This is a genomic window from Gilliamella apicola (assembly GCF_000599985.1).
Classification (GTDB): domain Bacteria; phylum Pseudomonadota; class Gammaproteobacteria; order Enterobacterales; family Orbaceae; genus Gilliamella; species Gilliamella apicola.
Genome location: NZ_CP007445.1, coordinates 2,478,636 through 2,536,306, shown reverse-complemented (window position 1 = coordinate 2,536,306; position 57,671 = coordinate 2,478,636). Strand labels below are relative to the sequence as shown.

At 33.2% G+C, this 57,671-nt stretch carries 48 protein-coding genes (1 of these 48 only partly in view); 18 read left to right on the top strand and 30 right to left on the bottom strand.

Annotation, left to right across the window (positions count from 1 at the left end; all coding sequences use genetic code 11):
• Window positions 1–696, top strand: partial view of a LacI family DNA-binding transcriptional regulator gene (locus GAPWK_RS11375; RefSeq protein ID WP_038517513.1) — the 3' portion only. Its footprint begins 294 nt before the window's first position; 696 of the gene's 990 nt are visible here — the last part of the coding sequence; its start codon lies beyond the left edge, outside the window; it ends in the stop codon at window positions 694–696.
• 614 nt (window positions 697–1,310) lie between these two features.
• Window positions 1,311–2,207: a DMT family transporter gene (locus GAPWK_RS11370; RefSeq protein WP_025316349.1), complete on the top strand. Its 897-nt coding sequence runs from the start codon at window positions 1,311–1,313 to the stop codon at window positions 2,205–2,207.
• A 59-nt stretch (window positions 2,208–2,266) separates the two neighbouring features.
• Here the strand turns inward: GAPWK_RS11370 and GAPWK_RS11365 are convergent, their stop codons facing one another.
• Window positions 2,267–3,547 (bottom strand): virulence factor family protein, encoded by a 1,281-nt coding sequence (locus GAPWK_RS11365; protein WP_038517510.1) that lies wholly within the window; start codon window positions 3,545–3,547, stop codon window positions 2,267–2,269.
• A gap of 4 nt (window positions 3,548–3,551) precedes the next feature.
• Window positions 3,552–6,200, bottom strand: coding sequence for a bifunctional lysylphosphatidylglycerol flippase/synthetase MprF (gene mprF, locus GAPWK_RS11360; protein WP_025316348.1), 2,649 nt, complete (start codon window positions 6,198–6,200; stop codon window positions 3,552–3,554).
• A gap of 326 nt (window positions 6,201–6,526) precedes the next feature.
• On the opposite strand from mprF, the gene GAPWK_RS11355 reads away from it, so the two are divergent.
• Window positions 6,527–7,207, top strand: a complete 681-nt coding sequence (locus GAPWK_RS11355; protein WP_025316347.1) for an HD domain-containing protein — start codon at window positions 6,527–6,529, stop codon at window positions 7,205–7,207.
• Window positions 7,208–7,371: 164 nt separating this feature from the next.
• On the opposite strand, the gene GAPWK_RS11350 is transcribed toward GAPWK_RS11355, so the two are convergent.
• From GAPWK_RS11350 to GAPWK_RS11320, 7 genes are all read right to left on the bottom strand, one after another.
• Window positions 7,372–8,295, bottom strand: a complete 924-nt coding sequence (locus GAPWK_RS11350; protein ID WP_025316346.1) for an AEC family transporter — start codon at window positions 8,293–8,295, stop codon at window positions 7,372–7,374.
• 23 nt (window positions 8,296–8,318) lie between these two features.
• On the bottom strand, window positions 8,319–10,973 hold the full coding sequence (gene glnD / locus GAPWK_RS11345; RefSeq protein WP_086301656.1) for a bifunctional uridylyltransferase/uridylyl-removing protein GlnD: 2,655 nt from the start codon (window positions 10,971–10,973) through the stop codon (window positions 8,319–8,321).
• Between the two features lie 336 nt (window positions 10,974–11,309).
• The gene (nrdB, locus tag GAPWK_RS11340) at window positions 11,310–12,440 is read right to left on the bottom strand and encodes a class Ia ribonucleoside-diphosphate reductase subunit beta (RefSeq protein WP_025316345.1); all 1,131 of its coding nucleotides are present in this window, start codon (window positions 12,438–12,440) and stop codon (window positions 11,310–11,312) included.
• A gap of 137 nt (window positions 12,441–12,577) precedes the next feature.
• Window positions 12,578–14,863, bottom strand: a complete 2,286-nt coding sequence (gene nrdA, locus GAPWK_RS11335) for a class 1a ribonucleoside-diphosphate reductase subunit alpha (RefSeq protein ID WP_025316344.1) — start codon at window positions 14,861–14,863, stop codon at window positions 12,578–12,580.
• Between the two features lie 338 nt (window positions 14,864–15,201).
• Window positions 15,202–16,593 (bottom strand): hypothetical protein, encoded by a 1,392-nt coding sequence (locus GAPWK_RS11330; protein ID WP_143422342.1) that lies wholly within the window; start codon window positions 16,591–16,593, stop codon window positions 15,202–15,204.
• A gap of 683 nt (window positions 16,594–17,276) precedes the next feature.
• Entirely contained in the window at window positions 17,277–18,677 is a 1,401-nt protein-coding gene (locus GAPWK_RS11325; protein ID WP_025316342.1) for a hypothetical protein, read from the bottom strand.
• A 727-nt stretch (window positions 18,678–19,404) separates the two neighbouring features.
• Window positions 19,405–20,745, bottom strand: coding sequence for a replication-associated recombination protein A (locus tag GAPWK_RS11320; RefSeq protein ID WP_025316341.1), 1,341 nt, complete (start codon window positions 20,743–20,745; stop codon window positions 19,405–19,407).
• Window positions 20,746–20,921: 176 nt separating this feature from the next.
• Between GAPWK_RS11320 and lolA the strand changes: the two genes are divergently transcribed.
• Window positions 20,922–21,515 (top strand): outer membrane lipoprotein chaperone LolA, encoded by a 594-nt coding sequence (gene lolA / locus GAPWK_RS11315; protein WP_025316340.1) that lies wholly within the window; start codon window positions 20,922–20,924, stop codon window positions 21,513–21,515.
• Between the two features lie 558 nt (window positions 21,516–22,073).
• Here lolA and exuR read toward each other — a convergent pair.
• Window positions 22,074–22,856, bottom strand: coding sequence for a transcriptional regulator ExuR (exuR, locus tag GAPWK_RS11310; protein WP_025316339.1), 783 nt, complete (start codon window positions 22,854–22,856; stop codon window positions 22,074–22,076).
• Between the two features lie 241 nt (window positions 22,857–23,097).
• Between exuR and GAPWK_RS11305 the strand changes: the two genes are divergently transcribed.
• From GAPWK_RS11305 to GAPWK_RS11285, 5 genes are all read left to right on the top strand, one after another.
• A complete protein-coding gene (locus GAPWK_RS11305) occupies window positions 23,098–24,366 on the top strand; it encodes an MFS transporter (RefSeq protein ID WP_025316338.1) in 1,269 nt (422 codons plus the stop codon).
• Window positions 24,367–24,434: 68 nt separating this feature from the next.
• A complete protein-coding gene (gene uxaC, locus GAPWK_RS11300) occupies window positions 24,435–25,847 on the top strand; it encodes a glucuronate isomerase (protein WP_025316337.1) in 1,413 nt (470 codons plus the stop codon).
• 18 nt (window positions 25,848–25,865) lie between these two features.
• Window positions 25,866–27,329 carry a tagaturonate reductase gene (locus GAPWK_RS11295; protein WP_025316336.1) on the top strand — a complete coding sequence of 488 codons (1,464 nt, stop codon included), beginning with the start codon at window positions 25,866–25,868 and terminating at the stop codon, window positions 27,327–27,329.
• Window positions 27,330–27,342: 13 nt separating this feature from the next.
• Window positions 27,343–28,842 carry a UxaA family hydrolase gene (locus GAPWK_RS11290; RefSeq protein ID WP_025316335.1) on the top strand — a complete coding sequence of 500 codons (1,500 nt, stop codon included), beginning with the start codon at window positions 27,343–27,345 and terminating at the stop codon, window positions 28,840–28,842.
• Window positions 28,843–28,956: 114 nt separating this feature from the next.
• Entirely contained in the window at window positions 28,957–30,273 is a 1,317-nt protein-coding gene (locus GAPWK_RS11285) for a glycoside hydrolase family 28 protein (RefSeq protein WP_086271795.1), read from the top strand.
• Window positions 30,274–30,369: 96 nt separating this feature from the next.
• Here the strand turns inward: GAPWK_RS11285 and GAPWK_RS11280 are convergent, their stop codons facing one another.
• The 5 genes from GAPWK_RS11280 to GAPWK_RS11260 form a co-directional block, all read right to left on the bottom strand.
• Window positions 30,370–31,887, bottom strand: a complete 1,518-nt coding sequence (locus tag GAPWK_RS11280) for a UxaA family hydrolase (protein ID WP_025316333.1) — start codon at window positions 31,885–31,887, stop codon at window positions 30,370–30,372.
• 70 nt (window positions 31,888–31,957) lie between these two features.
• Window positions 31,958–32,974 (bottom strand): zinc-binding alcohol dehydrogenase family protein, encoded by a 1,017-nt coding sequence (locus tag GAPWK_RS11275; protein WP_025316332.1) that lies wholly within the window; start codon window positions 32,972–32,974, stop codon window positions 31,958–31,960.
• Between the two features lie 27 nt (window positions 32,975–33,001).
• Entirely contained in the window at window positions 33,002–34,441 is a 1,440-nt protein-coding gene (locus tag GAPWK_RS11270) for a tagaturonate reductase (RefSeq protein WP_025316331.1), read from the bottom strand.
• A gap of 113 nt (window positions 34,442–34,554) precedes the next feature.
• Window positions 34,555–35,472, bottom strand: a complete 918-nt coding sequence (locus GAPWK_RS11265) for a GntR family transcriptional regulator (protein WP_025316330.1) — start codon at window positions 35,470–35,472, stop codon at window positions 34,555–34,557.
• A gap of 104 nt (window positions 35,473–35,576) precedes the next feature.
• Complete coding sequence (locus GAPWK_RS11260; RefSeq protein ID WP_025316329.1) at window positions 35,577–36,854, bottom strand: MFS transporter; 1,278 nt, start codon at window positions 36,852–36,854, stop codon at window positions 35,577–35,579.
• 349 nt (window positions 36,855–37,203) lie between these two features.
• Between GAPWK_RS11260 and GAPWK_RS11255 the strand changes: the two genes are divergently transcribed.
• The 3 genes from GAPWK_RS11255 to GAPWK_RS11245 are packed head-to-tail and all read left to right on the top strand — an operon-like array spanning window position 37,204 to window position 40,645.
• Window positions 37,204–38,454 carry an oligosaccharide MFS transporter gene (locus GAPWK_RS11255; protein WP_025316328.1) on the top strand — a complete coding sequence of 417 codons (1,251 nt, stop codon included), beginning with the start codon at window positions 37,204–37,206 and terminating at the stop codon, window positions 38,452–38,454.
• A gap of 58 nt (window positions 38,455–38,512) precedes the next feature.
• Complete coding sequence (locus GAPWK_RS11250; RefSeq protein ID WP_025316327.1) at window positions 38,513–39,631, top strand: glycoside hydrolase family 172 protein; 1,119 nt, start codon at window positions 38,513–38,515, stop codon at window positions 39,629–39,631.
• Between the two features lie 15 nt (window positions 39,632–39,646).
• Window positions 39,647–40,645, top strand: coding sequence for a substrate-binding domain-containing protein (locus tag GAPWK_RS11245; RefSeq protein ID WP_025316326.1), 999 nt, complete (start codon window positions 39,647–39,649; stop codon window positions 40,643–40,645).
• A gap of 35 nt (window positions 40,646–40,680) precedes the next feature.
• On the opposite strand, the gene smpB is transcribed toward GAPWK_RS11245, so the two are convergent.
• The gene (gene smpB, locus GAPWK_RS11240) at window positions 40,681–41,163 is read right to left on the bottom strand and encodes an SsrA-binding protein SmpB (RefSeq protein WP_025316325.1); all 483 of its coding nucleotides are present in this window, start codon (window positions 41,161–41,163) and stop codon (window positions 40,681–40,683) included.
• A gap of 68 nt (window positions 41,164–41,231) precedes the next feature.
• On the opposite strand from smpB, the gene GAPWK_RS11235 reads away from it, so the two are divergent.
• From GAPWK_RS11235 to GAPWK_RS11215, 5 genes are read left to right on the top strand one after another with little or no spacing between them, the layout of a single operon-like run.
• Window positions 41,232–41,660, top strand: coding sequence for a type II toxin-antitoxin system RatA family toxin (locus GAPWK_RS11235; protein WP_025316324.1), 429 nt, complete (start codon window positions 41,232–41,234; stop codon window positions 41,658–41,660).
• A gap of 1 nt (window position 41,661) precedes the next feature.
• Window positions 41,662–41,931: an RnfH family protein gene (locus GAPWK_RS11230; RefSeq protein ID WP_038517504.1), complete on the top strand. Its 270-nt coding sequence runs from the start codon at window positions 41,662–41,664 to the stop codon at window positions 41,929–41,931.
• Window positions 41,932–41,954: 23 nt separating this feature from the next.
• Window positions 41,955–42,389, top strand: coding sequence for a zinc uptake transcriptional repressor Zur (gene zur, locus GAPWK_RS11225; RefSeq protein WP_025316323.1), 435 nt, complete (start codon window positions 41,955–41,957; stop codon window positions 42,387–42,389).
• Window positions 42,377–42,733 (top strand): EamA family transporter, encoded by a 357-nt coding sequence (locus GAPWK_RS11220; protein ID WP_025316322.1) that lies wholly within the window; start codon window positions 42,377–42,379, stop codon window positions 42,731–42,733. The genes zur and GAPWK_RS11220 overlap by 13 nt, the downstream gene beginning before the upstream one ends.
• Window positions 42,733–43,116: a DMT family transporter gene (locus GAPWK_RS11215; protein ID WP_025316321.1), complete on the top strand. Its 384-nt coding sequence runs from the start codon at window positions 42,733–42,735 to the stop codon at window positions 43,114–43,116. The genes GAPWK_RS11220 and GAPWK_RS11215 overlap by 1 nt, the downstream gene beginning before the upstream one ends.
• 148 nt (window positions 43,117–43,264) lie before the next feature.
• Here the strand turns inward: GAPWK_RS11215 and GAPWK_RS11210 are convergent, their stop codons facing one another.
• The 13 genes from GAPWK_RS11210 to GAPWK_RS11150 form a co-directional block, all read right to left on the bottom strand.
• Window positions 43,265–43,501 (bottom strand): DUF4177 domain-containing protein, encoded by a 237-nt coding sequence (locus tag GAPWK_RS11210; protein WP_025316320.1) that lies wholly within the window; start codon window positions 43,499–43,501, stop codon window positions 43,265–43,267.
• A 357-nt stretch (window positions 43,502–43,858) separates the two neighbouring features.
• Window positions 43,859–44,263 (bottom strand): 8-oxo-dGTP diphosphatase MutT, encoded by a 405-nt coding sequence (gene mutT, locus GAPWK_RS11205; RefSeq protein WP_025316319.1) that lies wholly within the window; start codon window positions 44,261–44,263, stop codon window positions 43,859–43,861.
• Window positions 44,264–44,380: 117 nt separating this feature from the next.
• Window positions 44,381–47,113: a preprotein translocase subunit SecA gene (gene secA, locus GAPWK_RS11200; protein ID WP_025316318.1), complete on the bottom strand. Its 2,733-nt coding sequence runs from the start codon at window positions 47,111–47,113 to the stop codon at window positions 44,381–44,383.
• Window positions 47,114–47,194: 81 nt separating this feature from the next.
• Window positions 47,195–47,539, bottom strand: a complete 345-nt coding sequence (locus GAPWK_RS11195; RefSeq protein ID WP_025316317.1) for a hypothetical protein — start codon at window positions 47,537–47,539, stop codon at window positions 47,195–47,197.
• Between the two features lie 221 nt (window positions 47,540–47,760).
• On the bottom strand, window positions 47,761–48,300 hold the full coding sequence (hxlB, locus tag GAPWK_RS11190; protein WP_025316316.1) for a 6-phospho-3-hexuloisomerase: 540 nt from the start codon (window positions 48,298–48,300) through the stop codon (window positions 47,761–47,763).
• Window positions 48,301–48,314: 14 nt separating this feature from the next.
• On the bottom strand, window positions 48,315–49,070 hold the full coding sequence (locus GAPWK_RS11185) for an SDR family NAD(P)-dependent oxidoreductase (RefSeq protein WP_025316315.1): 756 nt from the start codon (window positions 49,068–49,070) through the stop codon (window positions 48,315–48,317).
• A gap of 27 nt (window positions 49,071–49,097) precedes the next feature.
• The gene (rpe, locus tag GAPWK_RS11180) at window positions 49,098–49,754 is read right to left on the bottom strand and encodes a ribulose-phosphate 3-epimerase (protein WP_025316314.1); all 657 of its coding nucleotides are present in this window, start codon (window positions 49,752–49,754) and stop codon (window positions 49,098–49,100) included.
• A 29-nt stretch (window positions 49,755–49,783) separates the two neighbouring features.
• Window positions 49,784–51,073 (bottom strand): PTS transporter subunit IIC, encoded by a 1,290-nt coding sequence (locus GAPWK_RS11175; RefSeq protein WP_202961652.1) that lies wholly within the window; start codon window positions 51,071–51,073, stop codon window positions 49,784–49,786.
• Window positions 51,074–51,084: 11 nt separating this feature from the next.
• Window positions 51,085–51,387 (bottom strand): PTS sugar transporter subunit IIB, encoded by a 303-nt coding sequence (locus GAPWK_RS11170; protein ID WP_025316312.1) that lies wholly within the window; start codon window positions 51,385–51,387, stop codon window positions 51,085–51,087.
• 73 nt (window positions 51,388–51,460) lie between these two features.
• Window positions 51,461–51,910, bottom strand: coding sequence for a PTS sugar transporter subunit IIA (locus GAPWK_RS11165; protein WP_025316311.1), 450 nt, complete (start codon window positions 51,908–51,910; stop codon window positions 51,461–51,463).
• A gap of 10 nt (window positions 51,911–51,920) precedes the next feature.
• Entirely contained in the window at window positions 51,921–52,205 is a 285-nt protein-coding gene (locus GAPWK_RS11160; RefSeq protein ID WP_025316310.1) for a PTS sugar transporter subunit IIB, read from the bottom strand.
• A complete protein-coding gene (locus GAPWK_RS11155) occupies window positions 52,202–53,569 on the bottom strand; it encodes a PTS galactitol transporter subunit IIC (protein WP_025316309.1) in 1,368 nt (455 codons plus the stop codon). Before GAPWK_RS11155 ends, GAPWK_RS11160 begins: the two co-directional genes overlap by 4 nt.
• Before the next feature lie 18 nt (window positions 53,570–53,587).
• Window positions 53,588–54,109: an RpiB/LacA/LacB family sugar-phosphate isomerase gene (locus tag GAPWK_RS11150; protein ID WP_025316308.1), complete on the bottom strand. Its 522-nt coding sequence runs from the start codon at window positions 54,107–54,109 to the stop codon at window positions 53,588–53,590.
• A 291-nt stretch (window positions 54,110–54,400) separates the two neighbouring features.
• On the opposite strand from GAPWK_RS11150, the gene GAPWK_RS11145 reads away from it, so the two are divergent.
• A complete protein-coding gene (locus GAPWK_RS11145; RefSeq protein WP_025316307.1) occupies window positions 54,401–55,156 on the top strand; it encodes a DeoR/GlpR family DNA-binding transcription regulator in 756 nt (251 codons plus the stop codon).
• 175 nt (window positions 55,157–55,331) lie between these two features.
• Here the strand turns inward: GAPWK_RS11145 and GAPWK_RS11140 are convergent, their stop codons facing one another.
• Window positions 55,332–56,885: a multicopper oxidase family protein gene (locus GAPWK_RS11140; protein WP_025316306.1), complete on the bottom strand. Its 1,554-nt coding sequence runs from the start codon at window positions 56,883–56,885 to the stop codon at window positions 55,332–55,334.
• Between the last annotated feature and the right edge of the window lie 786 nt (window positions 56,886–57,671).

The window sequence follows — 57,671 nt, the reverse complement described above, 5'->3', positions numbered from 1 at the left end:
CATCATAACCAAGAAGAGGAAAAGAATTTTTTAACCATGTTAAGACGCCATCAGGTTGAAGGGGTAATTGTAAATTCTATGAATGAAAATTTAGCTGATTACTTAATACCTGATCTGAATATCGTTTCCATTGATCGTAAAATTAATGAAACAATACCGGTTATTTCATGTGATAACTATGCTGGTGGCTATCTGGCCAGTCAACATCTAATTAATCAAGGTTGTAAAAATATTCTTTATATTGGTTCTATTACAAATGACAAACATGTCGATATGGATGCCAATAAACGTTATCAAGCTTATAAAGATAGTATTAAACTTGCAGGAATTAAACCAATTACTCTTGATATGGATTTTTCAATTAGTTATCAGGAAAAGTATCAATTGATAAAAGATCGTTTACAGTCCCAACTTATTGATGGAGTTTTAGCCGACGATTCATCAGCAATTGCCGCTATTAATGCTGCCAGAGACTGTAAATTATCATTATCTAAAGAATTAAAAGTTGTTGGATTTGATGGTGCCGAATTAACTTTGCAACATATGCCATTTTTGACGACGATTCGTCAACCGATTGCGCAAATTGCACAAAATGCGGTTTCTGTCCTGCTCGCTATGATTAACGGGGAACCATTTCATAGCATCACTAATTTACCGATTACTTTATATCAAGGTCAGAATGGAAATAACCTGTAATAGAAAGTTATATTAAAAGAAGCATATTATTTTGTCATTATAGAACCAACGGTAAATTAGTAAGAATCAAACCTAGAAAAATAATTTTAAGGGTACAGTGTAATGGTATGAGTATTTCAGTATTGGGTAATAAGTTAAAAATAACTTAAAAATGGCATATAGAATAATAAAGGCTTAAATTTTATAAAAAAATTAAATTTTTAAATTAATATTAATCAATATGTTATATGTTTTTTTATAAAGATACGAAAAATATTTCAATTTAAATTGAACTTTTTATTATTTAGCTTGTCTATATTAGCAGATTACGTTTTTTCATTTTTTGCCCTCCACTCGAATATTCGAGTGGATTTTTTTTGTCTACGACGCTAATTAGTTCTGATGTATCCTTATATCCTCATCGTTTTATATCCTTATATCACTCATGAAAATAATTGATATATCAAACTTATTGAACAATGATCAGCACTAAGTTATTATCTAGCGATTTTTAACATTCTAATAAATAGCGTCATTTTTATTATTATCAAGGTTTTCATCTTTTTTATTTTGTATAACTAATTAGACAAATAAAGAGCAGAGTAATGAATAATAAGTGAATAAAGGGATTTTTCATGTTATTGTCATCAAGGACAAAAGGGCACCTGATAGCACTAATGACAGTGTTTATTTGGGGAATAACTTATATTGCAACCAAAGTTTTACTAACAGAATTTAAACCCATTGAAATTCTCTTTTTTCGATTTACCTTAGGTTATGCCACACTTTGGTTATTAGCTCCTCGTTTTTTTGCTTGGCAGGGGATTAAACAAGAGTTAATGTTCCTTGGTGCTGGATTTTGTGGAGTAACATGTTATTTTCTCTGTGAAAATATTGCCCTAACGTATACCACTGCTTCAAATGTTGGGGTGATTACCACATTAGCACCTGTGTTTACTGCGATATTGGCGATATTTTTCCTTAAAACTGAAAAACCAGCTAAAAGCTTTTATATCGGTTGTCTATTTTCGATGATTGGTATTGTGTTAATTACCTTAAATGGAAAATTTGTATTGTCGGTAAATCCACTTGGTGATTTATTGGCAGTGTTTGCTTGTCTATTTTGGGCATGTTATTCAATTTTAACGAAAAGAAGTAGTAATTATGGTTACAATATTATTTTATTAACGCGAAGATTCTTTTTTTACGGTCTAATGTTTATGTTACCAGCGCTTTATTTATTTGATTTTGAATGGAACTTGTCAAGGTTTAATCAACCGGTCAACCTATTAAATATCTTATTTTTAGGTGTCGGAGCATCAGCAATCTGTTTTGCCTCTTGGAATTATGCGGTGAAATTAGTCGGTGCGGTAAAAATTAGCATTTATATTTATTTGGTACCGATTTTGACAATCATTAATGCGGTTTTAATCTTAGATGAACCTTTTACTTGGATTGCCGCAATCGGCACACTCTTTACTCTTAGCGGTGTGTTATTGTCTGAAGGTAAAATCAAACTTAAAAAAGATTAACATGTTATAATTTATTATTAATTGATTGAGATTGAATAATCTTACTTCACATTACTGGTTTATTGCATTCGTTTGTCAATTGCTTGCATAATAATTTGCCCTAAGTGCTCATAATTTTTATCAAAATGATGCCCACCAGGTAATTTAAAAGCCTCACCTTTCATCTCAGGTTGTAGGCAGCCAGTATCCTCTTTTTCTTCTTCTCCATAGATACAAAATAATTTATTTGCTGGAATCTTATTAACTTCAGGAGCGGTTTTCATTTCATCGCCAGATTGACCAAGCCAACCACTTACTTCTATTTCAAAATTAGCGTCTTTTGAAAAAGCTATCATGATTAATCCTTGAATACTATGTTGATCTTCTTTAGATAAATGATTATATAGTGCAGGTAAAATGTCACCACCGAACGAATAGCCAGCTAGTATAAATTTAGTTGTTCCCCATTTTTCTCGATATTGTTGCATTAGATAAGTTAAATCTTTAGCGCTACGTTCAACTGAACGATGCTGCCAAAACAGTTTTAGCGCATCGACTCCCACAACTGAATAACCATGTAAAGCCATATATTCTGCTGAAACTTTATCTAAATCTCGCCATCCGCCATCACCCGAATAATAAAAAGTTACGCTATTAGGATGTTGTTGTTTGTTTTTCGCGGGTAACTCAATAACAGGTAATCGTTCATGCCCATCAAATAAAATGGATGATAAATGTGAACTTAAAAGCTCTGTTGGTGATGCTTGATATTCGCCAATTTCAGTTGTTACTTTAATTTGTTTTTGTTGTCGAGGAAAAATTGCAACTTGTTCATCAGGTGGATTATTCCAAATAACTCGCCATGTTCCATGTGTTGCTTGATTTGGTAAAGGTGCCTCACAATCTTTATCAGCCAAAGTGAATTCTATTGATAATGCTTTAGCGTTGTCATCTTGTTGTTTTGAGAGCCAGCGGTAAGCAAACGCAGCGCCTTCTTCCATACCTGCAACTACAAATTTATGCTCATTTAATATTTTGGATGCTTGATTAAAACGATTTTGTTGTTCGGCGCAACTTGCCTGAGGTTTCAATTTAAATTGAACCAACTTAGCACCCATATTTTTGGATAAATCCAGTAATTGTTTTTCAGTAAAATAATCTTTTTGTGTAGCAACAATAATTGCAGCTGCTTCTGCTGAATTTTTGGGGTTTGCTAATATTACTGAAAAATCATTATTTATAGTGATAGTTTTTACAGTTGCACTGCCACTATTTTTTATATAATACCCGCCAATAAACACAAGCAAAATTATCAATAATATGACAATTAATAACAAAAAATAGCGTATGAAATTTTTCATAAAATCAGCTCTTTTTCTTTTTTAAGCCAGTTAATCCACCTGAAATCAGTATAGTGGTATCAATTAAGGCAACAAATGGATCTAGTCCCGCAGGAACAGCCATATAACGTGGTTCCCAATGAGTTGCAAATTTGTCTTTAAAACGACGTAATCCTTGAAAATTATAAAACCGACCACCACGCCTAAATACTAACGCACCTAGCCTTTGAATTAATGGGGCTCCACGTCTTCTTTGCATGCCTGATAGAGGTACCATACCTAAACTAAAGTATTTAAATCCTTTTTCTTTGTAGTGTAGTATTAAACCAATCATTAAAAATTCCATGGTTAGTTTAGGAATATTTTGAGCAAACCGCATTAGATCGATGCTAGCAGAGTAATGTTGATTCGTTTCAAGTAAATTGACAAAAGCAATAATGTGACCTTCAAATTTGATTGCAGCAATAGTGAAATTATCCAAATATGGCTTTGAAAAAGATCCCAATGAAAATTGTTTTTCTTTGGAGCGTTTGTTTTTTAACCAGGTATCTGATATGACTTTTAACTCATCTAGTGGTGCAGTACCTGGCGCATAAAATTCAAGACTAAGCCCATCGCGTTGGCATCTATTCCAGGTATAACGAAGATCTTTATACCCTTTAGATGAAAGATTAAACTTTTCTAAATCAACTAAAGCTTCTTCGCCTAATTTTATGGTTCGCAAACCAATATCCATATAAAAAGGTAAATTATCAGCTTTAACTTGATAAAAAACTGGGCGAAGATGATGGGCATCACATAAATCTCGAAAAGCCCAAATTAAATCAGCACGTTTAGTATTATCGCCAATCGGATCATACAGTGCTACCATGCTTCTGCCTCGTTTGGCATACATAATAAAAGCAGTGTGAGATTCATTGAATAACAGTGATTTGTCGCCAGTCATGGCAAGTCCACCTTCTGGCTGCTCTGAATCTAAAATAATTTGATGAGCTTTGATGAACTCTTCACGTTTTGGACTATTTAAAATTGGCAAAGCAGGATGAAATAGCCAATAGAGCATAATACAAATTAATAAAATAAAACTACCCAAAGTTGCTCTTAATGCACGTGGCACTCGCGTATCTAGCTCAAATTGCCACCATAATGAGTGGCTATAAGGTACATCTTGATAAATAAATAATATTAACCATACAAGAACAGCAATTAAGCAAAAACAGACAGCAAATGATTTAAGAGGAAAAGGTAATACATTTAATCGACTTTTGCGATAAAAAGCGTGTCTAAAATGGATTAATAACACCGCAATAGCTAATAAAGTCCCAGCTTCTATCCAGTGTAAACCACGTAAAAGTGAGCAGATGCTACCTAAAAACAATAAAATTATCGAAGCACCCCAAGCCGAATAAAGTCTTCGGCGTATACCCACTGCCAATAGTAAACATAAAACACCGATTAAACTCGCGACTAGATGAGCAATATTAATTATTTTATTGGGAATAAATGTATTGACTAAGTAGTGATTAAATCCAGGAAGAACACTTGAAAACATCATCACTACACCAGCAAAAAACACAGCCGCAGCCATAATAATTGCAGCAATACCGGTTTCTGTTTCTTTAACTTCAGGCATAGTAAAAAGGTGCTTGCTTTCATTTATTAAAAGTAAAAAACTCGCTATAACAAGTGGTATTAAAATATAAATAATACGATAAATAATTAACGCAACGGTTAATGACGCAGCCCCAATTTCAGATGAAAATGCAGCCAAAATTACTGCTTCAAATACCCCTACACCACCAGGAATATGGCTTAATACTCCAGCAACTAAAGCCAAAATATAAATCATAATAAAAGTAGTAAAATGTGGTTGTATTGGTAATAAAAAGTAAAGAATTGCCCCAGCTAAAACAGTATCGATTAAAGAAATTACAAATTGGTAAGATGCAAGGTGTAAATTAGGTAAACGTATCGACCAGTGAAATAGTTGGAATAATTGAGTATTTTTATTCGGTTTTGTTTCTAATCGATTGCAATATAAAAAGATTAGTATACCTGCATAAAAACAAATTATGCCACTCGAAATTAACCTCACACTATTTTGTGATAAATGCAATGCCAGACTGGTATTTTTAGTATTCATTAAGGCGGCTAGTGTGGCCAGTAGGGGTAGGGTAAATCCTAATGATAACGTAACAAATATTGACATTCTAGCTACGTCGATAGTTGTTAATCCTTGTTTGAAATATAATCGGCATCGAATCGCACCTCCAGATAGCGCAGATAAACCGATCGCATTACCAATGGCTGAAGCACAAATACCACCAAGCGTTATAACTGATGGCTTTAATTTTACACCTGCATATCGTGCTGCAGACCATTCGCAGCCAATAAGTATCAAATAACTACCTATAGCGGATAAGCAAGCAAATAAAATAGATTTAAATGAAAGTTTGTCAACCGCATTTTTTAAATCACATAGATTAATATCTTTAAGTAGATGCCAGCATAAAATAAGTGCAACAAAGAAGATGGATAATCCAAACAATAACGTTATAAATTGACGATAGCGAGTGAAGTATTCTATTAATTGCCAAGGTAGAACTTTACGCGCTAATATTTTCACGAGAACAACTCCGATACTTGCTTTAATAGGATTTCTAGATTGGCGCATTCTACCGTTGCAAACTAATGAAAACAATCGAGAGAAACTAAAGGAAATTTAAAAAAAACATTAATTATTAGCCTTTTTTTACAATAATTGACTATTTATTGAATATTTAATAGGCATAAAACTTCAACTAATGGAATTGGATTCATGTATATTGTTAAAAACAAATCAGAGAATAATGAATTATCTAATAAGTTAATATTCTCAATTTTAATTAAATTAATAACAATCTAATTGTGGTAACCTATTTAAGTTATGATTAGCATAATCTTTACTAAAATTTTTAAATTACTATTTTCATATCAATTAAATGGATAATTATAAATTAAATGAACGCAAACCAACCAATTGAATTAACACAAGAACAACATCAGATTATTGAAAAAATAAAAGCTTATGTTAAGCAAAAACTTGCAAACGATTTCTCAGGTCATGACATGGCACATATTGAGCGCGTAGTTGGATTAGCAAAAAAAATCTTACCTTATGAACCAAAAGCTAATGCTTTTATCGTAATTTTAAGTGCCTATTTACATGATGTCATTGATGAAAAAGTTGTTAATGACGTCAATCAAGCGACAGATGAATTATATAGCTATCTAAATTCACTTAATATTTTAAGTGATGATATAAAAATGGTATTTGATATCATTGAAAATATGTCTTACCGAAAAAATCTAACTGGCAAAAAAACATTATCATTAGAAGGGCAAATTGTACAAGATGCTGATCGCTTAGATGCTATTGGCGCAATAGGCATAGGACGAACATTTTATTATGGAGGTAATAAACATAATATTATGTACGATCCGTCTATTTTACCAAGAACGGTTATCAGTGAAGAAAATTATAAATTACCCAATACTGTGATAAATCATTTTTATGAAAAATTGTTTCTACTTAAAGATATGATGAACACAGAAAAGGCCAAAAAACTGGCTATACCAAGACATAGTTTGTTAGTTGAGTTTGTTAAACAATTTGAAAAAGAGTGGCAGGGTAAAGATTAATGTTACAGTGATCTATTTATTGATGACCATGATCTTAACGTTATAAATTAACTAATATATTTTAAATACTATGTCTGTAACTAATAAAAACCTTATTTATCAATAAAAATAAGATTTTTATTGTTTGATTTAGCGGTTTTCGATAAGAAGATCTCTACCTCGTATCAAAAAGGAACAGGTGCGTCAATTAACCATAGTAAAGTTGGTAATGTTATCAAACTTAACAATGTACTCATTAATGTTGCACTTGAAACCAGTTCTGGATTGGTATCAAATTGTACTGACATTAGAGTGGTATTAGCAGCGCTTGGCATTGCTGCTAATACAATTAATACTTGCTTATAAATAGGTAAAATTGGCATAAAGTAAACCATACAAGTGGCGACCAATGGTGAAATTATCATGCGGGTTAATAATGAAAATGAAAGTTTAGGGTAATCAAGCTGTGTGATCTTTATTTTAGCCAATTGCATTCCTAAAATAATCATAATAACTACAATAGATGAATCCCCAATCATGCCAATAGAGGTCATAATTGATTTAGATAACGGTATATGGCATAACTGGAAAATGATACCTAAAAACGCACCGTAAGCAACAGGCATACGAATTACTTTATTAATGACATCTTTTTGGTTAACAATATCACTATGAGAACTCCCTTTCACTGCATAATAAATACCAACCGTACTCATTACAAATTGTTGTAACACCATCATAATTACACCAAGATCAAACCCAGTACTGCCAAAGAAAACTAATAGTACAGGTGTACCGTAATTACCGTTATTCATAAAACAAGAGCTTAAAATCATGGCACAACGTTCTTTAGTCGAATATTTCATGATTATTGACCAAATTGAGATGATGCATACTAATGATAAGCAAAGTCCTAAAATATAAAAAATGTAATATAAATAATCAATGGTCAGAGTATGGGTATAAAAGGTTTTAAATGCTAAAAAAGGGGAAAGCACATACAATGACATTTTTGAAAGATTAGCAACGTCAAATTTTAATATTTTTTGGGAAATAAAACCGACAATAAAAATACAAAAAATGGGAAACAAAATAATAAAAAATTTCATAAATCATATCCAAGATTTACTAATTAATTTAGTAATTCAATAGCGTTAACAATTGATTCTCGTAATTGATAACAGGTACTATCATCAAGTGCGTTATTATTTTTATCGGTTAAGATAAATAAATCCTCAACATGTTCGCCGATAGTTGCAATTTTAGCACTACTTAATGATAAATCTAAATTGGCAAATACTTCACCGACACATGCAAGTAATCCAGGTCTATCTAACGCAATGAGTTCCATGTATGTTTGCCTTTCATTGAAAGCAGATAAAAAATTAACTTGTGTTGGTACCGAAAACGATCGTAATCTTTGTTTGGGTGGTTTGACTGTCACACCTTTGTAAACCGGTTGTTTAAGTGCTTTAGTGAGCGCTTGTATAATGCTTAGATGCCTATCCTTTTGTAATGTTTGTCCATTTGGCTCTAGTACAATAAATGTATCAAGTGCAAATCCTTTTTTATTTGTAATAATTAGGGCATCATGGATGCTTAAGTTATGATTGTTAAGAGTATTACATACTGTAGCAAACAGATAAGGTCTATCAGGCGAATAAATAATTATTTCAGTACCACCATGGTAAGGATTTGGATTAATCGATACTAGTATTTGGTTTAAATCATGCGGTAATAAATTTTGTACATGCCAGACAATTTGTTCTGTGGTATACCTTAGAAAATAGTCAATGCGATAATCTAACCAAAGATTTTTTATTTGCTGTTCATCATAATTTTGTTTAAGTAAGATGGCTAATGCTTCTTGCTTATGTTGACGAGCAATACTTCGTTGCTCTGGTATTTGATGAATACCAGAATCAAACGACCGTTTTGCTGTTTCATACAGTTGGCGCATTAAGCTCTGTTTCCAACTATTCCAAAGGGTTTCATTTGTTGCGCAGACATCAGCAACAGTCAAGCACAGTAAATATTGTAACCGTCGCTCACTTTTCACAATTTGAATAAATTCGCTGATAACTGCTGGATCTTGCAAATCACGGTTTTGAGCCGTTACTGACATAAGTAGGTGATAACGTACTAACCAAATGATTAAATCTGTATCTCTAGGCTCTAATTCATGTAATTGGCAAAATTTTTCTACTAATTTGGCACCAATTTCGGAGTGGTCACCATGACGGCCTTTACCGATATCATGGAATAAACCAGTAATAACCAGTAGCTCCGGTTTAGATAATTTAGCAAAAACTTTAGAACTATTAGGGTGTCTTTTTTTGCCTGATTCTGTTTTAAAACTGTCAAGTTCAAGCAATAAGCGAATGGTATGTTCATCAACAGTGTAAGCATGGAACAGATCAAACTGCATCATTCCCGCAATATGTTTCCAACCTGGTATATAGGCAGTAAGGATACCATATTGATGCATTGGTAAGATTGCTTTTTTTATTGCATCTGGGTGTTTAATAATTTTCATAAACAGTGATCTTGCTTTGGCATCTTCACTGAGCAGTGTGGTTAACTTTCTTCGCGCTGAACGTAATTGTCTAATCGTATTTGAATAAAGTCCAATAATTTGTGGATTAAGCAATATAGTATAAAAAAGTTGCAGAATCATAACTGGATCTTTTTTAAATAAATTATCATCTTTTACATCAATGAGTTTCTCCCTAATTTGGAAATATTGATCAATATCATATATTTTATTTTGTGGATTAAGTTCCAGTATAGATTCATCAAACAGTTGTAATAACATCTGATTGAGTTCAGTAATATTGTGGGCAACACGATAATAATCATGCATCATTTTTTCGACTGGAGTATTACCTTGACCTTGGTAACCAAGCATATTAGCAATGCTTAACTGACGATCAAACAGTAAGCGGTTATCATAACGCGTTATGACACTATGTAGCGCAAAGCGGATACGCCATAAAAATTTTCGACATGTCTTAAAGTCTTCAATATCTTCGGGAGTCAAATAATCAAAGTGAGCTATTTTTTGTAAGAATTCTTCACCATAATGGCGAATTGCAATCCACTGTATGGTTTGCATATCACGAAGTCCACCAGGGCTATTTTTTAAATCAGGTTCGAGATTATAACTGGTACTATGATATTGCTTATGACGATCTTGTTGTTCTTTAACTTTAGCTCGGAAAAAAGTAGCTGAAGGCCAGATCTTATCACTAAAGATTTGTTTACGAAGTTCATCTAATAATGATTGACTACCAGCTATTATTCTTGATTCAAGCAAGTTCGTCATGGTGGTAATATCATTTTTTGCTTCTTGTATACAAGTCTTTAACGTTCTAACACTATGACCTATATCTAAATGAAGATCCCAAAGTAAACGAACTAAATCACTTATTCTTTGTTCGATATCTTTAGCACATGGATAATCACTTAATATTAATATATCGATATCCGATAATGGATGAAGTTCAGTTCGCCCATATCCACCAACGGCAATTAAAGCTATGCGATTTTGTTTGAAAAGAGAAGAGACTTGTTCAGGAATTTGAAAATAACGCCATAAACGTTGTAATAACTCATCAATAAAATGACTGCGTAAATGTACTAAAATATCAATATCGACATTTTGTTTAAATTGTGTGATAGACCATTGTTGAAAGTCATTAAGCTGCTGTTTTAGGTAGTTAATATTTATCTGTTCATCGCTAAAATTAAGCGGAGAATTCGAGTAAAGCGCATGCATTTGAGTCATAGTCATCAGATCAAATTAAGATGATTCATTCGCCATATCGTTACCTGATTTTAAAGTGCTGTCAAGTTACAATTATTTGAATTGTTTATAAGTTTTAAATAGCAATTCTTACTATTTAATTAATAAACAATGTTAAGCAAATTGGTCAATTAATGGATGTTAGATTACTATTTTATGTGATAACCAATTAATTATTAAATAATAAATATTAATAATCATTTTATAAATTACAAAAACGATTATTAGTATTTTTATACAAATTTTATAAATAAAAAGGAACTTTAAAGGTTCCTTTTGTAAAAAAGTTTGAGGTTAACTATACGTTTAAGTAAAAAACTATAATTTAAAATCACTCAAATCGTCTTCATTAATTTCAGAGTCAATTTGTCCAACTAAATAAGAACTCATTTCAGCTTCTTGAGGAGCAACTTGAACATTGTCTGAAACAAGCCAGTTGTTAATCCATGGGATTGGATTGGACTTGACTTGGAAGGGTAATTTTAGTCCAACTGCTTGCATACGGATATTTGTGATATATTCTACATATTGGCATAAAATATCTTTGTTTAGACCAATCATTGAACCACTTTCAAATAAGTATCCAGCCCACTCTTTTTCTTGATTTGCCGCTTGCAAAAATAGATCGTAGCAATCTTGTTCACATTCCTTGGCAATTTCAGCCATTTCAGGATCATCTTCACCACTGCGTAGAGTGTTGATCATAAATTGAGTACCAGTTAAATGCAGAGCTTCGTCACGAGCAATAAGTTTGATAATTTTAGCATTACCTTCCATTAATTCACGTTCCGCAAAGGCAAAAGAACAAGCAAAACTGACATAAAAACGAATGGCTTCAAGTGCATTAACACTCATTAAGCAAAGATAAAGCTTTCTTTTAAGTTCACGCAGATCAATGGTTATGGTGCGGTTGTTAACGGTGTGTTTACCTTCACCTAATAAATTGTAGTAACTTGCATAACTGATAAGATCATCATAATAGCCAGCAATATCGCCTGCACGTTTTTGAATCTCTTTATTTGTGACAATATCATCAAAAACAACCGAAGGATCATTAACAATGTTACGAATGATATGTGTATATGAACGAGAGTGAATGGTTTCTGAAAATGACCAAGTTTCAACCCACGTTTCTAGTTCAGGAATAGAAATGAGCGGAAGTAGAGCTACGTTTGGGCTACGGCCTTGAATTGAATCGAGTAAGGTTTGATATTTTAAATTACTAATAAATATATGTTTTTCATGTTCTGGCAAAGCGGCATAATCAATACGGTCTTGTGAGATATCCACTTCTTCAGGTCGCCAGAAGAAAGAAAGTTGTTTTTCGATTAATTTTTCGAACATTTCATATTTTTGTTGATCATAACGTGCAACATTTACAGGTTGACCAAGAAACATTGGCTCCTTAAGTTGATCATTATGTACATGCGAAAAGGTACTGTAATTCATACTCATAAAATAACTCCTAATTGAGTTTGGTTGCTTTTACCGCCACCTTTCGTCATTAGAAAAGAGGTGGATTATTAGAGGATTATTAACCCTCTAAATACGATACTATGTATCAATGTTTCTATAATAAAAGTTAATTAAATTTTACAAGCTCCACCTTCACAGCCATCATCACTTCCAGTTAATGCGATATCACCCTGAATATCTTCAGCACCATCACGGGTATTATGATAATAGAGTGTTTTTACACCAAATTTATAAGCAGTGAGTAAATCGGCTAATAGTTGTTTCATTGGTACTTTATCGTTTGGAAATTTAGTTGGATCATAATTAGTATTGGCAGAAATAGATTGATCTATAAATTTCTGCATAATTCCAACTAAATGCAAATAACCTGTATTATTTGGAATTTGCCATAGCAATTCATAAGCATTTTTTAGATTTTCTAAATCGGGTACGACTTGTCTTAAAATACCATCTTTTGATGCTTTAACACTGATATAACCGCGAGGAGGTTCAATACCATTAGTTGCATTTGAAATTTGTGATGAAGTTTCTGACGGCATTAATGCTGATAAAGTCGAGTTACGTAAACCATAAGTTTTTATTGATTTACGTAATGATTCCCAATCATAATGTAGCGGTTCGTTGCTAATGGTGTCTAAATCTTTTTTATAAGTATCAATCGGTAAAATACCTTGTGAGTAGGTTGTTTCATTAAATAATGAGCAAGCACCTTTTTCTTTTGCTAAATTGTTAGAAGCTTTTAGTAAATAATATTGCATAGCTTCAAAAGTGCGGTGGGTTAAATTATTGGCACTGCCGTCCGAATATTTAACGCCATGTTTAGCTAAATAGTAGGCATAGTTGATCACGCCAACACCTAATGTTCGACGATTGATCGATGAGTTACGGGCAGCGGGTACGGGGTAATCTTGATAGTCAAGTAATGAGTCAAGGGCTCTTACGGTTAGATCTGCTAATTCTTCAAAATCATCAAGAGAGTCAATTTTGCCTAAGTTGAAAGCTGACAGAGTGCAAAGTGCGATTTCCCCTTTTTCATCATCAACATTATTAAGTGGTTTAGTTGGTAATGCAATTTCCATACATAAATTGGATTGATGAACGGGTGCTAATTGTGCATTGAATGGACTATGCGTATTACAATGATCAACATTTTGTATATAAATTCGACCAGTTGATGCACGTTCTTGCATTAACAATGAAAATAGTTCAATAGCTTTTACCACACGTTTACGGATAGTTACATCTTGTTCATATTGATGATAGAGTGTTTCGAATTTATCTTGATCTGCAAAAAATGCATCATAAAGTCCAGGTACATCTGATGGACTAAATAGTGTTATATTTTCGTTTTTAATCAGCCGTTGATACATTAACTTATTAATTTGAACACCATAATCCAAATGACGAACTCGGTTTTCTTCAACACCACGGTTATTTCGTAAAACAAGTAAACTTTCAACTTCTAAATGCCATATTGGATAAAATACGGTAGCTGCACCACCACGCACACCACCTTGTGAACATGATTTAACAGCAGTTTGAAAATATTTATAAAATGGAATACATCCGGTATGAAAAGCTTCACCCCCACGAATTGAGCTTCCTAAGGCGCGAATACGCCCCGCATTGACGCCAATTCCTGCGCGTTGTGATACATATTTGACAATTGCACTCGCCGTTGCATTGATTGAATCTAAACTATCATCGCATTCAATAAGGACACATGAACTAAATTGACGCGTAGGGGTCCTAACGCCTGCCATAATGGGTGTTGGCAATGAAATTTTAAATGTTGATACTGCATCATAAAAGCGTTTGATATAATCAAGTCGAGTCTCTTTTGGGTAATTAGCAAACAGGCAAGCTGCAACTAAAATATACAAAAACTGTGCACTTTCATAAATTTCACCTGATACGCGATTTTGTACCAAATATTTACCTTCCAGCTGCTTAACTGCTGCGTAGGAAAAAGACATATCTCGCCAGTGATCAATCATCTTATCCATTTGTGCAAACTCTTCTTGAGTATAATCTTCAAGTAAATGTTTGTCATAGCGTTTACTATCAACTAATTTTTTTACGTGTTCAAAAAGAGGCGGTGGTGTAAATTGATTGTAAGCTTTTTTTCGTAAATGAAAAATTGCTAAACGAGCTGCTAAATATTGATAATCTGGTGTTTCTTGTGAAATTAGATCGGCTGCGGCTCGAATAATTGTTTCATGAATATCAGATGTACGAATACCATCATAAAATTGGATATGTGAGCGCAATTCAACTTGTGAAACTGAAACATTCTCTAATCCTTCGGCAGCCCAAGTAATTACTTTATGTATTTTATCAAGATTAATAGGTTCTTTTTTGCCATCTCGTTTAGTGACGAGTATTGATTTATTCATTTTTCATCCAATATTTTGTGTGTTTTGTGGAGGCTATAATAATTGATATTTGTCAAAATATACAATATATAGTGCCTATTAATTAATTAATTACTATATATGGTATATTTATTAAATTGTATTGGTTATTTTACAAACTAAAAATAGCTAGCGAATTTTTAAATAATTGATAATTATATAATATATAATGATGATAAAGTGAGATGACTGCTAAAATGAACAAAAAAATTATTATAGAAGAATTACCTATCAATATTTTTTTGAAGTTATTATTTAAGGGTTAACATTCAAAAAAATAAGCTCTATTTATAAATAGAGCTTAAAAAGTTACTAATGCTTTATTTAGGTATTGAGGCGCATACACCATTTTTATTTTCTTTTTCGTTCGGACGACAGTGATATATACCTGAATCAATATGTAAGTCACAAACTTGCCCTTCACCGTCATCTCCTGCGGTTGGTTCCCATACATAAAAGCGTTTGTAACTGCCATTTTTATGAGGTGCAAAAGAGCCTGGATAAGATTGTTGATTTGCATCACCCCATTCACTGAATAATGTTCCGATTTCACGTGAAAGTTGTGCTTCACCTTTTGATCCTAAAACAGCATTACTTATTTCCTCAGCATTACTCAATTCATAATGACCTTTTTTAGTTGCACATTCAGCAACAACCTCTGCGACTTCACCTGTTAATGCTTTATATACGTCTCCATCAATTCTTTGTTTCCAAGCATCGAACCACTTAGTTAAAGTGAATGTATATTGAATTGTTTTATTGTTTGTTTTATTTACTCCTTCAATAATAACTTTATACCCTTTGCCTGAACCGATAACATACTCCCAAGCTTTTTCTGTATCTTGAGCATCTGGTCCGTTAAACAATACTGTAACTACATTCGCATCACTGTCATCAATATTAACAAGTTCGCTACCTTGCTTTACATGCCAATTATAATTATTGACGATGCCATTTCTAGATAAAAGTAGATCAAATTTAGCACCATAAAAACCAGTAGTTGGAAAGTTTTTAGTTGGATCTATATTGGATTGAGTTAAAAAACCATATTTTGGATCCCACTGATTTTTGTCACTACCAGTGACAGCATTAGGATTTAATTCAGGTCTGGCAGAGCATACGCCAACATCTTCAACAACTGTATATGTTACCGATGGCTGAATATTGATAATGCTATTAGGATAGGTATTATTATTTGGGTCACCGTATTTAGAAAATAAAACTAAATTAGCAGATAATTTGACTTTAAATGGTGCATACTTATTTTGAGTAGATAGTGAACAAAACGAATCAGTGTCTTTTGGGATAAATTCAATATCATTATTGTTAGCATCTGTATAGTACCATACCATACTAATATCGCCGTCAACACCTAGATAATCTAATTCATCCCCATCTCTATCAAAAAATTGGTTTTCATTAGGTTGTTTAATCCATGCAGGTGCGAATCGATTAATAAATGGATAGGCAATTGGAATCGATATTTCAGCAATTTCTTTATGACCATAATAAATGTTATCATCAATAACTAAACCAAATAACTCCAAATTATCAATATTCATCTCCATTTCTTGCGATAAAGATGGACGCATCCCTTGGATTGTTTGTGCTGTTTGTGCTGTAAAATATCCATAACTGCTGGTAGAAAATTGCATCAAAAAAAATGTATAAGTAATTCTTTTTATATGACGAGTAACTGTTATTAATTTCACTATTTTATATCTTTCATTCAATATTTACTGGATAAAATAAAGTTTATTTACATATCTTTATTTATATTTACAAAGAATTATAAATTAATTATTAAGTTTAATTGGAAAGAAAAAACACTTAAATAATAGTTTATTCATGTGATTAATTGATGCAGGGTATTATCAATAGGATTAAAATCTTTTTAAAACTCATAATGAAGTTAACCATTACTAATTGTTGTGTTGATAATTTTTAGTTATGAATGTGTAAGTGAAAGATATAAAGAAAAGAACTACGATTTAAATGATAATGACCATCTAAGAATTAATAGTCATCGTTATTCACAAAAGCATTACTAATTTTTATGTTTATATATCGATTTACAAGCACCATTTTTATATTCTTATCCTCATATCGGCAACGATATTTAACATATGATAAAAGTATGTCACTAGGTATATTGTTCAGTTTATTTGAAAAAAAAGTATTAAAATAAAAAATAGATTATTAAAGGGATGAAATTTTTCTATATTCAATTGAGTTAAAAAATTTTTTTGTAATTATATGTAACCAACTATTATTGAAGTTATTTCAATGAAATAAAGAATATAAAACTTATTGAGAAAAGAAAGATCATTCAAACGACAATGACCATCTGTTTATAGATGGTCATTATTATTTAAATGAAAGTTGCGATATTTAGTTATTTAGGTATTGAAATACAAACACCATTCTTATCTTCATCTAAATTTTTACGACAATGATATACACCATCATCAAGGTGTATGTCACAATACGCACCCGTATGATCTTTTCCTCCTGTTGGTTCCCATACATAAAAGCGTTTGAATCTGTCTTTGCTTCTTTTATAAGGACCAAAAGAGCCAGGATAAGATTCTTGAGTTGCGTCACCCCATTCACTAAGCAGTCTACCTATTTCACGTGTAAATTGAACATCACCTTTTTTTCCTACAAGTGCATTACTTATTTCATCCGAATGAGTTAAACGATAATTCCCCGGTTTAGCTCGACATGCGTCTACTACATTTGTGACTTTATCTCTCAATGGGGCGTATATATCTTTATCATTGCCTTGTTTCCAAACATCAAACCACTTGTTGATGGTAAATGCATATTGAATTATTTTATCATTTTTTAAATTTTTTCCCTCAATGATAACTGTGTAACCTTTGCCCGAACCCATAACGAGTGTCCAAGCTTTTCCTGGGTCCTTTGCTGCACTAGTATTAAATCTTACCGTTACTACATCAGCATCATGGGTAATCGAGACAAGCTCGCTACCTTGTTTTATACGCCATGAGTAGTCTGAAGCAACTCCCTTTTTGGATAAAAGTAGATCAAATTTAGCGCCATAAAAACCTGTATTTGGAAAGTTTTGTGAAGGATCGGTATTAGACTGAATTAAAAAACCAACTGTCGGTTTCCATTGATCTTTAGCACTAGCACCAACTTTACTAGGATTTAATTCTGGCTGCGCGTAGCAGAAACCAACATCCTCTAAAATAGTAAATGTTGCCGATGGTTTTTTTTGAATTTCTTTATTAGGATAAGTATTATAACTAGGATCGCCGTGTTCGGAAAATAAGACTAAATCAGTAGATAATTTAACTGTAATAGGAGCATAATGTCCAAGAGCAGCCATTGAACAAAACGTTTCATCATCTTGGGGTGTAAAAGGTACTGGTTTCCCTGATGCATCAGTATAGTACCATTGCATTTCTATATCTTTTATAGGATCAATTGGTGTTATATAAGATAACTTATCACCATCCCTATCAAAATATTCATGTTCAGCGGGTTGTTTTATCTTTGCTGGTACAATTTTGTTTTTAAACGGATAACTAACTGAAATAGGTAATTCATCTATTTCTTTCTGACCATAATAACTTTTATTACCAACACGCAAACCAAATAACGGTTTTAATTCACCAGTATTTTTTAAATCATTTTCTAATTCTTCTGATAGTCTTGGTACGGTTCCTTGAATTGTTTTAGCAGTTTCGACAGTTAAGTTAGCATAACTTAACTGAAAAAAAGGTAATAGCAACAGCGCATACCTAGTTGTTTTTAAGGATCTGATCATTGTATTCACTTTCATGTTTAAAATTGTTAATTGTTACTTTTATTATTTAAATATTTGTTTTATATATATTATGTATTGTTTTTTAAATTAATCATTCAAAATACAGAATAATTAGTAAGCTGATTATAATAAAAATAATATAGCTAGTCGATCAATTATGTTTAAAAATCATCTTTTTTTTTAATTTTTATCAATTATTTTTTATTTAAAGTATAAAAATTAGTTATATAGCCAATACTAGCATGTAGAAATAAGTTACATATATGCAGTTAATTCCATCGTAACTCATAAGAATTTTCGAATAAATAATATTTTTGTCAATTTTTGTTTATGTAAAATATTAGAATTTATTTTATATACAGTGGTAATCTGTCTTAATGTAAATGATTCAGATTATTAACCGTGTTGAATCATAATGAAATTTAGAATATTAACCAGAAAAGTTAAAATACTTTAGGTAATAAATTAAATATCTTTGGAAGCTTTTTCATGAATTGATTGTGATAATATAAAAACACAACAATAGTTTATGATGATTGATCTTTATGAATAGATTGTGAGTACATTAAGTTTAGAATTTATATCAGTAAACAATCATTAAATTGAAAGTATCACTAGGTTTAGCATACTATTTAGAATCACCTATACGCTAATAGAGATTCATTCTATAATTTCATCAGATAGAAAGTAATCATTTCGCCATGAGATGACCGCTTTTTAGGCTATTTTAATCTTTTGGGGATTTATAACGTTGAATCGGGCTTGCCTGATTTTGCGATTCTAACCAAGCAAGTTTGTCACTATAATTTTTTTCGGCTCCCCGCGTGCTTGGATAATAATATTTGCTTTCGGCTAATTCAGGTGGAAAGTAATTTTCTCCGGCTGCAAACGCATTAGGTTCATCATGAGCATAACGATACTGAGCACCGTAACCTAACTTTTTCATTAAATTTGTTGGTGCATTACGTAAATGTTCTGGAACATCATAATCAGGCTTTGATTGTGCATCAAGCATAGCTTGCTTAAATGCTAAATACACGGCATTACTTTTAGGTGCACAAGCAAGATAGACAATTGCTTGGGCGATAGCTCGTTCACCTTCAGCTGGGCCAACTCGTGTAAAGCAATCCCATGCAGCGAGCGCAACTTGCATTGCTCTTGGATCGGCATTACCTACATCTTCTGACGCTATGGCTAATAATCGACGGGCAACATAAAGTGGATCACCACCTGCAGAAATGATTCTAGCATACCAATAGAGCGCAGCGTCAGGCGCAGAACCCCGGATAGATTTGTGAACGGCAGAAATTAAATCATAATAACGATCACCTTGATTATCAAATCGAGCACTACGCTCACCTATCACTTCTTTGAGTAATGCAGGTGTAAGCGGTTGTCCGTCGGACATATCTACTAAAAGTTCAAGAGTATTTAGGGCGCGTCGAGCATCTCCACCCACAAATTCAGCGATCTGTTTTTTGGTTTCATCGGGTAGCTCAATGTTATACTTACCATATCCGCGCTGTGGATCATCCATTGCTTGTTGTAAAATTAACTCAATGTCATTTGTGGTTAATGATTTAAGCAGATACACACGAGCGCGAGATAATAATGCAGAATTTAATTCAAATGAAGGGTTTTCAGTGGTAGCTCCTATAAATGTTACAGTACCATTTTCAACATAGGGTAAAAATGCATCTTGCTGGCTTTTATTAAATCGGTGTACTTCATCAACAAATAAAATAGTACGAATACCTGCTTGTTGATTGATTTTTGCTCTTTCAATGGCCTCACGAATATCTTTGATTCCTGACGTTACTGCTGAAATTCTTTCGACTTTAGCGTTAGCATGATGGGCAATGATCTCAGCAAGAGTTGTTTTACCTGTACCTGGCGGTCCCCATAAAATCATTGAATGTAAATTACCAGCTACAATTGCTTTGGGTAGTGGTTTGTTTGCCCCTAAAAGTTGTGTTTGACCAATATATTCTGATAACGTACGAGGACGCATTCTTGCCGCTAAGGGCTTAAATTCTTCTGTCGTAAATTCAAAAGACATACTAGGCATAACACATTGAATCCGGTTTTAGAAAGATATAGGTATTATATACTTGTTATATGAAATTAGTGAAAAAGAAAAGAAAATATCTTTTCCCGCTAACTAAAAAACAGTAATATTTTAAGCAAATTCAATTATCGAAGTTGATTTGAATATTGCCGAATAAAAGTACATAAGGATGAGTTATGAAAAAGTTTTTATTGTTAATGGGATTATTGACTAGCATATCAGTATGGGCTGGTGATAAAGAGCTGTTACAACAGCGTCTTGATAAAATTGATGGGTTTTATGCACATTTTTCTCAAGAAGTGAAAACAGCTGATAACCAATTAGTACAAGAGGGAAAAGGAGAGCTTTGGGTTACCAGACCTTATTATTTTAATTGGACAATGAACGAACCAGATGAAACTTCAATAATTTCTGATGGAACAAATATGTGGGTATATACGCCAGCGGTTGAGCAAGTAAGTGTCATGGATTTAAAAAAAGCAGTGGATAATCGATTGATGCTATTGATTACTGATAGTCGCAATGCCATTTGGAATGTTTATACTGTGACTCGTAAACAAGATTCATTTACATTAAAACCAACAGATGGATCCAATCAGGATTTTGTTATTTCGGTATTACCGACCGGTATGATTTCTAACTTTTCTATTATTGAAGAAGATGGGCAACGTAGCTACTATGAATTATCTAGCCAAAAACTTGGCAAAGTTGACTTAAGCAAATTTAAATTTACGCCACCAGCAGGTATAGCGATTGATGATCAGCGTTAGTTATATATAGAAATAATTATAGTGTGTAAATATTTATCTATATTTCTATTTAATTTTATTATGTTTAACCATTATCAATAAAGTTAGTGGTGAATATCAGAAATTTTATAGATCTTTAATAATCAAATCAGATAAAAGATTATTACTAAGTAAAATGTTAGTAAATATCTTTTATCTGAACTTAAATATCTCCATTCAACTTATCAATATAATCATTATGTGTCCTTGGGAAAAAATATGATGAGTTCTCTTTAAAACTATCAGTTTATTCAATATCTATATTGAATAATTTAGATTTAAAAAAATAGCTTTGATTTTTAATTCCCTAAATGACCAATAAAATAGTTTGCTATGTTACTTTATAGGAACATTTTTAAAGTATGCTAATGCTATATTGATTTAACTAATTTGTATTATCTAATATAAAAGAAACGTTTTTAGTATTTCCTCATAATGTTCAAAATAAGATTAAATGCCCTATTATTCGCTTGTTCTATATACAATATGAGCTCAGTTGATAAGGCCTATTAGTTAATAAGGCATAAAGAAGTAGAATAGTTATTCAAATTCATTTTCATTAATACTGACAACAGGGTTATCTGAAAACAGATAGTGATCGCGTTTAGTTTCAAAATCTTCACTCGCTGCATCAAATAACATTTTTTTTGTGTTTTCTAAATGTTGCCACATAGCTAGTTTAGCAGCTTTAGGATCGCGATTGATTAATGCCTCAAGAATTTTATCATGTTCTTCCCACCAGCTTTCAATATCTTGTTGCTGGACATGTTCATGGAGTTTTTTCCATAAAGGGTTTAATGTTCGCTGTCGCCATGTTTCTTCAACAATAGTTATTAAGGCCGTATTACGCGTAATCATGGCAATTTGTGTATGGAATTTAAGATCCCAATTAGAGTCACGATAATGATCTTCTTTTTTTGCATTGTGTTGAATTTCTAATAGATTAACAATATCATCTTTTGTGATCTGAGTTGCAGCAAACTCTGCAATATTACTTTCAATTAATTGACGAGCTTGTAACAATTCAAAAGGCCCTGTTGTAGCAAAATTCAGTCCATGTGAGTCAGCAATTATATTTATGGTTTGCTGTTTATTGGCAATAACATGTATACCAGAGCCTTTTCTAGCATCAACAAAACCTTCAACTTCTAACATTATAATCGCTTCTCTTACTACCGAACGACTGACTTTTAATTCTTCACAAATGAGTCTTTCCGACGGTAATTTACTGCCTACAAGATAAATGCCATTAATAATCCGGTTTTTTAATTCGGTAGCGATAACTTGATAAAGACGCTGATGTTCATTTTGTTCTTGGATCATAATAATTTTTGAGTAATTCCATAATTCGAGTTTGGTTCTTAAAATAACATCTAATTGCTTAGAGTTAAACAAGCTTGAATTAAAATTTTGTACCTTGTCAGATATTTCTTCAATAAGACGGACAAATTAGCAACCGCATTTTTATTGTGGTTATATGTTATGTTCTGTGATGTATGTCAACTTTTTAAGTTGACTGACATGTTAATATGCGCCAAAATTCATAATGTTTATGGAGCATAAAATGTACAAAACAATAAAAAATCTTCGCTGGTATATGATAGCGTTAGTGACTATTGGCACAATTCTTGGTTATTTAACTCGAAATTCAATTGCAGTTGCTGCCCCTGTGCTTAATGAAGTTATGGGTATGACAACTCAACAATATTCATATGTTGTTGCTGCTTATTCAGCTTGTTATACCGTAATGCAACCTGTAGCGGGGTATGTTCTTGACTTACTAGGCACACGCGTAGGTTATGCGGTATTTGCGTTATTATGGTCAATCTTCTGTATTAGTACTGCATTTTCTGGCAGTTGGGTGGGTCTTGCGTTTACTCGTGGAGCGGTTGGAGCTGCCGAAGCGGCTATGATCCCTGCTGGTTTAAAAGCAACAAGTGAATGGTTTCCAGCAAAAGAAAGGTCAATCGCTGTTGGTTGGTTTAATCTAGGATCATCCGTTGGAGCAATGATCGCACCGCCATTAGTTGCCGGAGCAATATGGTTACACAGTTGGCAATTAGCGTTTGTTATTTGTGGTTTACTTAGCTTTATTTGGGGGTTATTTTGGTTCGCTCTTTATCGTCATCCAACTAACCAAAAACGATTGTCAGAAGAAGAAAGAAAATACATTCTATCTGGGCAAGAAGTTAGTCACCAAACATCAAACACTACAAAATTACCTGCTTATAAAATCATAAGTACTCGTCGCTTTTGGGGCATTGCCATTCCAAGGTTTTTAGCTGAACCTGCATGGGGAACTTTTAACGCATGGATCCCATTATTTATGTCTACGGCTTATGGTTTTGACTTAAAACAGATTGCGATTTTTGCTTGGATGCCAATGTTGTTTGCTGATTTTGGTTGTATACTCGGTGGCTATATGGCGCCATTTTTCCAAAAATATTTTAACGTCAGTTTGATTAACTCGCGCAAATTAGTTGTTACTGTTGGTGGTGTATTAATGATTGCACCTGGGTTAATTGGGCTGTTTGCAAATCCTTATGTTGCTATCTTCTTATTTTGTATTGGTGGATTCGCTCACCAAGCATTATCGGGTGCATTGATTACATTATCATCCGATGTATTTGGTCGCAATGAAGTTGCAACTGCTAATGGTTTTACAGGTATGGCAGCATGGCTTGCTAGTACTATCTTTGCTTTAATTGTGGGAGCACTTGCGGAATCTGTTGGTTTTAGCCCATTATTTGTAATTTTAAGTTGCCTTGACCTTTTAGCTGCGTTAGCGGTATGGACAATTTTAAAAGCACCATCAACAACTGAGCAACAATAAATTAATCGAGTTGCGCATGTTATTGGCATGTGCAATTCAATATATTAAAACGGTTTATGGAGAATAATATGCGTTTTTTAACTGAAGACTTTTTACTTGATACTGAATTTTCTCGTCAACTTTATCACAATTATGCGGCACAACAGCCGATTTTTGATTATCACTGCCACTTACCACCAGAACAAATTGCACAAGATTATCAATTTAAAAATTTGTACGACATCTGGTTAAAAGGCGATCACTACAAATGGCGTGCCATGCGTACTAATGGTGTGCCGGAGAAATTTTGTACTGGCACCGAGGTAAATGATTTTGAAAAATTCAAAGCTTGGGCCGAAACTGTGCCTCATACAATCGGTAATCCACTTTATCATTGGACTCACTTAGAGTTACGTAGACCATTTGGCATCGATGATATTTTGTTGTCACCAACCACCGCTGAAACCATTTGGAACAAATGTAATGCAATGCTTGAAACTAAAGAATTTACTGCACGTAGCATTATGAAAAAAATGAACGTAAAAATGGTCGGCACAACTGATGATCCAATTGATGATTTGGTTCACCATAAAACCATTGCTCAAGATAGTTCATTTGATATTAAAGTTTTACCAAGTTGGCGACCAGATAAAGCGTTTAATATAGATTCTGAATTTTTTGTATCCTATATCGAAAAATTATCAGCTGTTTCGGATATTAATATCTTAAGTTTCCACCAACTTTGTCAGGCGTTAGCAAAACGTATGGATCATTTTGCTGCACATGGCTGTAAAGTTTCTGATCACGCCTTAGATACGGTGGTTTATGAAGAAGCGACAGAAAAAGAATTAGATGCAATTTTAACTAAACGACTAACTGGAGCAAATCTAACTTCGAAAGAAGTCGCTCAATTCAAGACTGCGGTTATCATTTATTTAGGCAGCGAATACAACAAACGTGGATGGGTTCAGCAATATCATATTGGCGCTTTACGTAATAACAATTCAAGAATGTTTAATCTAATGGGACCTGATGTTGGTTTTGATTCTATTAATGACTCACCTATTGCTCAACCATTATCCCGACTATTAGATGCACAAGCTAAACAAAATGCTCTACCTAAAACAATTCTCTATTGCTTAAATCCATCTGATAATGAGATTTTGGGTACGATGATAGGTAATTTCCAAGGAGAAGGAATACAAGGCAAAATGCAATTTGGTTCAGGCTGGTGGTTTAACGATCAAAAAGACGGCATGATTCGCCAAATGACTCAACTGGCTCAACTTGGTTTATTAAGTCGTTTTGTTGGAATGTTAACCGATAGCCGCAGTTTCCTTTCTTATACTCGTCATGAATATTTTAGACGCATTTTATGTCGTATGATTGGTCGTTGGGTAGAAGATGGTGAAGCACCTCGTGATATCGAGTTATTAGGTCAAATGGTCAAAAATATTAGTTTTGATAATGCGAAAAACTATTTTGGTATCGAATTAAATTAATATATTAGAGTAATAGTAATGAAAACATTGAACAGAATTGATTTCCCAGGCGCTAAATACACCACGCGTGTTGTACAATTTGGCGAAGGTAATTTTTTACGTGCATTTTTAGATTGGCAATTGGATATCTTAAATGAAAAAACCGATCTTGATGCGGGTGTAGCAATTATTCGCCCACTAAATACAGACTTTCCACCATCATTAAATACTCAAGATGGTTTATATACCACATTAATTCGTGGATTAAATGAACGCAATGAAACAGTAAAAGAATTTAGGATGATTCGTTCCGTTAATAGTGAGATAAATGTCTATACACAGTATGACCAGTATCTTGCATTAGCCAAAGATCCTAATATTCAATTTATTTTTTCTAACACCACTGAAGCTGGTATCAGCTATGTTGAAAGCGATAAACTTACAGACCAACCTGCTACAAGCTATCCAGCTAAATTAACGGCTTTCTTATATGAAAGATTTAACCATTTTTCTGGTAGCAAAGAGAGTGGTTTAATCATTATTCCATGTGAGTTAATTGATTATAATGGCGATGCTCTAAAAAAATTGGTCTTAAAATATGCTAACCAGTGGAATTTGTCAGACAAATTTATCAGTTGGTTAGAAAACGATAATGTATTTTGCTCAACATTGGTTGATAGAATTGTCCCTGGTTATCCTAAAGCTCAAATTTCTGAATTAGAATCGGAATTAGGTTATAAAGATAACTTTATTGATTCAGCAGAATATTTCTATCTTTTTGTTATCCAAGGTCCACAATGGCTAGCGCAAAAATTGAATTTGGATAAGTGCAACATTAATATCAAAATTGTCGATGATATTAAACCTTATAAAGAGCGTAAAGTTGCAATTTTAAATGGTGCGCATACAGCATTGGTTCCAGTCGCTTATCTAGCTGGAATTGATACGGTAGGCGAATCAATGAATGATTCGCAAATTTTAGAATATATTAAAGAGACAATTTTTGATGAAATTATTCCAGTTTTAGATTTGCCACATCAAGAATTAGTTGATTTTGCGCAGTCAGTTATCAATCGTTTTAAAAATCCATTTATTGAGCACCAACTAATGTCAATTGCTCTAAATAGTATGACCAAATTTAAAACACGTATACTTCCGCAATTGCTTGCTTACCAAAAAGCAAAAAGTGCATTACCTAAGCATTTAGTTTTTTCTTTTGCTGCTTTAATTGCTTTTTACCGAGGTGTAAGAAATAACCAAAATTATCCATTACAAGACGATGCAATTTGGTTAGAACGCTTTAGTACTGGCTGGACCAATGTCAGTAATGGTAATGAAACACTCGCACAATTAGTGGAAACAGTACTTAGTGATAGTGCTCATTGGGATTGCGATTTGCTAAATATTCCGCAATTAGCACAAACATTAACACAATATTTAACTGTCATTACTCAAGAAGGTATGCGCAGTGCAATTGAAAAATGTGTTACTGGTAGCAAATAAAATGAGTGGAGCAATGGTAAAATTTATAAAAATTAACAATGAAGATAATGTCGCTGTGGCATTATCTGATATAGAAGCACATGAAGATAATATTATAATCGATGGAAACGCCATCGATTTACCACAAGCGATCAAACAAGGGCATAAATTTGCCCTTAAAGATATTGAGGCTAATGAAAATATTATTAAATATGGTTTACCAATAGGGCATGCCACTTGTTTAATTAAAACAGGTGAGCATATTCATTCACACAATTTAAAAACCAATCTAAATGATATTAATAATTATAAGTATCAATCTAATTTATCCAAAAATCAGTCGCTGCATGAAATAGCTGATAAACCAGTCAACATTTATCGCCGAAAAAACGGTGAAGTTGGTATCCGTAATGAACTTTGGATTATACCAACGGTAACGTGTATTAATGGTATTGCGCAGCAAATTGTTAAACAGTTTTGTGATGAACTCAATAATCAATTAGAAATTGATGGCATTACCGTACTTGAACATCCTTATGGTTGTTCACAACTTGGACAAGATCATAAAAACACCAAAATAATATTACAAGATCTTGTTAAACACCCTAATGCGGGGGCTGTATTAGTTATTGGACTTGGATGTGAAAATAATCAAATCTCAGAATTTAAAGCCGATCTTGGTGATTATGATGAGTCGCGTGTTAGATTCCTTATTGCTCAACAAGAAGCCGATGAAGTTGCTTGTGCATTGACGCTGCTAAGAGAACTTTATGCCATTATGAAGCAAGACAAACGCGAAGTAGGGCGGTTAAGCGAATTAAAATTTGGTTTAGAGTGTGGCGGATCAGATGGTTTTTCAGGGATAACCGCCAATCCGATGCTAGGGCTGTTTTCAGATTATGTCATTGCCCATGGAGGAACCAGTGTTCTTACTGAAGTACCTGAAATGTTCGGTGCAGAAAATATTTTGATGTCTCACTGCGTTGATGAGCCTACTTTCGATAAAACCGTGCTTATGATCAACGATTTTAAACAGTATTTCATCTCAAACAATCAGCCTATTTATGAAAATCCGTCTCCAGGTAACAAAGCAGGTGGAATCACAACTTTAGAAGAAAAATCCCTCGGTTGTACGCAAAAAGCTGGCGGAAGTGAAGTGGTTGATGTCTTAAAATATGGTGAAAGGCTAACAAAGCATGGACTCAATTTACTCAGTGCGCCTGGTAATGATGCCGTGGCTACAGGGGCTTTATCAGCAGCAGGATGTCATATGGTGTTATTTACTACAGGTCGCGGAACTCCTTATGGTGGAATCGTACCAACGGTGAAAATTGCGACTAATACACAATTAGCAGACAAAAAAGTAAATTGGATTGACTTTAATGCTGGCAAACTCATTGAGGGTACTTCTATGCAACAGTTATTAATTGAATTTATTGACTATATCGTACTGGTTGCTAATGGTCAGCAAACACGCAATGAGATAAATAATTTCAGAAATCTAGCGATATTAAAAAGTGGTGTAACTCTTTAAAACTATCCATTCAAGGCTAAAATTAACCAGCCTACTTATCCAAATAACAATGCGAACGGTAATCTATAATGGGCAACGGTTCGCACTAAAATGCAAAAGGAAGCAACAATGACAATGGTATCTGTTAAAGATTTTGGTGCAATAGGTAATGGTAAAACACTTAATACAGTTGCTTTTGCCAATGCAATACAACATATAGAACAACAAGGTGGTGGAACGCTTATCGTTCCGGTTGGAACTTATCTAACAGGCGCAATCAAGCTTTGCAGTAATTTAACTTTAGTTATTGAACAGAATGCGACTTTATTATTTTCAGATAATGAACAAGATTACCCAATCGTGCATTCACGTTGGGAGGGGGTAAAACAAGATGTCTATATGCCTTGTATTTACGGTCAACATCTTGAAAATGTCATTATCACCGGTGGCGGTAAAATTGATGGCAATGGTGCTAAATGGTGGCATACTTTCCGTCATAATCGTGATGCCCTAAAGTATCCAAGACCTTACTTAATCGGTTTTGATTTTTGCCAACGTATAACTATTGAAAAAGTCTTTTTAACCCAGTCTCCAAGTTGGACAGTCCACCCAATGGAGTCAAATAATGTAGTGATTGATAATATATCGATTTTAAATCCAGCAGATTCACCTAATACCGATGGTATTAATCCTGAATCTTGCCGTAATGTCAGAATTTCAAATTGCTATATTGATGTGGGTGATGATTGCATCGCAATTAAAGCGGGTACTGAGGAAACAGCAGATAAAAGCCCTTGCGAAAATATTTTAATTACTAACTGTAACATGATTCATGGTCATGGCGCGGTAGTATTGGGTAGTGAAATGAGTGGTAGTATTCGTAATGTCACTATTACTAACTGTGTATTTCAAAAAACAGATCGAGGTGTGAGATTCAAAACACGTCGAGGTCGCGGTGGTACCATTTCAGATATTACTTTTAGTAATATTGTTATGGATGAAGTACTATCAGCCTTTGTAATGAACTATTACTATTACTGCGGACCAAAAGGTAACGATCCAATTGTTTGGAATAAAGATCTGATGCCAATAAATGAAGCAACGCCAGCCTGCCATAATATTAGTTTTTCAAACATTATCGCCAAAAATGTACGAGCCTATGCTGGTTTTTTATATGGTATTCCTGAATCGCCAATTGCCAATATTTCGTTTGATAATATTCGAATATCAATGCAAATTAATGCCAAGGCAGGTGAAGTTGATATGTTCAAAGGTGTTAAACCAGAGGTTGGTAAAGGATTTTTTATCGAAAATACCCAAAGTGTTTTGTTTAATAACGTTATTGTTGATAACGTTGTAAGTGAACCGCTTTGTGTTAAAAATAGTATTGACGTTTATGTTAATCAGTCATTTGTGAAGCAGGATGGCAAATTAATTAAATTGAAAGTTTGAGCACATTATAGATGATCTTCTAAATTCTATTTGAAAGAAGGTTGATTTTTGGTAAATAACCGCTACAAAAGCGGTTATTTTTTCTATTGATTAGATCTATTCAGTAACGCCATTTTTGAAAATTGTTAAATCACGAAATTCATTAATTTCGTTACATGTTTGTTTTCCATTCGTTATATCAACAATTAAATTAATGAATTGTTCAAGTAATTGATCCATTTTTATTTCATTGACTAATTGACCTGCATCAAAGTCTATCCAATGTTTTTTTCTTTGTGCAAGTGCTGAATTTGTCGATATTTTAACTGTAGGAACTATTCCTCCATAAGGTGTACCTCTACCTGTAGAAAATAACACCATATGACAACCTGAAGCTGCTAAAGCACCTGTCGCAACAGCATCATTGCCCGGAGCAGATAACAAATTAAGTCCTGATTTTTCAAGCATGTCACCATATTCTAAAACGTCTATAACTTTACTCATTCCAGCTTTTTGTGTGCAACCTAAAGATTTATCTTCAAGTGTTGTTATTCCACCAACTTTATTCCCTGGAGAAGGATTTTCATAAATTGGTTGGTTATATGACATGAAATATCGTTTGAAATTATTAATCATGCTCACTGTTTTTTCAAAAACTGATGAGTCAACACAATGAGACATTAATATCGTTTCTGCACCAAACATTTCAGGTACTTCTGTGAGTACGCTGGTACCTCCATGAGAAATAACATAATCTGAAAATTTTCCTAATAAAGGATTAGCTGTGATACCAGATAAACCATCTGAACCACCGCATTCAAGTCCAAATTTGAGTTCACTTAACTTACCTATTTCGCGTTTATCTGATTTCATTGTTTGGTATAGTTCATGCAAGTAACTTACACCTTGTTGAATTTCATCTTCAACTTCTTGAGCAATCATGAATTTTACTCGGCTATTATTATATTCACCAAGACTCTCTTTGAAAGCATTTAGTTGGTTATTTTCACAACCTAAACCGATCACCAAAATACCGCCGGCATTTGGATGTTTAACCATGTTTTGTAATATTTTTTTAGTTGCTTGATGGTCGGGACCTAACTGAGAACAGCCATAAGGATGAGAAAGTAAATGAATACCATCAAAAAATGATGGGTTTTGTAAAATATCTTGTTCAATTTCGGACAAAAATTGTTTTCGTATCTGATTGGCAATACCATTTACGCAACCTACAGTTGGAATAATCCATAATTCGTTCCTAATTCCGACATCATGGTTTTCTCTCCGATATATTTTAACTTCTCTGTCAGGTAATGAAGTTGTAATTATTTCATCAACTGGTTGATATTGATATTGATTAAGTTCGGCAAGATTTGTTTTTATATTAAATGTGTGAACATGTTCTCCTGCTTGAATGATTTGTGTTGCATGCCCTATTGGAAAACCATATTTAATAATGTTTTCACCTATTTTTATTGGTTTAATAGCTACTTTATGTCCAAAAGGTATATTTTGTAATATTGTAATTTCGTTATGATTCTTTGAGTCTTGGTAGATTACTTTATCGCCCGGATACAATTCTTCTAATGCAATAATAACATTATCATTATTATTAATTTTAATTGTTTTTTTCATTATTTCTTCCTTTAAATATTCATTTCCATTACTGTTTATTATTAAGTAACGGAAATGATTAAAAGAGTATTTAATTTATTTTTATTACAGATTTTAATCGGTTACTTGGATCATCTCTCATTTCTTTGAAAGCATTTTCAGAATTATCTAACTCATAAATATCAGTAATGATTTTTTTGACATCACATTTTCCTGAACTGACTAAATCTATTAATTCCACGAAATCTTTTTTCAATGCGTTACGAGAGCCAAAAATATCTAATTCTTTTGTCTGAATTTGAGTAAAGGCAAAGTCTAATTTTTGTTTGCTTACTCCAACTAAGCCGACTCTACCTCGATATGCGGCAGCATCAATACAATTTTGGAATGTTTGAGGTAATCCTACACATTCAATGCAAACATCAAACCCGTCTCCATTAGTGATTGATTTAACACGTTCTTCAAAATTTTCCTTATCTGTTCTGATAATTCCTTTTGCGCCAAGCGATAACGCTTTATCTAATCTTGATTGCATTACATCACTAACATATACATCAGCCCCTTTTAATACTGCTGCCATTACTGCAAATAATCCAATAGGCCCAGCACCAACAACTAATACTCTATCACCTTGTTTAACCGATGTTCTTTGAATTGAGTGATAACTAATACAGAATGGTTCAATCATTGATAATGTTAGTGCATCTAAGCCTTTACCATCATAAATACGTTCAATTGGCATGCTATAATATTGTCGAAAAATACCATCACGTTGTGCTCCAAGTGTCTGATTGTTAGTACAACAGTTAACAAATCCTCTTCGACATGAATAACATTTTCCACAATTAAAATAAGGGTTTGCTGTAACAATCATACCTGGTTTTATACCATAATCATTTTCTTCAACTTCAACTACTTCCGCTGAAAATTCATGTCCAGGAATTCTAGGGTAGCTAGCATAAAGGAATGTTCCTTTATAAGTTCCCATATCAGAACCGCAAATTCCACCATATAGTACTTTTAGAATGGCTTCTCCTTTTTGTAATACAGGTTTATCCATTTCCTTTACTTCAACCTTACCTGGTTCAGGAATTTCAATATATTTCATTTTAGTCATTTTTTTTGTTCCTATAATTTAATTTTGTGGGATAAAATTTTTGATATCGCTTGATAGAATCTTTTCAAGATATTCAGTTACTAAGTCTGTTAACCCATCAATTTCATTTAGATTGTGATCCCAATGTTCACTTAGTCCTAAAATATTAGTAACAAGTGTTTTTATGTCATTTTTATAGAGAGGTTGCCATTGTTTAAATTTATCTAGTAAATGAGCATCATCAGTTAATTCAATAGGTTGACCTTGATATTCCCCTTGATAAAAGGCAATAAGCGCAGCTAATGAAAATGAGATATAAGTTGGTGGTTTTTTGAATTTTTGACTATATGTCAATAATTGTGGTAATAAACGAGTTTTAAATTTTGTTAATGAATTTAATGAAATGGACATTAATTCATGTTTTATGAATGGATTTTTAAATCTTTTTAAGACTTCGTCAGCAAATTTTTCTAACTCTTCTTTATTTAATGATAGTGTAGGTATGACTTCTTTGTTAAGTAAATTTTTAATGAACGTTTCAATTTGAGGATCGTTCATACTTTCACCTACAGATCTAAAACCAGAAAGATAGGCAACAGGTACCATGGCTGTATGAGCACCATTTAAAATTCCAACTTTTCTGTCTTTATATGGTTTTATATCTTCAACAACTATTATATTGAGATCTACTTGATCTAACTTTAATTTTTGTTTTAACCAATTTGGACCTTGAATCACAAACAAGTGAAAATATTCACCTGTATCTAAAAAACGATCCTGATAGCCGAGGTTATTTTCAATTTGAAGCGCTTCGTCTTTTGGATAACCGGTTACTATACGATCGACCAATGTTGAACAAAAAGTATTATGTTCATTTATCCATGTGACAAAATCATCATTTAGTTTCCATAATTGTGCATACTTAAGAACTAATTCTTTTAACTTATCTCCATTATAATCAATAAGTTCACATGGAATTATAATTAACCCTTTGCTTTCCTCACCTTTAAAAAATTGGAAACGGTGATATAAAAAAGAAGTTAATTTAGCTGGAAATGAAGATGGCGGTGTGTCACTTATTTTATCGTTACTATTAAACGATATACCCGCTTCAGTAGTGTTTGAAAATATAAATTCTAATTCAGGATTTTCAGCAGATTTTAAAAATTGTTGGTATTCTTTATAAATTAATATTTCTTTGTTAATACTATAAATGATTCTTGGGGTGGCTATTGTTTCACCTTGCTCGTTAATACCTCGGATAATTGTGGTATAAAGACCGTCTTGTTCATTGATAGATGGTTGATGTGTGTCTATTGGTCTTATAATCGTAACACCACTATTAAAATCAGTTTTCTCGTTAAGAATATCTATAATCCAATCAACAAAAGCTCTTAAAAAATTACCTTCGCCAAATTGAATGATTTTTTCGGGATAAACAGGTCCAGGGAAATTAGTTCGATTTAATTGTTTATTCATATAATGTTCTCTTTATCTAGTTTGTTGGTAGATAAAGAGAACTATAAAAGATGATAAATAATGCGATGTTTTTTTTTAATGGTTTCGTGTTGAAGATATAATTTTTTTGTTTTTTATCTGTTTTTTATTGATGATGTTCTTCCAATTGATTCCTGCATTGATTTTTTTGCTGTGTTTAAATGTCGACATAATGCTGTTGTAGCAGCCTGCTCATTTTTTTGTAGAATTGCCGTTAATACCGCAATATGTTCAGATACAGCGATACTATTTCGTTGCTTTAAATCACTACTATCCCATTGATAATGAAAATGAAATATGACGGATATTAAATCAAAAAATTGCATAAAAAAAGGGTTGTTATTACAAGATAAAATTAGTTCATGAAAATCTCGATCAAGATTTGAGAATAGCGTATATTCATGTTGTATATTTGTTTGGAGTTTTTTATGCCGTTCTAATAACTCTTTAGCTTTAATCCAATTGATATGATCATCCGGTTGAGCCATAAATGTTTTAAGGGCAAATACTTCTAATATACAACGAAATTCATATAGTTTTTCAGCATAGTCATTAGCGAATGTTTCTAATTTCCATTCGCCTTTCTTTACATTATTAATTAGTCCATAATGTAGAAATCGTAATAGAAATTCACGAACCACAAATGGGCTAACATTTGTATCTTTAGCTAATTGAATTTCATTAAAATAATCTCCAGGGAGTATTTTTTTACTATTGATTAAATGGTAAAAATAGCTCTCAAATTTTTTATCTTGAATATCCCTTTTTTCAAATACACAAGCAATTTTATCATCTGAAGTTGGTTGTCTTAGTTGACGATATTCTCCTTCCTCAAATACTAAAATTCCGACTTGACATAAATAATCTAATACAGCTCTAATTGTCGTGCGACTTACATTGAAGGCATCGGCAAGAATTGATATAGAAGGAAGTGGAAAAGATAATATTTTATTATTAATGCAATCAATAAATTGATTAATTGTATTTTGTCTTAACGTTTGACTTCTGCCCATATTACGTTTCTCAATAATTTTATTATAAAAAGTTGAGTTTATGAAAATTCTACCAAATATTTTTGGTAGAAATTTCAAACATAATGGTTGATTTTTATATGTTATTACATAGATTGATTGGCTGTTATTGGCTTAATATCTTTTAATAATAATAAATATACAAGTGCTCCTATTGCACAAGCACATCCAGAAACAACTAAAGCGTACATAAATGAACCTGTTGCCCCAATAATGTAACCTGTTACAATCGGCCCTAAAATACCACCGCAATTTGATACTGTATTTTGAATTCCACCTAAAACTGATGTCATGTTTCTTGGCGCAATATCTCCAGGTAAACACCAGATTGCTGAACCAGCAAAGGCTAATCCAACATAAGATATACAAAGTAATGCCATCATAATTGTTATAGAATCTACTAATCCAGCAAGCGAAATTGAAGTCGCAATTAGCATACCACAAACTAAATTTACTTTTCTGGCAACATTAATATTGTTTGTTTTTATATAAATAAAATCAGTTAACCATCCGCCAACCCATTGTCCAATTATTCCGCATAGAGGAGGTAACATAGCTAGAAAGCCCATTTCTGTAAGACTTAAACCTCTTTCTTTCATTAAATAAGTAGGAAACCAAGTAATGAAAAAATATACAGCATAATTAAGCATGAAGAATCCAATACACATAGCAACTACATTACGGTATTTTAATAACTGATACCATTTCATTGGTTGTATTTTGTCTATTCCTTCTTTTTTTACTTGTCCATCTCGAATATATTTAAGTTCAGCTGCACTTATATGTGGGTGTTGTTCAGGATCTTGATAGACACATAACCACCAAACAACCCAAATTAGCCCTAATCCTCCGCAAATAAAAAATGCAGCATGCCATCCCCAAGACGCAATGATCCAAACAACAAGTGGCATTGCAAAGGCGGTTCCAAATCTTGAACCACTATCAAATAATGAAGTTACACGTCCTCTTTCTCTATCAGGAAACCATTTTGCAGTAATACCACCATTACAAGGGTATGCTGCGGCTTCACCAACGCCCATAAATACTCGAGCAAAAATAAAACCAACAGGTGATGTAGCTAATGCAGTTGCTCCAGTTGCTAATGACCACCATGTTACTGAACCTGCTAAAGTTTTTCTCTGTCCAAATTTATCAGCCAGAAAGCCAGCAGGTATTTGGCAACAAGCATAACTTAAGAAAAATGCTGACATTATCCACCCCATCGCTTCTGGTGAAATATCCAAATCTGTAGCAATAATTGGTGCAGCAGCAGACATTACAGTTCTATCTAAATAGTTAATTATTATGGCAAATAGCATAAGTATTGCTATATGAAATCTTACACGACTATTCTGTTTAGGCATAAAAAAACCTCTTTTTACAAATGATTAAATGATATATTCGTTAAATTATCATTATTAATAATTGAACTAATAAGGGGTATCTTCGAATAAGTAATTTCTTTAATAATGATTACTTTGATATTAAAAAATAATTTTATTTAGATGAGGAATTATTTCTTTGATTGTGGTAGGGATAATATTTTTCTGTTCTTTATCTGTTTTTTATAATTATTACTGTGTTAACAAATTATATTTTTTAAGTTGAATAAAATAATTTTGAAGTTGATCACATTTATCTAATAAAGGCGTTAAAGCTAAATTTTTAGCTATTCATACTCAAATGCGTACTTAACTCTTTATAGGATAAATTATGACTACTGCATTTTATAAAAAACCAACTTATTGGTTTGCCTCGTTTTATAGCATTATGTATTACGCAGCGGGAAGTTTTGTTTTTTCTTTTTATGCGATATGGCTAAGTAAGGAGATAGGCTTAAGCGCAAAACAGACCGGCATTATTTATTCGTTTAACTACTTTATTTCGTTAATCATTATGATTATGTATGGTATTTATCAAGATAAATTAGTGTTAAAAAAACACCTCGTCTGGTTTCAAAGTATTATTATTACTTGCGCTGCTCCAGCATTAATTTATGTGTATGAACCACTATTGCGCCATAATTTTTATCTTGGTGTGATTTTCGGTAGTTTCTTTTTAGGATTTGGTTGGATTGCTGGCATGGGGTTAATTGATTCCTACTGCGAAAAAATCAGCCGGGCGTTTGGTTTTGAGTTTGGCCAGTGTCGAACATGGGGATGTATTGCTTATGCTGTCGGTACCTTTATTGCGGGTATTTTGATTAGTATTAATCCTCACCTTAATTTTTGGGTAGCATCGGGTGTTGGTGTTTGTTTCATGATTCTTAACCTCAACTTCAAGCCTGATTTAAGCAAATCAACCGAAGCCGTGTTCCAAAAAAAGGATAAACTTAGTTTTAATGAGATCCTCTCTGTTTTTACCCTTAAAAAATTCTGGATATTTGTTATCTATGTGCTCGGAACTTACAGCCTTTATAATATTTATGATCAACAGTTATTCCCTGTTTATTTCACACAACAATTTGAAGATGTCAATGATGGATATCGCTTGTATGGTATTTTAAATTCATTCCAAGTCTTTTTAGAAGCTGCAGTTATGTTTTGTGTACCATTTGTGGTGAATCGTGTCGGTGCAAAAAACGCATTGATTTTTGCCGCATTTGTTTCGGCTTCTCGTATCTTCTTAACGGGTCATGTAAGCAGCATTGCAATTATCTCAGTAATTAAACTTATGCACTGCTTAGAAATTTCAACCATTTTGGTTTCAGTGTTCAAATATATTGATAATAACTTTAATGCTCGATTATCTGCGACTGTTTTTTTAATTGGTTATCAAGTTGCAGGTTCAGTAGGGGTCATTTTATTTTCAACTTTAGTTGGTGATTTTTATGATAAAGCAGGTGCAGCAACAACATTTAATAATCTTGGTTTAGTTGTATTAGGCTTTATGATTTTTGCCATCTTCTTCTTAAGTCGTGATAGAAAAAGTGTCAATATCGAAGATAAGCCAGAAGTTAAATAAATTAAAGCTGTTTTCAATTTTCATTAATAGAATTTAATAACGTTAGTAAGGATTCACAATGAACATATATAATTCTGTAACACAATTTCACTTCGAACAAACTCGAACCATTTCGCCAGAAAATATGACCGGTGAAAAAGGTAAATCTTGTATGAAAGGTAGCGCATTAGGTCCAAGCCGTAAAGGACAAGGTTGTATTTCGATTCCAGCAGGTGAAACGGTAACAATTGCTGAGATCACAGGTCCCGCCGAAATTCGTCATATGTGGTTTACCTTAACCGACAGAACACATCGCGGTAGTTTTGTACTTCGTGATGTAGTGATTCGAATTTATTGGGATGATGAAAAAGTTCCTTCTGTTGAAAGTCCAATTGGTGATTTTTTCTGTAATGGTTTTGGGGCTAGGTGTGATATTAATTCAGTGCCAATTGTTGTTAATCCAACAGGTGGTTTTAATAGCTATTTTAGAATGCCATTTAATAAAAAAGCGCGCATTGAAATTCAAAATGAGCATGAAGCTGATTTACAACATTTCTTCTTTACTATTAATTATGCCATTATGCCAAAACCGTTTGAAGCACCGCTTTATTTCCATGCACAATGGCGTAGACAGCGCGTCACTAATTATGCACAAGACTATGTAATATTAGACAATGTTGAAGGTCATGGCTATTATGTTGGTACTTACTTAGCATTGACCGCTCTTGAGCGCTATTGGTGGGGGGAAGGTGAGTTTAAATTCTATCTAGATGGTGATAGCGATTATCCAACTCAGCATTCAACTGGCTCAGAAGACTATTTTGGTGGCGCATGGGCATTTCATAACCGCGATAGTCAAGGTCGGCCAAAAGCGAAATGTTTCCAAACATTGTTTATGGGGTATCCGTATCAAACCAATCGTGATGCAACGCGTGACTTTTTCCAAACTGGAGATTCTAACCCAGTACACGGTTTTGGTGATGATAGCTTACCAATGCATGGCTTATATCGTTGGCATTTACCAGATCCAATTGCGTTCCATAAAAATATCAAACTTGCTTTTCAACAAATTGGTAATGATGATATAAGATTATATGAACGTTGCGATGATATTGCCAGTGTTGCTTATTGGTATCAAAGCCCATCGGAAAACCATAATCCGGTATTCCCGAATAAACAACAACGTACACCACGATAATTAAGAGAGTAGTAAATGGCGAGTAATAAATTAAAAATTAATGATATTGCTCGTTTGGCTGGCGTGTCGGCAACGACCGTCAGTCATATCTTTAATAAACGAGACAAAAAATATCGTATTTCACCGCAGACGCGACAACGGGTATTAGCCATTGCTCAGCAATACAGTGATCAATCACATATTCGCCAATATTTAATAAAAGCCAACAGTACCAATACGGTAGGCGTTATTGTTCCGGATATGTCGAATTCTTTTTTTTCAATGTTTTTACATCATTTAGAGGCATCATTTAGGCAAAAAAATATTCAATTATTAATTACTTGTAGTCATTATAATAAAGAGGTCGAAGTTAATGTCGCCCAAAATTTAGTTGAGCGCAAAGTTGATGCAATGATTGTAGTGACATCTTTAGACAGTGATGATTTTTATGTGAGTATTAACCAACATACTCCAGTGCTGTTTTTTGATCGTTATCTTAAAGATACCTCCTTACCTTTTATCACAAGTGAATCATTGGATTCGGTTGCTGAATTAATTCAACCTTATGCCAAACAATTAGATGAATTTTATTTTATTGGTTGTGACACGCAACTCACATCGATTGATGCAAGGCTTAAAGGATTTAAACAAGGTCTTAATAATGCCGGTTTAGCTGTTAATCCAGAATGGTTAGTGAGTGATGACTATTGTCCAAATAAAGGATACGAATTGCTTAAAAATCTACATAATAAATTAGGGCGCTTACCAAAAGCGATTTTTACACCGTCAGGAAATCTATTACAAGAAGTGCTTAGTTATTTAGTTGAGATAAAGCTAGATCCGAAAGAGATTTGTATATGCTCTTATGACTACAACATTTATTTAGATTACTCTTATTATCCAATTGATGCAATTGCGCAGGATTTTCAAAGTATGGCACATGTTTGTGTGGATGTGATCGATGATTTACTTAACTTTAAGGAGTTAAAAAACAATGAAATTTTTATCAAACCACAAATAATACGCCATCATTAGATTGATCATTACGTGAAGGATTAATTACACAATGATTAACGATTAGCGTTTTTCATAATACGGGCTTTATCAACCTGCCATTGACGCTCTTTGATATCAGTGCGTTTGTCGTACTCTTTTTTACCTTTAGCAACACCAATTTTTACTTTTGCCCAAGCATTTTTCCAATATAAAGAAAGAGCAACGACGGTATAACCTTGGCGATTGATTTGACCAAATAATGAGTTGAGTTCACGCTCATTTAATAATAATTTTCGATTGCGCATAGGTTCACATACCACATGTGTTGACGCAACATTCAGTGGCGTAATTGTTGCACCAAATAACCATGCTTCACCGTTTTTAAATAATACATAACTATCACTTATATTGGCTTTACCTGCACGCAATGATTTTACTTCCCAGCCTTGCAGGGATAATCCTGCCTCAATTTCCTGTTCAATAAAGTACTCATGGCGTGCGCGTTTATTTAATGCTATAGTTGCCGAACCCGGCTTGTGTGATTTTTTCTTAGTCATAATGTGCGATATTATATAGTTACGTGATACTATATGCCACTAATTTTAAATTTTTTTATTTTATTATTATGGCACATGTTTTTCACGAGGTTATCGAGCCTTATTCAATTGAGCAAATGTTTGCTTTGGTCAATGATATTACTCTCTATCCAGAATTTGTACCCGATTGTATAGCAACCGGCATCATCAGGAAACAAGATAATTTAATGGCGGCATTTATTGAAGTTGAAAAATTAGGTTTTAAGAAATCTTTTACGACATTAAACAAAATTAATCAGCCTCATTCTATAGAAATGAGTTTGTTAGACGGCCCGTTTAAATACCTATCGGGAAAATGGCAATTTACTTCATTAGAAGAAAACAAAAGTAAAATTAGTTTTGAGTTGAATTTTGAATTTAAAAATAAGTTACTTGATATTGCTTTCACTCCAGTATTTAAAGAGGTGATGTCTAATATGGTTAATGCATTTTCACAAAGAGCAAGGCAGATTTATTAAGATGAATAGTATTCAAATTGTTTATGCGCTACCTAATAATCCAACAATAATTAATTGTGATGTTGATGAGCAAACGAATGTCTTGCAAGCAATCACAAAATCCAATATCTTATCGATATGTCAGATAAAATTAGATGAACACTTGATTGGTATTTATGGCAAACGTTGTGATCTTAATGATTTAGTGAAAAATGGCGATCGTATCGAAATCTATCGTCCATTAATTAATGATCCTAAAGAAATAAGACGAAAAAGAGCAGCAAAAAAATAATTTATTAAGGCAAAGGAAACATAATGCATAATCTGCTAATTGAAAAAATTGAAACTTTATGCAAGAAGCGTGGCATTAAATTGACAACACAGCGTCGAACTGTGTTAGACATCATGTTGAAAGCAAATAAGGCAATGAGTGCATATGATCTTTTAGATTTGCTTAAAGTCAGTGAACCACAAGCAAAGCCGCCAACAATTTATCGTGCTTTAGAGTTTTTGCTTGAACAAGGTTTTATCCATAAAGTTGAATCGTCTAATAGCTTTATTATTTGTCCGCATTTTCATGATCCAGAGCATATTTCAATACTGTTTATTTGTGACAAGTGTCAACAGATTATTGAAAAACATTCACAAGATATCGAAACACAACTTAAGCAATTAGCGCTACAAAGTGACTTTTTAATAAAACATAGTGTGCTTGAAATCCATGGAATTTGTCAGCCATGTCAGCCTTAATTATTACTCTTTGGTTAGTAAATCTATTTTGTGATACTGTCGGACAAATTGCTTTTAAATATGCTGCAATAACTTCAAAACATCAACAAGGCTTACACTATTGGCAAAAATTATTTGGTAATTTTTGGCTCTGGTTAGGGTTTGGCACTTATTTTGTTGGCTTTATTTTTTGGCTGGCGTTTTTGAGTGAAGTTCCATTATCGCAAGGTATTTTATTAGGATCGTTTAATATCATTACGGTTATGGTTGCTGGACGAATTTTATTCAAAGAACATCTAACAGCATTTCGTCTTATTGGTATATTTTTTATTACTTTCGGCGTGATATTAGTAGGACTTACCTAATGAAAAAATTTTACATTATCGGTTTTATCTTATTGTTATTTTTTGATACGTTTGGTCAAACTAATTTCAAATTAACCGCATTATCAGCTTTACCATTCGAAATTAGTTTTGATTGGTTAATCCGTATTTTTAGTCATGGTTGGGCTTATTTAGTCATCTTAGGCTATACTGGCGCATTTATGACTTGGATGGTTTTATTAAAAAAAGCGCCAGTAGGGCCAGCGTTTGCTGCTTCACATCTACAAGTAGTGACTGTTATGTTAGTCTCGGTAATTGTGTTTAATGAGCAAGTGACATTAACTCGGTTACTTGGTGGGCTATGTATTATTATTGGTATTGTATTTTTAGCTTTAGCTGAACAAAAATTACAATGCAAAAAATAGGTTTTTATACTGAAACGTATGCATTACCTCAAACTTTTTGACAAAAATTTTTCTTATTTGCTTTTAAGATTAATTATTGACTCGATCTATTTATTATTAGGAATCAATAACGTTAATAGAAATATTGATTCCTTTTTTAATTATAGAGTTAGACAAAGTTTGGTTTAATATTATCTTTCTCTCGTTCCATTACAACTAAGTAAGCTTCTCTACGCCAAAATAGAAACAAACGGCGTATATCTTTTTCCATAGTAACCACTCGCCAACCTTGAGCTGCATGGTTATTTAAAAAAGTAGAAAATTTTAAAGGATCGGCGTTAGCTGCACCTAAAAGTAATGATGATAATGCACCTTCTTGATAAAGCACTACTTGATATTCTTTCATATAGTTAATCCTTAACTCCCTCTATAAAAAAGTAATTTTTTTGATGAATGTTAAAAAACAGACAGGAATTATACCTTTTTTAGCCTGTTAAACAACTAGTTACACTTATAGTAGCTAAAAATAACTAATTTAACCCAACTTTTGTAAAAAAGTTTGAGGTAATGTATACGTTTCAGTATAAAAATTATAATTTAAATGAATATTAAAATAATAGTCAACGCTTATAACACCACTAAGCAAAAGTTGATAAGTAAATTACAGAGTTACAATAATTTAAAGGTTAACTTTAATGTGACGAAAAAGCTCCCTAGCTTTAAAAAACATTTCAAAGCTATCTAAAGCCATCAGACAAATGAATTAAATCTGTTTATCTAAATTTTTAAGCATTTCGATAATCGGTCTATTGGCATCAGGAAATTCATCTGCATTGAGATCTTCTTGATCAACCCAACGGCTAGGTTGACCTTCTTTAGCAAATGGTACACCATCCCATTCTTCAACAAGATAAGCATGAATGGTAATATCACGATCATCATAACTATGTCTAAAAATATTTAAAAATTGGGCTTGATGAATTTGGATATCAACTTCTTCAGCTATTTCACGTTGCAAGGTTTGAAATGGAGTTTCGCCAACTTCAATCTTGCCACCTGGAAATTCCCAGAAACCAGCAAGATGTGAGTCTTCACCGCGTTGAGTTATAAAGATTTGACAATCTTGTGAACGGATAATACCTACAGCAATTTCAGTATGTTTTTTCATAATCCTGTCTATTTGTTATTAAAAGCAGGGAAAGTTGGTACTTTCCCTAGTAATTTTAGTACCGAGTTTAATCGGTTATTTAATATCAATATTGCTTGATGATACTAAATTTTTTCCTTAGTGAACAGCACCATGGCAATGTTTATATTTTTTACCTGAACCACAAGGACATGGGTCATTACGTCCCACTTTAGCTTGGTTTCTTACTATTGGTTGTGATGAAGTACCTGCTGATTGTTCTTTACTTTCACTGCCCATATTTGTTACCTCTTCATGGTTGGCTTGTTGTTTTGCCATTAATTTTTCCATTTCGGCTAGACGTTGACGTTCAGCTTCATCGACTTCTTCTTGAGAACGAATCTGAACACGACTTAATATCCCTATTACATCATATTTTAATGCTTCTAGCATTCTAGCAAACATATTAAATGATTCACGTTTATATTCTTGTTTTGGATCTTTTTGTGCATAGCCACGTAAATGAATACCTTGACGTAAATAATCCATCGCCGCTAGATGTTCTTTCCATAAAGTGTCAAGCGTTTGTAACATGACGCTTTTTTCAAATTGTCTAAATGCTTCAGAACCAGCAGTATTTTCTTTTGCAATATAGGTATCTTGAGCTATTTTTAAAATACGTTCACGTAATGTTTCTTCATGAAGATTTTGTTCTTCATCTAGCCATTTAGTAATAGGTAAATCTAAATCAAAATCGCTTTTAAGTGCTGTTTCAAGACCTTTGACATCCCACATCTCTTCAATAGATTGTGGTGGAATATATTGATCAATTACAGTATTAAAGACGTCACCACGGATTGAATCAATCGTTTCTTTAATATCTGAGTTATCAAGTAATTCATTACGTTGGCGATAAATTGCTTTACGTTGATCGTTCGCAACATCATCGTATTCAAGTAACTGTTTACGAATATCAAAGTTTCGGCTTTCAACTTTCTTTTGAGCATTAGCAATGGCTTTAGTTACCCATGGATGCTCAATGGCTTCGCCTTCTTGCATACCAAGTTTACGCATCATGTTACCTACACGATCAGAAGCAAAAATTCGCATTAATGGATCTTCCAGTGATAGGTAAAAGCGTGATGCACCAGGGTCACCTTGACGACCAGCACGCCCACGAAGTTGGTTATCTATTCGACGTGATTCATGACGTTCGGTACCTAAAATATAAAGTCCTCCAAGTGCAATCACTTCTTCGTGTTTTGCTTGCCATGCTTGTTTGGCTTTTTCGATATCTTCAGGAGTAGGCGCTTCAAGTTTTGCTATCTCGCTTTGCCAATTACCACCAAGCATAATATCAGTACCTCGGCCAGCCATATTTGTTGCAATGGTTACTGCACCTTTACTACCTGCTTGAGCGATTATTTCCGCTTCTTGAGCATGGAATTTCGCATTGAGTACGTTATGCTTGATACCTGCTTTTTTAAATGCGGATGAAACTAATTCAGATTTTTCAATTGAGGCTGTACCAACTAAAACGGGTTGTCCACGTTCTACACAAGCTTGTACATCGGTTACAATCGCATTGATCTTCTCTTTTTCTGTCATATAAACAAGATCGGGTTTATCTTTACGTACCATTGGGCGATTAGTTGGGATAACAATGGTATCTAAGCCATAAATCTGATTGAATTCAAATGCTTCTGTATCTGCAGTCCCTGTCATTCCCGCTAATTTTTCGTACAAGCGGAAATAGTTTTGGAAAGTAATTGATGCTAATGTTTGGTTTTCATTTTGGATTTTTACATGCTCTTTAGCTTCAACGGCTTGATGCAAACCATCAGACCAACGTCGCCCATCCATTGTACGACCAGTATGTTCATCGACAATAATAATTTCATTATCTCTAACTATGTAATCAACATCTTTATGGAATAGGTGATGAGCACGTAATGCTGCATTAACATGATGCATTAGTACAATATTATTTGGCGCATAAAGTGATTCATCACCTTTCATAATTCCATTTTTAATAAGTAACTCTTCAACTTTCACTAATCCACGTTCAGTCAAATTGACTTGGCGAGATTTTTCATCGATAGAAAAGTCACCATCACCCTGAAATTGATCGGAATCTTCTTTTTCTTGTTGAATTAGATATGGAATAATTTTATCAATACTAACATATCGGTCGGAACTATCTTCAGCTTGTCCCGAAATGATAAGAGGTGTTCTTGCTTCATCAATTAAAATCGAGTCAACTTCATCGACTAAAGCATAATGCAATGGGCGTTGTACGCGAGAATCTTTAGTAAATACCATATTGTCGCGCAGGTAATCAAAGCCATACTCATTATTGGTACCATAAGTAATATCGGCATTGTAAGCTTCACGTTTCATATGCGGTGGCATATTAGGTAGGTTGATACCAACAGATAATCCTAAAAATTCGAATAATGGACGATTATTTTCAGCATCGCGCTGTGCTAAGTAATCATTTACTGTCACAACATGTACGCCTTTACCTGTTAATGCATTTAAATAAGCAGGTAAGGTCGCGGTTAAAGTTTTACCTTCACCAGTACGCATTTCAGCAATGCAACGTTCATTTAATACCATACCACCAATAAGTTGTACGTCAAAATGGCGCATGCCAAACACACGTTTACTTGCCTCGCGCACAACAGCAAAGGCTTCTTCTAAAATATCATCTAACTTAGCACCTTCAGCGATTTTTTGTTTAAATTCTGTGGTTTTAGCTTTTAGTTCTGCATCGGTTAATGCTTCAATTTGCGGTTCTAGTGCATTAATTCTTTCAACGCGTTTACGCATCATTTTTAAAACGCGTTCATTTCGACTACCAAATACTTTAGTTAATAGTTTTAATAACATGATTTTTCTCTTGTTCTTTTTAATAGAAATAGTAAGGCTTATGCCTCTATAAAAATTTAATTCAATTGAGCGATAAGCTCATTAAGCGGTAGTATTAGGTCCAGCTCTTATACCATTATTAGGTGATAATCGAATAATTGGATTTGGACTAACATCACGGTAATTTAATGATGTAATTGACCTATAACATTGCGGTTTTTGTGATAAGGCTAATGTTTGTGATTTTGTTGTTATTGGTGTTTGGTGATCTTGTACAATTAGGGTAATGGCAATAATGCCAACTTGAGACGTTGACGATTGTGCAGGTAAAGCGTTTTCTTGATATAATCCAAACCCAGCAGCAATCACACCTAATAATAAGTGCGATAAAGCGGTATTAATAATCAAGCGTTTGCTGATATTTTGCCAATAATAGATTATGTTCATTTCGGCAGTATATTAGCATTTTTTGTCAAAATCAAAAACAATTATTACAACAAGTTAAGCGATTATTGTAGGCAATGTAATGATAAGCAAATAAAGTTAATAAGCTCTATTATGAATGAGAGGTAATTAGTATAAATAAAGTAATATTTAACGAGGAATAGTATAAAATCCACCCATCAAAGAACTTATGATAAGTGGATTTAAATTGATCGAATCTTACGTTACTCTAAACTTGCATGGCGATGAGCCATATCATCATTACTATCTTTTTGATTATCACTCATAGTAAGAATAACAGTATCAAAGATAATAAGTAACATCTGCTCAAAAAGGCTACCAAGTGGTTGTTGACTTACTTGTGATTGTAAATATTTAGTACCCGATTGTAGTATAATGTCAGGTGATTGGATTTTGGCAAGAGTTGAATTAGGTGATGCGCAGATGATAGCAAGATCAATACCTTGTTTGAGTGCTGATTTAGCCATTAAATTAACACTTTCGGTTTCACCTGAGGCAGATGCTACTATTAAAAGATCTCCTTTTTGTACTGACGGCGTAGTAGTTTCACCAACCACAAAAGAATTTAATCCAAGTTGCATTAGCCGCATTGCAAAAGCCTTTAACATAAGACCTGAACGTCCTGTACCATGGACAAAAATACGGTTATGCTGTTTTATTTTCTGGATTAAATTTGTGATATTTTGATCAGTTAATGTTTGGACAGAATGATTTAGTTCATTAATAATTAGTTGTGATTGCATTTTGCTTGCTCCTATTAAGCAATAGTTCTACCGCCATCAAGTAAAATAGTTTGTCCTTGAATATAAGAATTATCTTTATCTGCTAAGAATAAAGTTAAGTTAGCAACATCTTCGACAGTACCAAGACGTCTAACAGGTATTTTCTCCAACACGGCATCTAGACTTTCTTGAGTCGGGTAATTCACACGCATCATTTTTCCTGAGTCAATTAATCTTGGCGCAATTGAATTTACATTTACACCCTTTGGACCTAGTTCTTTGGCTAATCCTCGCATTAATCCTTCACCTCCCGCTTTAGATGCAGGGTAAGACACGCCTCCACCAGTACCACTTAAGGCTGATCCTGAACTGATATAAACAATTGATCCTTTATTGGTTAAAAAATCGTTATAGAAAGGTTTAACGGTATTAAATAGACCACTTAAATTGATATCTAATGTCTTTTGCCATTCTTCATAAGATATGTCATTAACTTTGTTAGCAAATGCAACTCCAGCATTTAATACTAAAATATCAATACGTCCGAATTGTTTGAATGTCTCTTCTCGTACTTTTTCCATATCTTTCGCGTTTGATACATCAGCTTGAATAAATATTGACTGTTGTTGATAATCGCGAGTTATTTGTTCTGCTGTTTTAGTCCCTAATTCATAATTAAAATCGACAATAACTGTATTAGCTCCAGCTTTTGCAAATTTTTCAGCAATTGCTTTACCAATTCCATGTGCTGCACCTGTTACAAGTGCAACTTTTCCAGTGAAATTACTCATTTTTATCTCCTTATCTCCTTATCTATATTATGCGGCTAATGAAACTCTTAACTTAGTAATGTTGTCTGTGATATTGCCATTGAATAAATATCCACCAGAAACAAAAATATTTGCTCCAGCATCGCGACAATACTTAATGGTTTTGTCATCAATACTTCCGTCGACTTCAATATCGATATTGTAATTATTAACCAAAGCTCTAACTCGTTTTATCTTATCGACTACGGACATTAAAAAATGTTGTCCTCCCTCACCAGGATTAACTGTCATAAGTAAAACCATATCAATATCATTTAAAAGATATTTTATATTTTCTTCGCAAGTGCCTGGATTAAGTACTATTCCAGCTTTTATTCCTGCTTTACGAATTTTCTGCAAACAACTTATGTGGCGATTAGTAGCTTCTTGATGAATTGTGATAATGTCTGCTCCGGCTGCAATGATACTGTCTAAATGCACTTCAGGTTTTTGCACCATAAGATGAACATCAAGTGGTAAATGTGTTAATTTTTTTAGAGCTTTAATATGATCAGCTCCAAAGGCTATGCGTTCAACAAAATGTCCGTCCATTACATCTACATGTAATAGTTCGACCTCATTTTTCTCAAGTTCTGTCAATTGTTGCTTTAACATACCCAAATCAGCAGCAAAAACAGATGGTGAGAGTTTAAATTTGTTTACCATGTATTATTTCCTTATTCATAAAAATATATTTAAGAAAAAAGTTCTATTAATCTATGCATTAATGAAACCAAGATGCTTCCTGGATTCCAACCAAAATGACCACCATCGGTTACTGTGGCGTTAGGATTTGTGGCGAAGATATCTAAGCCTGCATACTTCATCATCGCTGTTGCTTCTGGAGCAAAATAGTTAGCGCTAAAGCAGACAAAATACATGCAGATTATTGATAGTAAGGTGCTACGAAATACATTTCCCTTACTGGCTAAGACAATCATAGGTGTCAAATAACAAACTTGAGCGAGTAAACCTAAAGGAAAAAACGTCATATTAGGAATAAGGAAAGCAAATCCGATAACAAATGGTATAGTGATTGCGGTTACGGTAATACAAGCAGGATCGCCAAGTCCTAAGGCAATGTCCATGCCTATATAAAACTTACCATCACTACCACTAACATGTTTTTTGATAAATGTTGTTGCTGCATTACCTATTGGTGTTACGCCCTCCATCATAATTCCTACCATTCTTGGAATAAGTATCATGACTGCTGCAAATCCCATACAAATGGTGAGAATTGTTGGAATATTTTGTTGAGTTAATATGCCTAAAAATGCACCAACAAAAATACCAATAAAGGTAGGATCTCCAAAAATACCTAATTTACTTTCAATTTTATCCATATTTATTTCAAGATTTTTAATAAAAGGAATAAAATCAATTAGTTTATTAAAAAATACGGCAATTGGATAAATTAAAGCAACAAAAGCTAAAGTAGTGCATGTGGTTCCCTCTAAACCAAAATATTCCTCCCATTTAGGAGCAACCCATTTAGCACAAAATAATGTAATAACAGATAAGCCGATTGTGACTAAAACACCAATGAATATATTGTCAAATAGAGCAATGGCTAAAGCTCCCGGAATCATGAAGTGAATGAAGTTCCATACATCAACATTAATTACATTAACAACTTTTATTTTGATTAATAAAATATTTAATAAGATGATCAGTGGAATACACAACACTACTGCCGGAATAGACCAAGCGGCTCCACCGATTGCAGCAAATCCTACATCAATTGTTGTAAAACCTGAACCAAGCTTTTCATAATAGGCGATAACAGGATTTATCGTTGCCATTAGTAGGTTAAGTACTAGCACTAAACCTTGAAAACCAATTCCAACGAGTAAACCTGATTTAATTGCAGAACCAATTCGCATACGAAAGAACAAACCAAGTAGCATAATAACTACGGGTAACAATACTACTGCACCAAGTTTTGATACGGTTTCAAAAAAAGTTTGTAACATATCCATCATAGTTTTGTTCCTTATGCTTTAGATATAATCTCTTGGCATAGTTGTAATAGTTTATTTTTTACCAAATCAACATTAACACCAGAAATAAGACCAAAAACACTCATATGTGGAACGGTTAGTGTTTTTTTATAATTAGCAGTTGTGAGTACTAAATCAAAATTTTGCTGTTTACCCTCCAATTCTCCTAAAGTACATTTACTAATTTTTGCTGGTATACCAGCACTTTCTAATATTTTTTTTACTGCATCTACAGCAACTGTTGACGTTGCTACACCACTTCCACAGGCAACGATGATATTTAATTGTTTGGACATATTTTTTCCCTTCATCCGCTTTATTCATCAGTAATTTTTCAATTAGTGATGAATAAAAATTAAGTATAATTATCTAGTTGTTTATATGTTGATTGATTAATTGTTCAACTTGTAAGTAGCTAAGGTTTTGACAGTTCTCAACGAAATTTTCATCTTGAAATAAAGCAAACAACCGCTGGAGTATCGTCAAGTGTTGATTACTGGTTGATAAAGCTAGGTTGAATATTAATTGGCAACTGACTTTTAAATCAGAATCTTCCATTTGTCCAAACTCAACACCTTTAGAGGAACGAACTAAACTAATAGCATCAGACTTTACCAATTGATAATTTGCATGAGGTATAGCGAGCCCTATTCCGTTACTCATAAGTAATCCTGTAGGATAATCTTTTTCACGATCAATACATGCAGTAATATAATCAGCTTGGATATAATCTTTTTCTAATAAGTAAGAACCTGATGCGTTAATTACTTCTTGATATGTTTTGATACTGTTATCTAAATCATGAACTAAAATATGCATAAACTACCTCTTATTTAGTAAGTTCTCTTTTTACTGCATCAAAAATTGCTTCTTCGCCAATACCAGTAAGTAAACCAGCACCAACAATTACTTTAGTTGTAATATCAGGATTATCGATTTTGGTTGATGACACGACTAAATCGTAGCCATTAAACGTATCAGCTGAACATGCCATGAGAGATGATTTATCCACTTGTGCAACAATATTTTGTTCTTTCAGATAATCTTGTAAGATTGAAACCATTATTGATGATGAAGCAATTCCATTTCCACAAACCACTAAAACTTTTTTCATTTTGAGACCTCGCTATTAACATTTGAATTTATTTGTTTTTTCTTTAATAAATAACCTACTGATAGTAAAATTAGACCAATTAACGCATAACCTAGTATTCCTATGTGGCTAGTTGCGGCAAAAAGTCCTGTAAATGGATTGGCAGATGGATTTAATGAGGTATACATGACAGAAGCATCAGGATTGGTTCCAAATTCTTGAAATACTTCATTTGTTGCTGGAGTCATCCACGAAGCAATATATAAACCACCGCCAAATAAAAAGATTGAAGTGATCCATGTGCGAATGATATTGCCTTTAAATACTGGTACCATACAGGCAATAAAGAATACAAATTGAGATAAATCACCTAATGGCATCACCTTATTACCGGGTAAAATAACGGCTAAAATGACAATGATTGGTATTAGCAATAATGCTGGTGCGATTACTGATGGATTACCAACAATTAACGCAGTATCCATACCAACAGTAATATCACGATTTGGGAAGCGTTTAACTAGTTTTTTTCGAACTACATTCGATAACGGAACTAATCCTTCCATCATTATGGAAGTCATTCTTGGTAGTAACAACATAACAGCTGCTAAATACATTCCCAATTGTAGGCTAGAAATGATAGTGTGATAGGGGCTTTGCCATGAATAACCACAAAAACCAAGTAACACTCCAATAATAAACCCAACAATGGTTGGATCACCAAGTACACCAAAGCGCTTTTGAATTGTTTCTGCTGTAATACTCAGATTTTTAAAACCAGGAATATGGTCATAAATCCAATTGAAAGGGTAAGCAAAAATGAGATAAGTATTTGCTACTGGGTGAGAAATGGATACACCTTCGGGTAAATTATAAAACCGTTCGTTGTTTTTGGCTCCAATATCGGCCGCTATTAATGCCCAAATATGGAAGAGTGCCGCTGTTAATACCCCATACAAAAAACTTCCAGAGTAAACACCAACAATAGCCCCCATTGATGCATTTTGATGTAAATTGAACACATCAACATTAACGCAATCCGTTATTTTTAGAACAAGGAGTAATACATTAACAAATACGCATAATGGAATAATAATTGGTCCCATACTTGAACCGAATCCCATAACTGCAGTGGCTGCTCCACCGACATCGATTGCACTGAGTGAAGATCCCGTACTTTCGGCAAGCCCAGTAACTGCCGGAGCCATTTTGTCTAGCATAAATTTAATTGTCATACTTAATGCTATAAAGCCAATACCAACTTTCATTGCAGAAGATATACATTCCGAAATAGGTCGACCAAGAGCGGCCATGAGTATTAAAAAAATGATCGGTATAAAGATGAAATTACCTAAATCATTAATAAATTGTGTGATTAGTTCCATAAGATGCTCCTTTGTTACTTACTCATCAGCTCTAAAACCCATATTCCATGCAATATGCATAGGTTTGACTAATAGAGCGTTGTCATTACGTTCTGCTTCTAATAAGTTTTTTTTCGAGTTTTCACGAGCGGTAGTAAAGTCAAAAGGTTCATCAAACCAAGCATCAATGATCATTTTTGTATACTCAAGCCCGTTGACTCGGCAGCCAATACCGATAATTTGTGCATTATTACTAAGTCTGGCTCGTTTGGCTGAATAAGGATTAGTTACTGCTGTGGCGCGAATACCCCAATGTTTATTTGCTTGACAAGTAAAACCAATTCCAGTTCCACAGATATAGATTCCTAAACGGCAAATATCTTTTTGAATCAGAACTGACATTTCATCAGCCAATTTAGCGAAAGTATTGATACCATCATTTTTGACTTTAACTGGGTCATAAACGACTTCAGCATTTTTTTCTTCAATTAAATATTGTTTGATAGCTTGCTTATATTCAAATCCCAGATCATCACATGCGATAGCAATTTTTGTTTTCATCAGTTTTCCTCATTTAGATTTAGTAACCAACTTTATAGTTGGTTTTTATTGGTAAGTCAATGTGATCTACGTCACAAATATGATAAGATATTGTTTTTTAATTTATAAAAAGCCAATTTAAACCAATTTAATGTTGTCATTTAAGATTGTGTTAGTTGGTTTTTTAGAAAGTGATTAAGATAAATGAGGAATAAGTTAGATTATGTTGTAAAATATCGTCAAAAATAAAAAAGATAACTATTAATAAAACCAATATCTACACTTATACTAAAATAATTGAGATTGTTAACTATGCACTTAATGAATGAGAGAAGAGAATTAATTTTAGAAGAGTTGATTACAACCGGAACTGTGTATGTAAGTGAATTAGCTCGTAAATATCAAGTAACTTATGAAACTATTCGCAAGGATCTATCTCAATTAGAAAAAAAAGGATTTTTAGTTAAATGCCATGGTGGTGCAACACTCAAACAAGGCGCTATTGAGAATCCATTCAAAATTAGAGAAAAAGAAAATGCAAGCTTAAAAAAGAGTATCGCACAAAAAGCATTAACACTCCTTCCAGATAATTGCTCAATGATTATTGGTACAGGAAGTACAGCATTAGAACTAGCTAAATTATTAATGTATCGTTCTGGTTTTAAGATTTTTACGGACTCTCTTCCTGTAGCTAACATATTGATTTCTTCTGAAAATCAAGTGTTTTTATTTGGTGGCGAATTACGTGACAAAAGCTCATCTGTATTTGGCGGTTGGGCGCTATCAATGATTAACGAAATCCAAGTTGATGTTTGTTTTTTAGGAACAGATGGTTTTAGTAACTTAAACGGTCCTTCTAGTCCCTCATCTTCAGATGCTTATATAGATAAAGTGATTATTGCACATTCCGATAAAAGATATATTTTAGGTGACTATACTAAATTTAGCCGTAAAAGTTTATATAAAATTTGTGATTGGAGCGAAATTACAGCGCTAATTACTAATGATATAGCCGATTCCTTACAAGTTATGGAATTAGAAAAACAGACTCGTGTGATTTTGTGCTAGCAAAATATTGTTGTTTGATAGGTTAATCGCCTTATTTTAAATGTTACTTTCTTAAACTGAATTACTCAATATTCTAATCCTTAAACTTTGTTTATTGTCTTTCTTTATCAACAAAATATCCCACCTCTAATTTTAATAAATAATGGTTAAAAAAAGAGGGGGAAAGTTGATTAAATTATTTCACCATTAATTGACCCATCATACCCAGTGTTTCATGTTCAATTATATGACAATGATACATGCGTAATCCTGGCATATTTTGTTGAATTTTTATGGTGATTTTTTCATATGGACGTAAATTAATGGTATCTTTTAATGCCTCATATTTAGGTGGATTCTTTTTACCATCAACTTCATGTGATACGGTAGTAAACTGTGCACCATGTATATGAAAGTTATGATCCATGTGAGAATTATTAAAAATTGTCCACTCTTCAACTTCATGAATGTTACTTTCTAAATCAATTCGTTGCATATCATGGCGTTTGCCGTTAATTAAAAATAGCATACCTCCTCGAGGCTCTTTCATATCCATAACTTCGGTGTATTCTAGTGTCTTATGAGCCGTTGCATGCCCTAATTTTGGCAACTCGCGTAACGTTGACGGTAAAGCAATAGAGGATGACTCTGTCAAAACTAGTTCACCAAGTATGATATCTTGTTCAGGTGGTACATTGCCCATTTTTCCACGATCATATCCAATTGATTGTAAATATACTGTACCTGATTGTTTAGGAACAATAACCAATTCAGCGCGTTCAGCCGGTGACAACAATAGCGGTGAGTTTAGTTGAACAGGTTTAGGCATCAATCCTCCATCTGTTCCAACTAAATAAACATCGCAGTTAGGAATTGATAAATTAAGATAACGCCCAGAACACGCATTCCAAATACGCACTCTAGTTGCACTTTTTACGGTAATTTTAGGACGATAAGCACCATTAATTAATACAAATTGACCTTCACGTCCATTCATCCAATCAACCATTGAATTATCGGCAATTTCACCTTTGTCGGTTAGTTTCAAATCAGAAAAGAACCAGTTTTGTTCTGGCAAAGAGGCAAGTGGATCTTTTTTACTGCGTACAATAAATATTCCAGCCAATCCTCGAGCAACTTGTTCGGCAACGGTTTCGTGACCATGAGGGTGGTACCAATATGTACCTGCATTGCCTTCTGGAATAGTAAATTCATAAGTTCGGCTACTGCCAGCAGGGATTTCATCTTGTGGATTACCATCTTGATTGGATGGAATGAGTAAACCATGCCAATGTACCGTTGTTGCTTGCGGTATACTGTTTTTTACGGTTATTTTAACTTTGTCGCCTTCGAAAGCTTCAATTGCAGGGCCAGGTATGTTGCCATTATATGCCCAAAATTCTGTTGTTAATTCTGGCGTTAATTTTATTTTAACAGGTTTTGCTTCCAGATTTGCTTCAAATGTCCCTTGTTTGTCACTCGTATTTTTTAAACGGGCTAACTCAGGTAAATCTTGCCCCTGAGGTAATGCTGAAGTAGCTAAAAGTTTTTGTGGAGTTTTGTTATTACTCATATTCATATTCATATTCATATGCTCGTGGTGCATGCTATCCCCCTTTTGACATTCATCAGAATTTATTGCACACATGGTATCACTCATTGAGGAGTGATCCATTTTGGCAAAGGCTTTGGTAACGGCTAATCCACTTATAGCGGTAGTAATATTAAGTAAAAAAATTCGACGCTTCATAATATTCCTTTCATCATTTTTAAGATAAACAATGACTATTTCGTTATTAAAGATAGAAGTAATAACAAAAAACAGTCATTTTTGTGATAAATGCTTAAACTAATTTTTGTTGTCAATACAACTGAATTATTTAATTAAGCAACTCTTGGCGGTTTTAATTCAGGAATAAATTCTTTAAATTGTGGAGCAAAGTTATCTGAAAGATATTGTTCAGGAGCTTGTGAAAATTCAATATTCAATACAATATTTGATATTAGTGTATTACATAGTGAGCAGTGGTTAAAAACAGTGCAATTTGATAAACTTTTTGATTTTTTGGATAAAAGATAACAGCTATTATGGTTATTACTGACTTCTAATATAGATGAACTAGGTTGTGAAACTACAGTAATAGGCAAAGATGAATTTATGATGATAGATAAATGTCTGATCGTATAAACAAATAGAAATAAAATTATTGCTAATATTGCAATAAGATAGGTTTGTTTATGGATGAATCTTAATGACATGTAAAATCTCACTATTCATCTAATGAATATATATAAACTTATTTTACTCAAAAAAGCATCTGATTTATACCATCTTTACATATATTGAAAACGGTAATTACTTATACAAAAATAAAAATTGAGTATATTTAAAATATTAATTGCAATTTAGGGTGATCGGTAATTAACATTATTCATACAGAAAATCATTATTAAGTGCTGAATCATTTATCAATGATTAAATATTTTTACAATCATTTGTATAGCAATGAAATTCATTCCATAGATTTGATGAGTT

Bases quoted from the DNA above. Each gene is read 5' to 3' on its own strand.
- GAPWK_RS11370 (WP_025316349.1), top strand. From the start codon at position 1,311: ATGTTATTGTCATCAAGGACAAAAGGGCACCTGATAGCACTAATGACA.
- GAPWK_RS11365 (WP_038517510.1), bottom strand. From the start codon at position 3,547: ATGAAAAATTTCATACGCTATTTTTTGTTATTAATTGTCATATTATTG.
- mprF (WP_025316348.1), bottom strand. From the start codon at position 6,200: ATGCGCCAATCTAGAAATCCTATTAAAGCAAGTATCGGAGTTGTTCTC.
- GAPWK_RS11355 (WP_025316347.1), top strand. From the start codon at position 6,527: ATGAACGCAAACCAACCAATTGAATTAACACAAGAACAACATCAGATT.
- GAPWK_RS11350 (WP_025316346.1), bottom strand. From the start codon at position 8,295: ATGAAATTTTTTATTATTTTGTTTCCCATTTTTTGTATTTTTATTGTC.
- glnD (WP_086301656.1), bottom strand. From the start codon at position 10,973: ATGACTCAAATGCATGCGCTTTACTCGAATTCTCCGCTTAATTTTAGC.
- nrdB (WP_025316345.1), bottom strand. From the start codon at position 12,440: ATGAATTACAGTACCTTTTCGCATGTACATAATGATCAACTTAAGGAG.
- nrdA (WP_025316344.1), bottom strand. From the start codon at position 14,863: ATGAATAAATCAATACTCGTCACTAAACGAGATGGCAAAAAAGAACCT.
- GAPWK_RS11325 (WP_025316342.1), bottom strand. From the start codon at position 18,677: ATGATCAGATCCTTAAAAACAACTAGGTATGCGCTGTTGCTATTACCT.
- GAPWK_RS11320 (WP_025316341.1), bottom strand. From the start codon at position 20,745: ATGCCTAGTATGTCTTTTGAATTTACGACAGAAGAATTTAAGCCCTTA.
- lolA (WP_025316340.1), top strand. From the start codon at position 20,922: ATGAAAAAGTTTTTATTGTTAATGGGATTATTGACTAGCATATCAGTA.
- exuR (WP_025316339.1), bottom strand. From the start codon at position 22,856: ATGATCCAAGAACAAAATGAACATCAGCGTCTTTATCAAGTTATCGCT.
- GAPWK_RS11305 (WP_025316338.1), top strand. From the start codon at position 23,098: ATGTACAAAACAATAAAAAATCTTCGCTGGTATATGATAGCGTTAGTG.
- uxaC (WP_025316337.1), top strand. From the start codon at position 24,435: ATGCGTTTTTTAACTGAAGACTTTTTACTTGATACTGAATTTTCTCGT.
- GAPWK_RS11295 (WP_025316336.1), top strand. From the start codon at position 25,866: ATGAAAACATTGAACAGAATTGATTTCCCAGGCGCTAAATACACCACG.
- GAPWK_RS11290 (WP_025316335.1), top strand. From the start codon at position 27,343: ATGGTAAAATTTATAAAAATTAACAATGAAGATAATGTCGCTGTGGCA.
- GAPWK_RS11285 (WP_086271795.1), top strand. From the start codon at position 28,957: ATGGTATCTGTTAAAGATTTTGGTGCAATAGGTAATGGTAAAACACTT.
- GAPWK_RS11280 (WP_025316333.1), bottom strand. From the start codon at position 31,887: ATGAAAAAAACAATTAAAATTAATAATAATGATAATGTTATTATTGCA.
- GAPWK_RS11275 (WP_025316332.1), bottom strand. From the start codon at position 32,974: ATGAAATATATTGAAATTCCTGAACCAGGTAAGGTTGAAGTAAAGGAA.
- GAPWK_RS11270 (WP_025316331.1), bottom strand. From the start codon at position 34,441: ATGAATAAACAATTAAATCGAACTAATTTCCCTGGACCTGTTTATCCC.
- GAPWK_RS11265 (WP_025316330.1), bottom strand. From the start codon at position 35,472: ATGGGCAGAAGTCAAACGTTAAGACAAAATACAATTAATCAATTTATT.
- GAPWK_RS11260 (WP_025316329.1), bottom strand. From the start codon at position 36,854: ATGCCTAAACAGAATAGTCGTGTAAGATTTCATATAGCAATACTTATG.
- GAPWK_RS11255 (WP_025316328.1), top strand. From the start codon at position 37,204: ATGACTACTGCATTTTATAAAAAACCAACTTATTGGTTTGCCTCGTTT.
- GAPWK_RS11250 (WP_025316327.1), top strand. From the start codon at position 38,513: ATGAACATATATAATTCTGTAACACAATTTCACTTCGAACAAACTCGA.
- GAPWK_RS11245 (WP_025316326.1), top strand. From the start codon at position 39,647: ATGGCGAGTAATAAATTAAAAATTAATGATATTGCTCGTTTGGCTGGC.
- smpB (WP_025316325.1), bottom strand. From the start codon at position 41,163: ATGACTAAGAAAAAATCACACAAGCCGGGTTCGGCAACTATAGCATTA.
- GAPWK_RS11235 (WP_025316324.1), top strand. From the start codon at position 41,232: ATGGCACATGTTTTTCACGAGGTTATCGAGCCTTATTCAATTGAGCAA.
- GAPWK_RS11230 (WP_038517504.1), top strand. From the start codon at position 41,662: ATGAATAGTATTCAAATTGTTTATGCGCTACCTAATAATCCAACAATA.
- zur (WP_025316323.1), top strand. From the start codon at position 41,955: ATGCATAATCTGCTAATTGAAAAAATTGAAACTTTATGCAAGAAGCGT.
- GAPWK_RS11220 (WP_025316322.1), top strand. From the start codon at position 42,377: ATGTCAGCCTTAATTATTACTCTTTGGTTAGTAAATCTATTTTGTGAT.
- GAPWK_RS11215 (WP_025316321.1), top strand. From the start codon at position 42,733: ATGAAAAAATTTTACATTATCGGTTTTATCTTATTGTTATTTTTTGAT.
- GAPWK_RS11210 (WP_025316320.1), bottom strand. From the start codon at position 43,501: ATGAAAGAATATCAAGTAGTGCTTTATCAAGAAGGTGCATTATCATCA.
- mutT (WP_025316319.1), bottom strand. From the start codon at position 44,263: ATGAAAAAACATACTGAAATTGCTGTAGGTATTATCCGTTCACAAGAT.
- secA (WP_025316318.1), bottom strand. From the start codon at position 47,113: ATGTTATTAAAACTATTAACTAAAGTATTTGGTAGTCGAAATGAACGC.
- GAPWK_RS11195 (WP_025316317.1), bottom strand. From the start codon at position 47,539: ATGAACATAATCTATTATTGGCAAAATATCAGCAAACGCTTGATTATT.
- hxlB (WP_025316316.1), bottom strand. From the start codon at position 48,300: ATGCAATCACAACTAATTATTAATGAACTAAATCATTCTGTCCAAACA.
- GAPWK_RS11185 (WP_025316315.1), bottom strand. From the start codon at position 49,070: ATGAGTAATTTCACTGGAAAAGTTGCACTTGTAACAGGTGCAGCACAT.
- rpe (WP_025316314.1), bottom strand. From the start codon at position 49,754: ATGGTAAACAAATTTAAACTCTCACCATCTGTTTTTGCTGCTGATTTG.
- GAPWK_RS11175 (WP_202961652.1), bottom strand. From the start codon at position 51,073: ATGATGGATATGTTACAAACTTTTTTTGAAACCGTATCAAAACTTGGT.
- GAPWK_RS11170 (WP_025316312.1), bottom strand. From the start codon at position 51,387: ATGTCCAAACAATTAAATATCATCGTTGCCTGTGGAAGTGGTGTAGCA.
- GAPWK_RS11165 (WP_025316311.1), bottom strand. From the start codon at position 51,910: ATGCATATTTTAGTTCATGATTTAGATAACAGTATCAAAACATATCAA.
- GAPWK_RS11160 (WP_025316310.1), bottom strand. From the start codon at position 52,205: ATGAAAAAAGTTTTAGTGGTTTGTGGAAATGGAATTGCTTCATCATCA.
- GAPWK_RS11155 (WP_025316309.1), bottom strand. From the start codon at position 53,569: ATGGAACTAATCACACAATTTATTAATGATTTAGGTAATTTCATCTTT.
- GAPWK_RS11150 (WP_025316308.1), bottom strand. From the start codon at position 54,109: ATGAAAACAAAAATTGCTATCGCATGTGATGATCTGGGATTTGAATAT.
- GAPWK_RS11145 (WP_025316307.1), top strand. From the start codon at position 54,401: ATGCACTTAATGAATGAGAGAAGAGAATTAATTTTAGAAGAGTTGATT.
- GAPWK_RS11140 (WP_025316306.1), bottom strand. From the start codon at position 56,885: ATGAAGCGTCGAATTTTTTTACTTAATATTACTACCGCTATAAGTGGA.